The sequence below is a fragment of the Xanthomonas sp. WHRI 1810A genome (assembly GCF_040202885.1).
Taxonomy (GTDB): Bacteria; Pseudomonadota; Gammaproteobacteria; order Pseudomonadales; family Pseudomonadaceae; genus Aquipseudomonas.
This window is the reverse complement of sequence record NZ_JBEGED010000009.1, coordinates 57,672-115,342: the sequence shown is the minus strand read 5'-3', so window position 1 is coordinate 115,342 and position 57,671 is coordinate 57,672. Positions and strand designations below refer to the sequence as shown.

Annotated in this window: 47 protein-coding genes (2 of these 47 cut by a window edge); 25 read left to right on the top strand and 22 right to left on the bottom strand. The window is 61.3% G+C overall.

All coding sequences use genetic code 11. From position 1 onward, the window contains the following. The 7 genes from rodA to lipA all read left to right on the top strand — a co-directional run. Positions 1-497: the end of a rod shape-determining protein RodA gene (gene rodA / locus ABQX22_RS15085; protein ID WP_349800662.1), read on the top strand. The gene continues 649 nt to the left of window position 1, outside the view; the window shows 497 of its 1,146 coding nt (coding positions 650-1,146); its start codon lies beyond the left edge, outside the window; the stop codon is at positions 495-497. A 17-nt stretch (positions 498-514) separates the two neighbouring features. Beyond that, complete coding sequence (gene mltB / locus ABQX22_RS15080; RefSeq protein WP_349800661.1) at positions 515-1,525, top strand: lytic murein transglycosylase B; 1,011 nt, start codon at positions 515-517, stop codon at positions 1,523-1,525. Then, a complete protein-coding gene (locus ABQX22_RS15075; protein ID WP_349800660.1) occupies positions 1,525-2,565 on the top strand; it encodes a septal ring lytic transglycosylase RlpA family protein in 1,041 nt (346 codons plus the stop codon). Before mltB ends, ABQX22_RS15075 begins: the two co-directional genes overlap by 1 nt. Positions 2,566-2,747: 182 nt before the next feature. Beyond that, positions 2,748-3,908, top strand: a complete 1,161-nt coding sequence (locus ABQX22_RS15070; RefSeq protein ID WP_349800659.1) for a D-alanyl-D-alanine carboxypeptidase family protein — start codon at positions 2,748-2,750, stop codon at positions 3,906-3,908. Between the two features lie 78 nt (positions 3,909-3,986). Then, a complete protein-coding gene (locus ABQX22_RS15065; RefSeq protein ID WP_349800658.1) occupies positions 3,987-4,262 on the top strand; it encodes a DUF493 domain-containing protein in 276 nt (91 codons plus the stop codon). Further along, a complete protein-coding gene (lipB, locus tag ABQX22_RS15060; RefSeq protein ID WP_349800657.1) occupies positions 4,263-4,910 on the top strand; it encodes a lipoyl(octanoyl) transferase LipB in 648 nt (215 codons plus the stop codon). A gap of 2 nt (positions 4,911-4,912) precedes the next feature. Further along, positions 4,913-5,941 (top strand): lipoyl synthase, encoded by a 1,029-nt coding sequence (gene lipA / locus ABQX22_RS15055; RefSeq protein ID WP_441005292.1) that lies wholly within the window; start codon positions 4,913-4,915, stop codon positions 5,939-5,941. Positions 5,942-6,169: 228 nt separating this feature from the next. Here the strand turns inward: lipA and ABQX22_RS15050 are convergent, their stop codons facing one another. From ABQX22_RS15050 to leuS, 5 genes are all read right to left on the bottom strand, one after another. Then, a complete protein-coding gene (locus tag ABQX22_RS15050) occupies positions 6,170-7,489 on the bottom strand; it encodes a lytic murein transglycosylase (protein ID WP_349800656.1) in 1,320 nt (439 codons plus the stop codon). 84 nt (positions 7,490-7,573) lie between these two features. After that, a complete protein-coding gene (gene arfA / locus ABQX22_RS15045) occupies positions 7,574-7,732 on the bottom strand; it encodes an alternative ribosome rescue factor ArfA (protein ID WP_349800655.1) in 159 nt (52 codons plus the stop codon). A 208-nt stretch (positions 7,733-7,940) separates the two neighbouring features. After that, positions 7,941-8,978, bottom strand: a complete 1,038-nt coding sequence (gene holA, locus ABQX22_RS15040) for a DNA polymerase III subunit delta (RefSeq protein WP_349800654.1) — start codon at positions 8,976-8,978, stop codon at positions 7,941-7,943. 42 nt (positions 8,979-9,020) lie between these two features. Next, complete coding sequence (locus ABQX22_RS15035; protein WP_349800653.1) at positions 9,021-9,626, bottom strand: LPS-assembly lipoprotein LptE; 606 nt, start codon at positions 9,624-9,626, stop codon at positions 9,021-9,023. An 88-nt stretch (positions 9,627-9,714) separates the two neighbouring features. After that, on the bottom strand, positions 9,715-12,336 hold the full coding sequence (gene leuS / locus ABQX22_RS15030) for a leucine--tRNA ligase (protein ID WP_349800652.1): 2,622 nt from the start codon (positions 12,334-12,336) through the stop codon (positions 9,715-9,717). Between the two features lie 302 nt (positions 12,337-12,638). Between leuS and ABQX22_RS15025 the strand changes: the two genes are divergently transcribed. The 3 genes from ABQX22_RS15025 to ABQX22_RS15015 all read left to right on the top strand — a co-directional run bounded on the left by ABQX22_RS15025 (position 12,639) and on the right by ABQX22_RS15015 (position 15,231). Next, positions 12,639-13,007, top strand: a complete 369-nt coding sequence (locus ABQX22_RS15025) for a hypothetical protein (protein WP_349800651.1) — start codon at positions 12,639-12,641, stop codon at positions 13,005-13,007. A gap of 84 nt (positions 13,008-13,091) precedes the next feature. Next, a complete protein-coding gene (locus ABQX22_RS15020) occupies positions 13,092-13,853 on the top strand; it encodes a YdcF family protein (protein ID WP_349800650.1) in 762 nt (253 codons plus the stop codon). 226 nt (positions 13,854-14,079) lie between these two features. Next, positions 14,080-15,231 carry an IS4 family transposase gene (locus ABQX22_RS15015; RefSeq protein ID WP_349800649.1) on the top strand — a complete coding sequence of 384 codons (1,152 nt, stop codon included), beginning with the start codon at positions 14,080-14,082 and terminating at the stop codon, positions 15,229-15,231. 45 nt (positions 15,232-15,276) lie between these two features. Here ABQX22_RS15015 and lnt read toward each other — a convergent pair whose 3' ends face one another. From lnt to miaB, 5 genes are all read right to left on the bottom strand, one after another. After that, on the bottom strand, positions 15,277-16,797 hold the full coding sequence (gene lnt / locus ABQX22_RS15010; RefSeq protein ID WP_349800648.1) for an apolipoprotein N-acyltransferase: 1,521 nt from the start codon (positions 16,795-16,797) through the stop codon (positions 15,277-15,279). 58 nt (positions 16,798-16,855) lie between these two features. Further along, positions 16,856-17,698: an HlyC/CorC family transporter gene (locus ABQX22_RS15005; RefSeq protein ID WP_349800647.1), complete on the bottom strand. Its 843-nt coding sequence runs from the start codon at positions 17,696-17,698 to the stop codon at positions 16,856-16,858. A 5-nt stretch (positions 17,699-17,703) separates the two neighbouring features. Then, positions 17,704-18,204, bottom strand: a complete 501-nt coding sequence (ybeY, locus tag ABQX22_RS15000) for an rRNA maturation RNase YbeY (RefSeq protein ID WP_349800646.1) — start codon at positions 18,202-18,204, stop codon at positions 17,704-17,706. Further along, positions 18,197-19,219, bottom strand: a complete 1,023-nt coding sequence (locus tag ABQX22_RS14995; protein ID WP_349800645.1) for a PhoH family protein — start codon at positions 19,217-19,219, stop codon at positions 18,197-18,199. The genes ybeY and ABQX22_RS14995 overlap by 8 nt, the downstream gene beginning before the upstream one ends. 228 nt (positions 19,220-19,447) lie before the next feature. After that, a complete protein-coding gene (miaB, locus tag ABQX22_RS14990; protein WP_349800644.1) occupies positions 19,448-20,776 on the bottom strand; it encodes a tRNA (N6-isopentenyl adenosine(37)-C2)-methylthiotransferase MiaB in 1,329 nt (442 codons plus the stop codon). Between the two features lie 129 nt (positions 20,777-20,905). On the opposite strand from miaB, the gene ABQX22_RS14985 reads away from it, so the two are divergent. Next, positions 20,906-21,232: a DUF1820 family protein gene (locus tag ABQX22_RS14985; RefSeq protein WP_349800643.1), complete on the top strand. Its 327-nt coding sequence runs from the start codon at positions 20,906-20,908 to the stop codon at positions 21,230-21,232. A 49-nt stretch (positions 21,233-21,281) separates the two neighbouring features. Here the strand turns inward: ABQX22_RS14985 and ABQX22_RS14980 are convergent, their stop codons facing one another. The 4 genes from ABQX22_RS14980 to ABQX22_RS14965 all read right to left on the bottom strand — a co-directional run bounded on the left by ABQX22_RS14980 (position 21,282) and on the right by ABQX22_RS14965 (position 24,914). Beyond that, positions 21,282-21,896 (bottom strand): tetratricopeptide repeat protein, encoded by a 615-nt coding sequence (locus ABQX22_RS14980; RefSeq protein ID WP_441005291.1) that lies wholly within the window; start codon positions 21,894-21,896, stop codon positions 21,282-21,284. 230 nt (positions 21,897-22,126) lie between these two features. Beyond that, on the bottom strand, positions 22,127-23,413 hold the full coding sequence (gene hemL / locus ABQX22_RS14975) for a glutamate-1-semialdehyde 2,1-aminomutase (protein WP_349800642.1): 1,287 nt from the start codon (positions 23,411-23,413) through the stop codon (positions 22,127-22,129). Positions 23,414-23,466: 53 nt separating this feature from the next. Continuing rightward, positions 23,467-24,093: a thiamine phosphate synthase gene (gene thiE, locus ABQX22_RS14970; RefSeq protein WP_349800641.1), complete on the bottom strand. Its 627-nt coding sequence runs from the start codon at positions 24,091-24,093 to the stop codon at positions 23,467-23,469. 23 nt (positions 24,094-24,116) lie between these two features. Next, entirely contained in the window at positions 24,117-24,914 is a 798-nt protein-coding gene (locus ABQX22_RS14965; protein ID WP_349800640.1) for a hydroxymethylpyrimidine/phosphomethylpyrimidine kinase, read from the bottom strand. 220 nt (positions 24,915-25,134) lie between these two features. On the opposite strand from ABQX22_RS14965, the gene ABQX22_RS14960 reads away from it, so the two are divergent. The 4 genes from ABQX22_RS14960 (at position 25,135) to ABQX22_RS14945 (ending at position 31,408) form a co-directional block, all read left to right on the top strand. Beyond that, the gene (locus ABQX22_RS14960) at positions 25,135-27,102 is read left to right on the top strand and encodes a sensor histidine kinase (protein WP_349800639.1); all 1,968 of its coding nucleotides are present in this window, start codon (positions 25,135-25,137) and stop codon (positions 27,100-27,102) included. A gap of 219 nt (positions 27,103-27,321) precedes the next feature. After that, positions 27,322-28,971 carry an acyl-CoA dehydrogenase family protein gene (locus tag ABQX22_RS14955; protein ID WP_349800638.1) on the top strand — a complete coding sequence of 550 codons (1,650 nt, stop codon included), beginning with the start codon at positions 27,322-27,324 and terminating at the stop codon, positions 28,969-28,971. Between the two features lie 275 nt (positions 28,972-29,246). Then, positions 29,247-30,710, top strand: coding sequence for an AMP nucleosidase (gene amn, locus ABQX22_RS14950; RefSeq protein WP_349800637.1), 1,464 nt, complete (start codon positions 29,247-29,249; stop codon positions 30,708-30,710). A 65-nt stretch (positions 30,711-30,775) separates the two neighbouring features. After that, entirely contained in the window at positions 30,776-31,408 is a 633-nt protein-coding gene (locus tag ABQX22_RS14945; RefSeq protein ID WP_441005290.1) for a pseudouridine synthase, read from the top strand. A gap of 135 nt (positions 31,409-31,543) precedes the next feature. Here ABQX22_RS14945 and ABQX22_RS14940 read toward each other — a convergent pair whose 3' ends face one another. From ABQX22_RS14940 to ABQX22_RS14930, 3 genes are all read right to left on the bottom strand, one after another. After that, the gene (locus tag ABQX22_RS14940) at positions 31,544-31,750 is read right to left on the bottom strand and encodes a DUF2788 domain-containing protein (protein ID WP_349800636.1); all 207 of its coding nucleotides are present in this window, start codon (positions 31,748-31,750) and stop codon (positions 31,544-31,546) included. A gap of 34 nt (positions 31,751-31,784) precedes the next feature. Further along, positions 31,785-32,264 carry an Lrp/AsnC family transcriptional regulator gene (locus ABQX22_RS14935; RefSeq protein ID WP_349800635.1) on the bottom strand — a complete coding sequence of 160 codons (480 nt, stop codon included), beginning with the start codon at positions 32,262-32,264 and terminating at the stop codon, positions 31,785-31,787. A 499-nt stretch (positions 32,265-32,763) separates the two neighbouring features. Next, complete coding sequence (locus tag ABQX22_RS14930; RefSeq protein ID WP_349800634.1) at positions 32,764-33,330, bottom strand: hypothetical protein; 567 nt, start codon at positions 33,328-33,330, stop codon at positions 32,764-32,766. Between ABQX22_RS14930 and ABQX22_RS14925 the strand changes: the two genes are divergently transcribed. Then, complete coding sequence (locus ABQX22_RS14925; RefSeq protein ID WP_349800633.1) at positions 33,325-34,065, top strand: DUF6515 family protein; 741 nt, start codon at positions 33,325-33,327, stop codon at positions 34,063-34,065. The two genes, ABQX22_RS14930 and ABQX22_RS14925, sit on opposite strands and share 6 nt — an antisense overlap. Positions 34,066-34,068: 3 nt before the next feature. Here ABQX22_RS14925 and ABQX22_RS14920 read toward each other — a convergent pair whose 3' ends face one another. Further along, a complete protein-coding gene (locus tag ABQX22_RS14920) occupies positions 34,069-34,962 on the bottom strand; it encodes a cation diffusion facilitator family transporter (protein ID WP_349800632.1) in 894 nt (297 codons plus the stop codon). Between the two features lie 45 nt (positions 34,963-35,007). Then, positions 35,008-35,433 carry a polyribonucleotide nucleotidyltransferase gene (locus ABQX22_RS14915; RefSeq protein ID WP_349800631.1) on the bottom strand — a complete coding sequence of 142 codons (426 nt, stop codon included), beginning with the start codon at positions 35,431-35,433 and terminating at the stop codon, positions 35,008-35,010. A gap of 142 nt (positions 35,434-35,575) precedes the next feature. Here ABQX22_RS14915 and hrpB point away from each other — a divergent pair, with 142 nt between their 5' ends. Further along, positions 35,576-38,116, top strand: coding sequence for an ATP-dependent helicase HrpB (hrpB, locus tag ABQX22_RS14910; RefSeq protein ID WP_349800630.1), 2,541 nt, complete (start codon positions 35,576-35,578; stop codon positions 38,114-38,116). A gap of 194 nt (positions 38,117-38,310) precedes the next feature. Here hrpB and ABQX22_RS14905 read toward each other — a convergent pair whose 3' ends face one another. Next, positions 38,311-38,973, bottom strand: coding sequence for a YciC family protein (locus ABQX22_RS14905; protein ID WP_349800629.1), 663 nt, complete (start codon positions 38,971-38,973; stop codon positions 38,311-38,313). A gap of 191 nt (positions 38,974-39,164) precedes the next feature. On the opposite strand from ABQX22_RS14905, the gene ABQX22_RS14900 reads away from it, so the two are divergent. From ABQX22_RS14900 to lapD, 7 genes are all read left to right on the top strand, one after another. Beyond that, complete coding sequence (locus ABQX22_RS14900; protein WP_349800628.1) at positions 39,165-39,974, top strand: DUF2076 domain-containing protein; 810 nt, start codon at positions 39,165-39,167, stop codon at positions 39,972-39,974. A gap of 230 nt (positions 39,975-40,204) precedes the next feature. After that, positions 40,205-40,684 carry an NYN domain-containing protein gene (locus ABQX22_RS14895; RefSeq protein ID WP_349800627.1) on the top strand — a complete coding sequence of 160 codons (480 nt, stop codon included), beginning with the start codon at positions 40,205-40,207 and terminating at the stop codon, positions 40,682-40,684. A 147-nt stretch (positions 40,685-40,831) separates the two neighbouring features. Next, on the top strand, positions 40,832-41,446 hold the full coding sequence (locus ABQX22_RS14890; RefSeq protein ID WP_349800626.1) for a 3'-5' exonuclease: 615 nt from the start codon (positions 40,832-40,834) through the stop codon (positions 41,444-41,446). A 224-nt stretch (positions 41,447-41,670) separates the two neighbouring features. Further along, on the top strand, positions 41,671-42,570 hold the full coding sequence (yedA, locus tag ABQX22_RS14885) for a drug/metabolite exporter YedA (RefSeq protein WP_349800625.1): 900 nt from the start codon (positions 41,671-41,673) through the stop codon (positions 42,568-42,570). 48 nt (positions 42,571-42,618) lie between these two features. Beyond that, entirely contained in the window at positions 42,619-43,953 is a 1,335-nt protein-coding gene (locus ABQX22_RS14880) for a DEAD/DEAH box helicase (RefSeq protein ID WP_349800624.1), read from the top strand. 249 nt (positions 43,954-44,202) lie between these two features. After that, positions 44,203-44,898 (top strand): cysteine protease LapG, encoded by a 696-nt coding sequence (gene lapG, locus ABQX22_RS14875; protein ID WP_349800623.1) that lies wholly within the window; start codon positions 44,203-44,205, stop codon positions 44,896-44,898. Positions 44,899-44,906: 8 nt separating this feature from the next. After that, positions 44,907-46,853: a cyclic di-GMP receptor LapD gene (gene lapD, locus ABQX22_RS14870; protein WP_349800622.1), complete on the top strand. Its 1,947-nt coding sequence runs from the start codon at positions 44,907-44,909 to the stop codon at positions 46,851-46,853. Positions 46,854-47,205: 352 nt separating this feature from the next. Here lapD and ABQX22_RS14865 read toward each other — a convergent pair whose 3' ends face one another. Next, entirely contained in the window at positions 47,206-47,544 is a 339-nt protein-coding gene (locus ABQX22_RS14865; protein WP_349800621.1) for a hypothetical protein, read from the bottom strand. A gap of 81 nt (positions 47,545-47,625) precedes the next feature. Further along, entirely contained in the window at positions 47,626-56,094 is an 8,469-nt protein-coding gene (locus ABQX22_RS14860; protein WP_349800620.1) for a retention module-containing protein, read from the bottom strand. A 399-nt stretch (positions 56,095-56,493) separates the two neighbouring features. Between ABQX22_RS14860 and ABQX22_RS14855 the strand changes: the two genes are divergently transcribed. Beyond that, positions 56,494-57,671 carry the 5' portion of a TolC family outer membrane protein gene (locus ABQX22_RS14855; protein WP_349800619.1) on the top strand. It continues 175 nt past the right edge of the window, so 1,178 of the gene's 1,353 nt are visible here — the first part of the coding sequence; its start codon is at positions 56,494-56,496; its stop codon lies off the right edge, out of view.

Here is a 57,671-nt window from a genome sequence, read left to right as displayed (position 1 = left end):
ACTACCAGAAGCAGCGAATCCTGACGTTCCTTGATCCTGAAAGCGATCCGCTGGGCACCGGCTGGAACATCATTCAGTCCAAGGCCGCCATCGGCTCGGGCGGCGTGTTCGGCAAAGGCTGGCTGCTCGGCACCCAGTCGCACCTGGATTTCCTGCCCGAAAGCCATACCGACTTCATCATCGCGGTATTGGGTGAGGAGTTCGGGCTGGTGGGCATCTGTGCGCTGCTGCTGATCTATCTGTTGCTGATCGGCCGTGGGCTGGTGATCACCGCCCAGGCGCAAACGCTCTACGGCAAATTGCTGGCGGGCAGTCTGACCATGACATTTTTCGTATATGTATTCGTGAACATCGGTATGGTCAGCGGCTTGCTGCCGGTGGTGGGGGTGCCTTTGCCCTTTATCAGCTACGGCGGAACGTCGCTGGTGACCCTACTGTCAGCGTTCGGGGTTTTGATGTCGATCCATACCCATCGCAAGTGGATCGCGCAGGTTTGATTAAGGTGAACAACTCAATGCAAGTCGTTTGTGGCTGGGCTGCTCGATATGCGCCGCTGGTCGGACTGGTGAGCTTGCTCGGCACAGTGCAGGAGTCACTCGCCGGCAATTATGACGGTTCCCCCCAGGTGGCTGAATTCGTCGGGGAAATGACCCGCGATTACGGGTTTGCCGGGGAGCAGTTGATTGATGTCTTCCGCGATGTGGAACGCAAGCAGTCGATTCTGGACGCCATCTCCCGGCCGGCCGAACGGGTCAAACCGTGGAAGGAATACCGGCCCATGTTTCTCACCGACGCGCGGATCGCCCGCGGTGTGGATTTCTGGCGGCAGCATGAAGCCACCCTCGCACGCGCTGAGCAAGAGTACGGCGTGCCGGCTCAGGTCATCGTGGCGATTATCGGCGTAGAGACCTTTTTCGGGCGTAATACCGGTAATTACCGGGTGATCGATGCACTGTCGACGCTGGGTTTCGACTACCCGCCCCGCGCTGTCTTCTTCCGCAAGGAGCTTCGCGAGTTCCTGCTGCTGGCGCGTGAACAACAGGTCGACCCGTTGACGCTCAAGGGATCCTACGCCGGGGCCATGGGCCTGCCGCAGTTCATGCCGAGCAGCTTTCGGGCGTACGCGGTGGATTTTGACGGCGACGGTCACATCAATATCTGGAACGATCCGGACGACGCCATCGGCAGCGTGGCCAGCTATTTCAAGCGCCACGGTTGGGTCGCGGGCGAGGGCGTTGTCAGCCTTGCCAGCGTGAATGGCCAGCGCGTCGACGAAGGTTTGAGCCCGGGAATCGAACCGGTAAAGACCGTCGGGGAGTTGCGAGCCTTGGGTTGGGCGAGTCATGATGCGCTGCGCGATGACATGCCGGTCACCGCGTTTCGCCTCGACGGCGACAACGGGCCGGAATATTGGCTGGGTTTAAAGAATTTTTACGCAATCACGCGTTACAACCGCAGTGTGATGTACGCCATGGCCGTGCATCAGCTGTCTGAACGATTGGTTCAAGCTCGGGGCGTCAAGTAATGCGGTCTTTGCCGATACAACAACCATTGAAGCTGATGGCCTTCACGGCGCTGACATTGTTAATCGTCAGTTGCTCATCAAACAGCCCCACCACCCGCGCCAAGCAGCAGGGCAATATTGTCCGCGCTCAGCCAGGGCTGGACATCAACCGGGCACACAAAGACGGCGCGCCATGGTGGGACGTAGACGTCTCGCGCATCCCGGACGCCGTGCCGACGCTGCACACCGGCCCCTACAAGGCCAACCCCTACACCGTGCTGGGCAAGACGTATTTCCCGCTCAACAATTCGGCGAGCTACGCGGCGACCGGGACCGCGTCCTGGTACGGCACCAAGTTCCACGGCCAGAACACCGCCAACGGCGAGGTCTACGACCTGTACGGCATGAGCGCGGCGCACAAGACGCTGCCACTGCCCAGCTACGTGCGTGTGACCAACCTGGACAACAACCGGACAGTGATTCTGCGCGTCAACGACCGTGGGCCGTTCTACTCGGACCGCATCATCGATTTGTCCTATGCCGCCGCCAAGAAGCTGGGGTACGCCGAAATCGGCACCGCCCGGGTCAAGGTCGAAGGCATCGACCCGGCCCAGTATTGGGCGCAGCGTGGCAAGCCTGCGCCGTTGATGCTTGATCAGCCGCAAGTGGCCTCCAGTGCGCCGGTCCGTGCACAGGCCCCGGTGATCACCGCATCGGCCGGCACCATTGAGCAATGGACACCGCCACCGCAGCAGCATGCCGATCCTGTCCCGCCTGTTCCGGTGCAGATCGACGCAAAAAAAAACGCTTCCGGACCAGCGTCTGGGCTATTTCTCCAAGTGGGAGCCTTCGCCAACCCGGACGCTGCGGAGCTGCTGAGGTCCAAACTGAGCGGGATGGTGCGGGCACCGGTTTTCGTGAGTTCGATAGCGCGCAATCAGCAGACGCTGTACCGCGTCCGGATGGGGCCGGTCGACACGCCGGGTGAAGCCCAGCAACTGCAAAACAGCGTAAGGTCGGCCAATCTGGGCTCGCCGAGTGTTGTCACGTCGGATCAGTGATTCGAGCCTCGGCGACGAGATCGAATCGATGTTGCTGCCGACGGCGACTTGCCACAGAGCAAGCGTTATCAGCAACTTTTCACGCGTCTTGCTGTTAAAGCAAAGCGCGTCTGCCAGGGTCGCCTGGCACCATAGCTTTGCCCGCGAGGGCATGTTTGCCCATTAGCAATTTCGAGAGACGGATGAACATCACCACCTTTGCAAAACGCCTGTGCCTGCTTATTCCGCTATTCACCGCGCCTGTAGTATTCGCGGCAGAACAGATGACGCCATCGCCACCGCAACTGGCTGCCAAGGCTTACGTGCTGATGGACGCCAACAGCGGGAACGTCCTGGTTGAAAACAACGGCGACCAGCGTCTGCCGCCAGCCAGCCTGACCAAACTGATGACAGCCTACATCGCGACCCTGGAAATCCGTCGCGGCCAGATCGGCGAAAACGATCCGGTGACCATCAGCGAGAACGCCTGGCGTACCGGCGGTTCGCGGATGTTCATCAAGGTGGGTAGCCAGGTCACGGTCAGCGACCTGCTGCACGGCATCATCATTCAGTCCGGTAACGACGCCAGTGTTGCGCTCTCCGAGCACATCGCCGGCAGCGAAGATGCGTTCGCCGACATGATGAACAAAACCGCGGGCGACCTGGGCATGGTCAACAGCCACTTCATGAACCCCACCGGCCTGCCGAACCCGGAGCACTACGCCACCGCTCACGATATGGCGATCCTGGCACGCGCAATCATTCACGAAGACCCGGCTCACTATGCGATCTACTCGCAGAAAGAGTTCTTCTGGAACGGCATCAAGCAACCTAACCGCAACCTGCTGCTGTGGCGCGACAAGACCGTTGATGGCCTGAAAACCGGTCACACCGAAGAAGCCGGCTACTGCATGGTGTCCTCGGCCGTACGTGATGGCATGCGTCTGATTGCAGTGGTGTTTGGTACCAACAGCGAGCAAGCCCGTGCGGCCGAAACCCAGAAGCTGCTGACCTACGGTTTCCGCTTCTTCGAAACCCAGAGCTTCTACCAGAAGGGCACCGAACTGGCTCAAGCGCCGGTCTGGAAAGGCACCGAGCGTCAAGTCAAGGCCGGCCTGGCTGATGACCTGACCATGACCATGCCTAAAGGCGAAATGAAGAAACTCGCCGCCAGCATGACCATGAACCCGCAACTGGTTGCGCCGATCGCCAAAGGCGACGTTATCGGCAAAATCGAAGTAAAGCTGGACGACAAGGTTGTGCACACTGCTAATCTGATCGCACTGGACGCTGTCGACGAAGGTGGTATCTTCCGCCGCCTGTGGGATAGCATCCGCCTGTTCTTCTACGGCTTGTTCAACTGATCCACCGTTCCTTGTGCCCCTGCCGCCCCGCGCGGCAGGGAGCTGTCCGTTTTCTCGGCTTACGAGGCCGTTAGTGCCATGACAGATTCCGACGTAAAAGCGCCAAAAATCGAATTCCCTTGTGTGGACTACCCCATCAAGGTGATCGGCGATACGGGCGTGGGCTTCAAGGACCGGATCATTGAAATCCTTGAAAAACACGCCACGGTCGACCACAACACCCTGGCCGAACGCCAAAGCAGCAACGGCAAGTACACCACCGTCCAGCTGCACATCATCGCGACCGGTCAGGACCAGCTTTACGACATCAACAGTGAGCTGCGTGCCACCGGCTTCGTGCACATGGTGCTCTGAATGACTGACAGTCTGGGCTTTCGCGACCTGGGATTGGTCGATTATGAGCCCACCTGGCAAGCCATGAAGCGCTTCACTGATGACCGCGATCGCGAGGTCGGCGATGAAGTGTGGCTGGTCCAGCACCCGCCGGTCTTCACACAAGGGCAGGCCGGCAAACCCGAACATTTGCTGCTGCCGGGCGACATTCCGGTGGTACAGGTCGATCGCGGCGGCCAAGTGACATATCATGGCCCAGGCCAATTGGTGGCGTATCTGTTACTGGATGTGCGCCGCCTGGGTTTCGGTGTGCGGGATCTGGTGACCCGGATCGAGCACAGCCTCATCGCGCTGCTCGCCAGTTACGGCGTGACGGCGGCGGCAAAGGCGGACGCACCGGGGGTCTATGTCGACGGGGCAAAAATTGCGTCGTTGGGCCTTCGTATCCGCCACGGCTGTTCGTTCCATGGTCTGGCGTTGAACGTCGACATGGATCTGGAACCGTTTAAACGGATCAATCCCTGCGGGTATTCGGGGCTGGCGATGACCCAGCTGCGCGATCATGCAGGGCCGATTGAATTTGCCGAGGTCAGTGCCCGGCTGCGTGCGCAGCTTGTCAGACACCTCGACTACGCTGAGCAGACGACCCTCACGGGCGGAATCGACTGATTATGACTACTGCGCATGACACGGCTGCGGCCGTTCAAAACCTGATCCCGACAGTCAATTTGAATGCCGGGCGTCCGAAAGTGGAAGCCGGCGTCAAGCTGCGCGGCGCGGAAAAAGTCGCGCGTATCCCGGTGAAAATCATTCCCACGGTGGACCTGCCGAAAAAGCCGGACTGGATTCGCGTGCGTATCCCGGTCTCGCCGGAAGTCGACCGCGTCAAGCAACTCCTGCGCAAACACAAACTGCACAGCGTCTGCGAAGAAGCGTCCTGCCCGAACCTGGGCGAGTGCTTCTCCGGCGGCACCGCGACGTTCATGATCATGGGCGACATCTGCACCCGTCGTTGCCCGTTCTGCGACGTCGGCCATGGCCGTCCGAAGGCACTGGATGCCGATGAGCCGAAGAACCTGGCTATCGCTATTGCCGACATGCGCCTCAAGTACGTGGTGATCACCTCGGTGGACCGCGACGACCTGCGTGACGGCGGTGCTCAGCACTTCGCTGACTGCATTCGCGAGATCCGCGCACTGTCGCCCAACGTTCAGCTCGAAACCCTGGTCCCGGACTATCGCGGTCGCATGGACATCGCGCTGGAAATCACCGCCGCGACGCCGCCTGATGTGTTCAACCACAACCTTGAGACCGTGCCGCGTCTGTACAAGGCCGCGCGTCCGGGTTCCGACTACCAGTGGTCGTTGACCCTGTTGCAGCGCTTCAAGGAAATGGTGCCTCACGTGCCGACCAAATCCGGCCTGATGCTGGGCTTGGGTGAGACGGACGAGGAGGTCATCGAAGTGATGCAGCGCATGCGTGAGCACAACATCGACATGCTCACGCTGGGCCAGTACCTGCAGCCGTCCCGCAGCCACTTGCCGGTCGAGCGCTTCGTGCACCCGGACGTTTTCGCCTGGTTTGCCGAGGAAGGCTACAAGATGGGCTTCAAGAACGTGGCGTCCGGTCCGCTGGTGCGTTCCTCGTACCACGCTGACGAACAGGCCAAGCTGGCCAAGTCGTTGCTGACTGCGGGCTGATACACCGCCGCTTTTTGGCGTACAAAAAAACGGGCCGGATAGTGATATCCGGCCCGTTTTCGTTATCGCTTTTGATCGTTCCCACGCTCCGCGTGGTAACGCCGCTCGAGACGCTCCGCGTCTGCACTCGGTGACGCGGAGCGTCACAGGCGGCATCCCCACGCAGAGCGTGGGGACGATCAACGCCTTCGCGAGCAAGCTCCCTCCCACAAGGCGCAGGCGTAAAATTTAAGGCTTACGCAAACTGTCCAGCAGCTCATGCGTCGGGTAACCGTCCGCCGGCCAGCCCATGGACTGCTGCGCGCTGCGAATCGCCTTACGCGTATTGGCGCCGATAATCCCGTCTGGAGCGCCGGCGTCGTACTGACGTGACGAGAGCAGGGTTTGCAGCTCGATGCGCTCAGAGCGGCTCAGAGGGCGATCACCGCGAGGCCATTCGCCCACCACGTAGCCACCGCCGGTGAAACGCTCGGACAGCAGCCCGATGCCCAAGGCATAGGACGACGAATTGTTGTATTTCAGGATCGCCCGGAAATTGTCCATCACCAGAAACGCTGGGCCTTTGTAACCGGCCGGGAGCAACAGCGCCGCTTGCTGTTGCAGCAGGTTGACGGGCAGTGCGGCGCCGTTCGGCAGCTTCAGGCCCATCTGCTGCCACTCGGCAATGCTCTTGCGGGTCGACGAGTCGGCCAGTGCGTAATCAAAACCCTGCGCCAGCTGCACCTCGAACCCCCACGGCTGCCCTTTTTGCCAACCTGAGCTTTGCAGGTAGTGCGCGGTGGAGGCGAGGGCGTCGCCCGGGTTATTCCAGATGTCCCGGCGACCGTCGCCATCGAAATCCACGGCGTGGGTGTTGTAGGTCGTGGGAATGAACTGCGTCTGCCCCATGGCGCCAGCCCATGAACCCAACATGCTCGGCGCGTCGATGTCACCGTGCTGCAAAATCTGCAGGGCGGCGATCAACTGATCCTGGGCGAACTGCGGGCGACGGCCTTCGTAGGCCAGTGTCGCCAGCGAGCGGATCACCGATTGCGAGCCCTGGAACTGACCGAAGCTGCTCTCCATGCCCCACACGGCGACCAACGCCTGGCGGTCAACGCCGTAGCGCTGCTCGATCTGCTGCAGCACGTCAGCGTACTGGTTCAGCAATGCCTGGCCTTTGCGCACCCGCACCGCCGACATCGCGCCGTCGAGGTATTCCCAGACCGGGCGACTGAACTCAGGCTGGCTGCGGTCCGCCTTGACCACGCTCATGTCCGGCGTCACACCCGCGAACGCCGTATCGAACACCTCAGGCCGGATACCCGCGCCTAACGCCTGGGCACGAAACGTCGACTGCCATTCGGCAAACGTCATGGGCGGCTGGATTTCGAAGTTGGTGTCGTCAGGCTGCGCCACTGCGCTGGGAACGGTCGGCGCCGTACGGGTGACCGGGAGAGGGGTGGCAACCGCCGCGGTAGGTTGCTCTGCGCAGGCGACCAAAATGAGGAGGCTGGAACAAGTGATCAGTTGGCGCACCTGCCAACGACGTGGAAAACGAAAGGGCATTCTTGGGTCCAGAGCAATAACCGTTAGGTGCAGACCTTACCATGCCTGCCCGCCTGGCGGGGCCTCTGGCGCTTTAGTGGTCGTTCATGCCGCCATAACGGAAGAAGCCTCCCAGCTTTTAGACTGGAAGGCTTCGCGGCGGTAGCTGCCTTTGCCTTTGGCCGGTTGTTCCTGACGGCTTCGGAACAGTGGCTGGGCGATGATGGATTTAGCTTTGTTCGGCCGTTTCTTCGGCTTGCTCATGGCGGTGCTCTCTGTGGGGGTTGATCAAACGGGGCAGATCATCGGACAGATCGGCGGGGGTGTCCAATTGAGCGGGGCTATCGGAAATTAGCTGCGCACTATGCATTGTAGGAGCGCGCTTGCCCGCGAACGCGGTGTGTCAGTTACCTGTCATTCGCCTGACACACCGCAATCGCGGGCAAGCGCGCTCCTACCTAGGGATGAGCGTTTATTCCGAAGGCAACGCCAGGCGCTGTCCAGCCATGAGCAATGACAAGCGACTCAGGCTGCTCCAGACGGAACCTGGCGCCTGTCCCTTGATCTGTGCGTCGATCTGCTGGGCGTCCATCAGCAAGCGTGCCCAACGACTGGCCGAATGCCGCTGCAGCGCTTTGCTCATAAGCGGTTTGCGTTTGTCCCAGATCGGCGGACGTGCCTGACTGAAGGCTTTGTCCAGCGGGATGCCCTGACTGAATTGCAGTGCCAGGTTGGCCAGCACTCGCAGCTCGCGCGACAAGGCCCAGAGAATCACCGGCGGTTCCACGCCTTCGCCACGCAGGCCTTCCAGCATGCGCAGGGCATGCGCTGCCTCACCGTTGAGAATCGCATCGGTCAGGCCAAACACGTCAAACCGCGCACTGTCGGCAACCGCCGCTTGCACGGTCTCGACCGTGATCTGGCCTTCCTCGGCCATCAGCTTGAGCTTTTCGATTTCTTGGGCGGCGGCCAGCAGGTTGCCCTCGACCCGCGCGGCGATCAGCTCAATCGCATCCGGCGTGGCCGAAAGCCCCGCCTGCGACAGGCGTTGGCGGATCCATTGTGGCAACTGGCTGGCGTCGACCGGCCAGATCTGCACGAATTGAGTCTGAGCGCCTTCCACCAGCGCCTTGCCCCACTTGGTTTTTTGCGCGCTGCCGTCGAGCTTGGGCAAGCTGACCAGCAACAAGGTGTCTTCCGGAGGACGACCGCAGTATTCCAGCAACGCCGCGGCGCCCTTGTCGCCGGGTTTGCCGGAGGGCAGGCGGAGTTCCAGCAGGCGACGCTCGGCGAACAGCGACATGCTGGCACCGGCCTGCAACAGCGTGCCCCAGTCGAAACTGGCGTCGGCGCTGAAGACCTGGCGTTCGTCGAAGCCCTGCTGACGGGCAGCGGCACGGATGGCGTCGCACGCTTCCTGACATTGCAGCGGATCATCACCGCTGACGATGTAGACAAGCGCGAGGCTGCCTTGAAGGTGTTTGCCAAGTTGGGCGGGGGCGAGTTTCATCGGTCGAAGAAGGACGGGGCTGGCGAACCAGCCCCGAGGCCTTTACCTGCTCGGGATTTCAACAGGTGACTGCTGAGGCGTCTCGTCCCGGATGCGCTGTGCGGCGGCTTCTGCGTCGGCCTGGGCCTTGGCGGCTGCGTCGGCTTTGGCTTGCAGTTCGTCAAGACGCGCAGGTGTCAGCTGTTGCAGACGGGCCATCAGCTTCTGCACCAGATCGCTGCGCATTTCACGGCGGATCTGTTCAGCTTCCTGGTCCGAACCGATCAGGTTGTTGCCGTCATGCACGAAGGTCTTCTGCGACTGCACGTTATCGTCCAGCAGCAACACATCTTTCATGCCGTGGACTTCGTATTTCACGACGATGTTCAGCTCATATTCGGCCGAACGTCCGGAACCGGCATAGCTGGCCGTGCGCTGAGTCTCGTCTTCACGGACCAGGATCAACTTGTACGGTGCGCCGGTGTAGACGTGAACGCCGCTGTTTTTCAGGGTCGACGTCAGTTGAGTCACGATTTCGCCGTAGACGTTACGTGCGCTGACGTCCAGTTCCTTGAGTTGCAGCGCCGTGGTGCCGGTACCGCGCAGCTGGAAACCGCAGGCGCTCAGCAGGACAGCGAGGCCCATAACCAGCAGATTGCGTTTGATCATCTTGTTGCTCCCCTTGAATCCGTTTGGGCCGGCGCCGCCGACCCTGGAAGTATTTTCAGCGCCCGGAATCGCCGGGCGCCTGATCCAGTCAGCTGGCGACAATGTTCACCAGTTTGCCGGGCACGACGATCACTTTACGAATCATCAGGCCGTCGACGAAGCGCAGCACGTTTTCATTGACCCGTGCGGCGGCTTCGATGTCCTCGCGGCTGGCGCCGGCAGGCATTTCAAGATGACCGCGCAGCTTGCCGTTGACCTGAATCACCAGCTGCAACGTGTCCTGAACCAGCGCCGACTCATCGACAACCGGCCAGCCGGCGTTAATGACCGGATCCGCGTGGCCCAGCGCCGACCACAGTTCGTGGCTGATGTGCGGGGTGATCGGTGCCAGCAGCAGAGCCACGGTTTCCAGGCCTTCCTGCAACAGCGCGCGATCCTGCGGCGTGGTGTTCGCTGCTTTCTCCAGCACATTCATCAGCGTCATGACCTGAGCGATGGCGGTGTTGAATTTGTGATGCTGCCCGACGTCCTGACCAGCCTGCTTGATGGCCAGATGGATCGAGCGACGAACCGCTTTCTGGTCATCGTTCAGCGCGGACGTGTTCAGCTTGCCCGGCAGGCCTGCGTTGACGTGGGCCTGGGACAAGCGCCACACGCGTTTCAGGAAGCGGTGAGAGCCTTCAACGCCTGAGTCAGACCATTCCAGGCTCATGTCGGGCGGTGAGGCGAACATCATGAACAGACGGCAGGTGTCTGCGCCGTACTGGTCGATCATCGATTGTGGATCGACGCCGTTGTTCTTGGACTTGGCCATCTTCTCGATGCCACCGATCTCGACGGGCAGGCCGTCGGCAATCAGTTTGGCGCCGATGATCTTGGCTTTGCTGTCACGCTCGAATTCGACATCGGCGGGGTTGAACCAGGTCTTGCTGCCGTTGGCTTCCAGACGATAGAACGTCTCGGCGACCACCATGCCCTGGGTCAGCAGGTTCTTGAAGGGTTCGTTGGAGCTGACCAGGCCTTCATCGCGCATCAGCTTGTGGAAGAAGCGCGCGTACAGCAGGTGCAGAATCGCGTGCTCGATACCACCGATGTACTGGTCGACCGGCAGCCAGTGGTTGGCCGCTTTCGGGTCAACCATGCCGCCTTCGTAGTTGGGCGAGGCGTAGCGAGCGAAATACCACGAGGACTCGACGAAGGTGTCCATGGTGTCGGTTTCGCGCTTGGCCGGCGCACCGCATTTCGGGCAGCTGCACTCGTAGAATTCAGGCATGCGGGCCAAAGGCGAACCGGCGCCGTCCGGCACCACGTCTTCAGGCAGCTTGACTGGCAACTGGTCTTCCGGGACCGGCACGTCGCCACAGGCGTCGCAATGCACGATCGGGATCGGGCAGCCCCAGTAGCGCTGGCGGCTGATGCCCCAGTCGCGCAGGCGGAACTGGGTGCGGGATTTGCCCAGGTCTTTCTTGATCAGCGCGACTTCCATGGCATCGAATGCGCCCGCAAAGTCCAGGCCGTCGAATTCGCCGGAGTTGATCAACTGGCCGTGTTCGCCATAAGCGTCCTGCCATGGCGCAGGGGTTTCATCGCCCGCACTGGTGCGCACGACCGCTTTGATCGGCAGGCTGTATTTGGTGGCGAACTCGAAATCACGCTCGTCGTGGGCCGGCACAGCCATGACCGCGCCGTCGCCGTAATGCATCAGCACGTAGTTGGCGACCCAGACCGGCAGCTTCTCCCCGGTCAGCGGGTGCTCGACGAACAGCGGGGTCGGCAGGCCTTTCTTCTCTTGGGTAGCAACGTCGGCTTCGGCGACGCTGCCGCTTTTGCATTCGTGAATGAAGGCTTGCAGCTCGGCGGCCTTGTCGGCGTCCATGTGCTCAAGCGCCAAGGCCGCGAGCGGGTGCTCGGCGGCGACGGCAACGTAGGTCGCGCCCATCAGGGTGTCGGGGCGGGTGGTGAAGACTTTCAGTGCGCCGGCTTCGCCAATGGAGGCCTGGTCGTACGGGAACTGCACTTCCATCCCGCGAGACTTGCCGATCCAGTTGCGCTGCATGGTCTTGACCTGTTCAGGCCAGCCCGGCAGTTCGTCGAGGCTCTCCAGCAGCTCATCGGCGTACGCGGTGATCTTGAAGTAGTACATCGGGATTTCACGCTTTTCGATCACCGCGCCCGAACGCCAGCCGCGGCCGTCGATCACTTGCTCGTTGGCCAGGACGGTCTGGTCGACCGGGTCCCAGTTCACGGTGCCGTTCTTGCGATAGATCACGCCTTTTTCGAACAGGCGAGTGAACAGCCATTGTTCCCAGCGATAGTAATCAGGCTTGCAGGTGGTGATTTCCCGCGACCAGTCGATCGCCAGACCCAGGCTCTTGAGCTGGTTCTTCATGTAGGCGATGTTTTCGTAGGTCCACTTGGCGGGCGCGACGTTGTTTTTCATCGCGGCGTTTTCGGCCGGCATGCCGAACGCGTCCCAGCCCATGGGCTGCAGGACGTTCTTGCCTTGCATGCGCTGATAGCGGGCGATCACGTCACCGATGGTGTAGTTGCGCACGTGACCCATGTGTAGCTTGCCGCTGGGGTAAGGGAACATCGACAGGCAGTAGTACGTGTCCTTGCCTGGCTGTTCACTGACTTCAAAAGACTTTTGCTCGTCCCAGAAGGTCTGGGCGGCGGCTTCGATTTCGCGGGGCTGATAGAGTTCGTGCATGGCTACTTTTAACTGAGATTGGTGACCCTTGACCGCTTCGCGGCATCGCCGGGTCTCAAAGGCCTCGCTTGCCGGGCAATTGCCGGGGCCGCGCGATGCGTTCGTGCTCGGGTGAGCGAAGTGGAATTGCAGGAAGCGCCGTAGCATACATGAGGGCTCCATACCGAGGGAAACCCTGATTACGCCCGCAGCCCCGGTCTGCCGCCGTTTGTCGCTGTATCGCGCCGGTTTGCGCAGCCCCGCTAAGCTGATTGGCGAGGGTGTGGTTTTATTTCAAGTGAGGTCTTCAGTGAGGTGAACGGATGACAGAGCTGCGGCACACCGCAATACAACCTGATTTGTACGAGCGTTTGATCGATCGTCTGGGGCTGGCCCTCGAGACGGCGAAAACAGCAGTTCGGCTTCGTGACGAACACCCCGCAGAGTTGGAATTGCGTGGATTAAGCTACGCCGAGTTCCAGTTGATCGAGGCGTATCTGGACAGAAACGAAGTCGCGGTGAAACAAGCAACGAATGCATGGAACCGCACTACCCATTTGTCTCGGGAGCCTTCCGAGCCGGTAACGGCGCCGCGTTCATCGGCCAATGTCATCTGGCTGAAGGACCAGAAGCGCGCTGGCGTATCGTCGAAGTTGAGTCGCTACAGTTCCAGTAAACACTTCAAGCGTTGACCGTGTGGGCCTCTGGCCCGCCTTTTAAGCATTGTTGCTTAGCGTAAATCCTTTTAGGCTTCGGGCATCATCTGGAGATGCTCGATGCCTTTTCGCTATTTCTTCAAAACCCTTCTGTTGCCCCCTGGCTTGTTTCTGCTGCTTATCCTGTTGGCCTGTGCGCTGCGGCGCTCGCGCCCGCGTCTGGCGATTGCCTGTTTCGTGCTCGGCTTCTGCGGATTGTGGGCGATCAGCATGCCGGTGATGGTCGAGTGGTCGGCGCGGGCCATCGAGCGCATCGGGCCATTGCCGCAAAGTGACTGGGCGACGTTGGCCCAACGCGCGGACGCCATTGTGGTACTGGGTTCCGGGCGTGAGCGCAATGATCCGAGTTGGGGTGCGGATATTCCCACCGGCGTTGCGCTGGAGCGGTTGCGCTATGCGGCGCGGATGTCGAAGGCGTCCGGCTTGCCGATTCTGGTCACTGGTGGCTTGCACTACGGCGAACCGCCCAGCGAGGCGGCGATCATGGCCGAGTCGCTGGAGAATGATTTTGGCGTGAAGGTGCGCTGGCAGGAGGGGTTGAGCCGCACCACCTGGGAAAACGCGACCATGACCGCCGCCGTGTTGCTGCCTCAGGGCATCAACCGTGTGGTGGTGGTTACTCAGGCCTGGCACATGCCGCGTTCGGTGTGGAGCTTCGAAAAAGCAGGCTTTACCGTGGTCGCGGCACCGGTGGGCTTTTTAGGCGTGGACAACGCCCGCCCGTTCGGCGGCTGGTTGCCCGAAGCCAAGGCGATGACCCAGAGCGGGCAGCTGCTCAATGAGGCGGCGGGGTTGTTGATGTATCCGTTGGTTTACCGCTAGAGATGCATGGTAGGAGCGCGCTTGCCAGCGATCGCAGTGTGCCAGGCATACATTTGGCCGCTGACAGGACGCCATCGCGGACAAGCGCGCTCCTACACAGCCTGTACAGAAGCTGATCCCACGCCGAGCGTCACTAGTGTCCGGGGAAAATAAAACGGGGAGCTCGCTCCCCGTTATATATCGCGGTAATACAGCATAATCAGGCTTTTCAGACTCGATTTCGGCGATGTTTTCAAATACCCATCTAGGTCAGTTGCTCACCGCTTTCCCTACGGATCTTTTCCAGAGAGAAGTCAAAAACAGCAAGGCAGATCGATATGCCAAGTGCTGCACGTCTCGAGATCTCTTGGTGACGCTGCTGCTTGGGCATCTGCAACAAGCGAACAGCTTGCGCAGTTTGACCACGATGTCGCAGGCAATCGATGAGCATCAATATCATTTGAATGCCAAGTCGATACCTCGCTCCACACTCTCCGACGCGCTCAACAAACGAAGTGTTTTGCCGTTTCAGAAGACCGCCGAACACCTGCTCAAATGCATCGGCGGCCAACAGAGTCGAAGCCTGGGACGCATGATCAGCCTGATTGACTCAACCTCAATTACCTTGCGAGGCCCGGGGTTTGATGAGTGGACCCTGGCCAACAAAACCCGCATCACGCAGGGCTTGAAGATCCACACCGGGTTTGATCCGGTCCAGCTGGCACCGACCTACATCAACATCACGCCGGCGAACATCAACGACATGACCGATGCCCTGAAGATGCCGATTCAGCCGGGCATGACGTACGTGTTCGATAAAGGCTACTGCGACTACGGCTGGTGGCATGAACTGCATGCGGCCGGCGCCTATTTTGTGACGCGGCTCAAGTCCAACGCCAACGTGAGACTGTCCCATAGGCACTCTTCCCCAGCGTCCGGGAGCGCGGTGCGAACGGACGAAATCGTGCAGTTTGGCAGGCGGCAAAATGCTTTTAAGGACGCGCCCGTCAGGCGCATTTCGGTCAGCATCGAGGACTGGAAAAACCCGCTCACGCTGATCACCAATGACATGACAAGCCCACCCGAAGAGATTGCTGATCTTTACAAGCAGCGTTGGCAGATCGAACTTTTTTTCAAGTGGATAAAGCAGCATTTGAAGCTCAAACGCTTCTACGGCTTTTCAGAAAATGCTGTGCGTTTGCAGATATACACTGCCGTTATCACCTATTTACTGCTGCATATCCTTCAGCGACGTTCGGGCTTAAGGGCGTCGCTGTTCGACCTGACCAGACGTCTGAGCTGCGTCTGGTTCGAACGCCCGCTTACCCGGAAGTATCAAACGCTACGAAGGCAGAATATTGAAAAGCTGAAGGCTGCCCAGGGCAGCCTTCAGCTATGACAAATTTTCCCCGGACACTAGTGACGCCGAGCGTGGGAATGATCATCAAACGGTCTTGGCAATCCGGCTCGCGACCAACGCCCAACCCACCAACAGCAACGACAGGATGATCAGCGGCCACGAGCGCCATTGCAGGTACGGCGTCAGGTTCTGCATCGGCACCACGTCGCCGTACATCACGCCGCGTTCGAACTGTGGGATGGTGGTGGTGATTTTGCCGAACGGATCAATCAACGCAGACACGCCATTGTTGGTGGCGCGAATCATCCAGCGACCCGCTTCCAGCGCCCGCATCTGCGCCATTTGCAGGTGTTGCAGCGGCCCGATCGAAGTGCCGAACCACGTGTCGTTACTCACCGTCAGCAGCAGGTCGCTCTGCGCGGACAAGCCGGCGGCGAATTCCGGGTACACCACTTCATAGCAAATGAACGGTGCGATCTGATAACCCTTGGCTTGAAGCAGCGATTGATCCGCCGGCCCCCGCGCGAAGTCCGACATCGGCAGATTGAAGAAGCTGATCAGCCCGCGAAGCACTTCCTGCAACGGCACATACTCGCCGAACGGCACCAGTTTCTGCTTCAGATAAGTCCCGTCCCCTTGGCCCGCCACGGTGATGGCGTTGTAGTAACGGTATTCGCCTCGTCCGCTCAGCTCACGTAACGGCACGCCGGTGATAAAGGCGGAATCCCGGTCTGCGGCAAACTTGCCCATCATCGACAGGTAACCCGCGACCGATTCCTTGAGGACCGGGATGGCGGTTTCAGGCCAGATAATCAGGTCCGTCCGTTTTGCGCTCAACGCCATGTCGCGGTACAGCGCCAATTGCGCATTCAGCGCCGCGGGGTCCCACTTCATGTGTTGTTCGACGTTGCCCTGGAACGCGGCAACCGACAGCGGCGCGCCAGAAGGCGAAGTCCAGGCGTGGTGCTTGAGCGACACCCCGATCACCCAGGGCGCCAGCAACAGAACCACGCCAGCAGCCAGAAAGGATTTGCGCGCGCGCAGACGATAGAGGTTGCACAACAGCGCCGCGGTCAGGGCCAGCGAGAAGGAAATCAGCCACATGCCGCCCACCGGCGCGAGCCCCGTCAGCGGCCCATCGAGCTGGCTGTAGCCTGAATAAAGCCACGGGAAACCGGTGAGAAACCAGCCACGGAACATTTCCTGGCCGAACCACAGGGCCGCGAAGGCCAGCGCGTCGGCGAGCGGTGCTTCGTTGCGCCGAATCCAGCGGGCCCACAACCAGGCGGGCAGGGCGAAGAAAAACGCCACCGAGGCGCAGAACAACACCATGAGGAAGACCGCCAGCCAGACCGGTGCTTCGCCATAGGTGTGGATGCTGACGTAAATCCAGCTGGTCCCGCCGCCGAACAGGCCGAACCCGTAACACCAGCCGCGCCACAGCGCCTGACGCGGGGCCAGATCACGCAGCCCCAGATAGGAAACCACCAGGGCGACAATCGCCAGCGGCCAGATATCGAACGGCGCCAGGGCCAAGGTGATAAGCGCGCCAGCCACCATGGCCAGCAGGTTACCGGGCCAGCCGGGGCGGGTGATCCAGCGCATTTACATTCCTTACTGCAACGGTAAACGGGAGTACGAAAACGGCATCACGACAACAGCGTTACGAGCGTGAAAGCGGGCTCAGTCGCAGCAAGTGAATACGACGGCTGTCGGCATTCAGGATGCGGAAACGGTACGCGCCGATTTCGGTGATTTCGTTACGCTTGGGCAAGTGCCCGAACGCGTTCATCACCAGGCCGCCGACGGTGTCGAATTCGTCATCGGAGAATTCGCTGTCGAAAAACTCGTTGAAGCTATCGATCGGCGTCAGCGCCTTGACCAGGAAGTCGCCACTGGGCAGCGGCTTGATGTAGCTGTCTTCCTCGACATCGTGCTCGTCCTCGATGTCGCCGACGATCTGCTCCAGAACGTCCTCGATGGTCACCAGCCCCGCCACGCCGCCGTATTCGTCGATGACGATGGCCATGTGGTTGTGGTTGGCGCGGAACTCGCGCAGCAGCACGTTCAGGCGCTTGGATTCAGGCACGAATGTGGCCGGGCGCAGCAGGTTCTTGACGTCGCTGGTCTCGCCGTTTTCCTTGAGGATCAGCGGCAGCAGGTCTTTGGCGAGCAATACGCCGAGGACGTCGTCATGACTTTCGCCAATCACCGGGTAGCGTGAGTGCGCGGAATCAATGACCGCCGGGAGGAATTCGCGGGGGCTTTGGCTGGCCCGGATGCTGATCATCTGCGAGCGCGGCACCATGATGTCGCGGACCTGCAGGTCAGCGACCTGAATGGCACCTTCGACGATGGCCAGCGCTTCACTGTCCAGCAGCTTGTTCTGATGGGCTTCGCGCAGCAGCTCAAGCAGCTCCTGGCGGTTTTTCGGCTCATGGGCAAATGCCTGGGTCAGTTTACCCAACCATGACTTTTGCCCGTTGCTCGATCGGTCTTCGCTCATAGCCCTTACTCGTGTTCCTTTGCGGGTGCTGCTAATGGGGAGGAGCCGACGCTTTCATCGTCGGCGTATGGATCGGGGTAGCCCAACTCTGCAAGCAACGTTTGTTCCAGTGACTCCATTTCCAGGGCTTCGTCATCGTCGATGTGATCGTAGCCCAACAAATGCAGACAACCATGAATCACCAGATGCGCCCAATGGGCATCCAGCAATTTGCCTTGTTCGTGTGCCTCTCGCGTGACCACGGGCACGCAAATCACCAGATCTCCCAGCAGCGGGATATCCAGCATTTCGTCCGGGACATCGGCAGGAAAGGACAGCACGTTGGTGGCGTAATCTTTGTGCCGCCACGTGTGATTGAGCTCGCGGCCTTCCGTTTCATCGACAAGGCGAATGGTCAGCTCGGAATCGGCCGTGCGCTGGCGCAGGCCCAGTTCGCACCACAGGCGGAACTGGGCTTCGCTCGGAGCAGTCGCTTGCGTGGCGAGTTGCAGGTCCAGCTCAAGCATCGCGGCGGTTGTCCCTTGGCGAGTCGATCCGCCCGTTGGATTGATCGTTGAAGCGATCCTCATAGCGCTCGTAGGCTTCGACGATGCGCTGCACCAACGGATGACGCACGACGTCCTTAGGCTTGAAGTGGGTGAAGCTGATGCCCGGCACATCCTTGAGCACGTCGATGACATGGATCAACCCGGATTTCGTGCCCTTGGGCAGGTCGATCTGGGTGATGTCACCAGTGATCACGGCGGTGGAACCGAAGCCGATACGGGTCAGGAACATTTTCATCTGCTCGACGGTGGTGTTCTGACTCTCGTCGAGAATGATGAAGCTGTTATTAAGCGTACGACCACGCATGTAGGCCAGGGGTGCCACTTCGATGACCTGCTTCTCGATCAGCTTGGCGACGTATTCGAAGCCGAGCATCTCGTACAGCGCGTCATAGAGCGGTCGCAGGTACGGGTCGATTTTTTGGGCAAGGTCGCCCGGCAGGAAGCCGAGTTTTTCACCCGCTTCGACCGCCGGACGCACCAGCAGGATGCGCCGGATCTGCTCGCGCTCCAGCGCATCGACGGCCGCCGCCACAGCGAGGTAGGTCTTGCCTGTACCCGCCGGGCCGATGCCGAAGTTGATGTCGTTGCTGAGGATTTCCTTCACGTACTTTTGCTGATTCAAGCCGCGTGGGCGAATCATGCCTTTTTTGGTACGCAAGGCGACGCCGACTTCAGCGGCAGGGTGGTTGTCCAGCGCTTCAACGCCGGATTCCTGCAGGAACAGATGCACCATGTCCGGCGACAGCTCGGTGGTTTTGGTTTCCCGATACAGCCGGCGCAACAGGTTTTCTGCCGAAGTGGTCTTGGAGCGTTCGCCAATCATCTCGAACTGATTTCCGCGGTTGCGGATTTCGATGTCCAGGCGTTGCTCGATCAAGCGCAGATGCTCGTCGAATTGCCCGCACAGATTGGCGAAGCGGCGTGCCTCAAAGGATTCGAGGGTGAAACGATGTGGTTCTATGGGTGCGTTCAAGGTCGTTTTAGGCCGCCCGACGGCAATAGGAAGTGAACTGAAGGATAACCCCTGCGGGATTGCTTCGAAAGGGCTCACTTACTAATGGTGTTGTAGGCATTGCGCTGTAGGAGCGCGCTTGCCCGCGATATCTGTATATCAGGCGACGGCACTGTCGCAGAAATACCGCAATCGCGGGCAAGCGCGCTCCTACAGTCACGTGTGTTTGTAGATAAGGGCTATTTCGCTTTACTGCAACAGCGACCCGCGCAGCGAGTGGGGCTGGGCGTCGTCGATGTGCACGTCGGCGAACTGGCCGATCAGCTTGGCATTGGCGCAGCGGAAGTTGACGATGCGGTTGTTTTCCGTCCGTCCCTGCAACTCACCCGGGTCTTTCTTCGAGTAGTCGGTGACCAGAATCCGCTGGGTACTGCCCACCATCTGTCGGCTGATCTCGTATCCCTGCTGGTTCAAACGATGTTGCAGGGCCGCCAGGCGCTCTTTCTTCAGGGCCTCGGGCGTCTCGTCGTTCAGGTCCGCTGCCGGTGTGCCGGGGCGCGGGCTGTAGACGAACGAGAAGGAGAAGTCGAAACCCACGTCTTCGATCAGCTTCATGGTCTGCTCGAAGTCTTTCTCGGTCTCGCCGGGAAAGCCGACGATGAAGTCAGAGCTGATGCTGATACCCGGCACGGCAGCCCGAAGCTTGCGCAGCTTGGACTTGTATTCCAGCGCGGTGTGGTTGCGCTTCATGGCCGAGAGAATTCGGTCGGAGCCCGATTGCACCGGCAAATGCAGGTGTTTGACCAGCTCGGGCACTTCGGCGTGAGCCTGGATCAGGCTGTCGGAGAATTCCAGCGGGTGCGAAGTGGTGTAGCGAATGCGCTCGATGCCATCGATGGCCGCGACCACCCGAATCAGCTCGGCCAGGTCCGCGACGCGGCCGTCGTGGGTTGCGCCGCGATAACCGTTGACGTTCTGGCCCAGCAGCGTCACTTCGCGCACGCCGTTTTCCGCCAGATGGAAGACTTCGGTGATCACATCGTCGAACGGCCGGCTGACTTCTTCGCCGCGGGTATAAGGCACCACGCAGAAGGTGCAGTACTTGCTGCAGCCTTCCATCACCGACACATAAGCGCTCGGACCGTCGACACGCGGCTCGGGCAGGTGGTCGAACTTTTCGATTTCGGGGAACGACACATCGACCTGCGGCAGCTTGGTCAGGCGCGCGGCGTCGATCATCTCAGGGAGGCGGTGCAAGGTCTGCGGGCCGAAGACCACGTCCACATACGGGGCGCGGTCACGGATGGCGGCGCCTTCCTGACTGGCGACGCAGCCCCCCACGGCAATGACCATTTCCGGGTTGGCAATCTTGAGTTCACGCCAGCGGCCAAGCTGGGAATAGACGCGGTCCTGGGCCCGCTCACGGATCGAGCAGGTGTTGAGCAGGATGACATCGGCATCTTCCGCGCGAGCGGTGACTTCCAGTGCTTGATGTTCGCCCAGCAGATCGACCATGCGCGAGCTGTCGTACTCGTTCATCTGGCAACCGTGGGTTTCGATATAAAGCTTCTTGGCCATGCGTGTTCATCAGGTGATTCAAAGAACCGCGCATTATAGGGATGCGGGCTCCGGGTTCCTAGCGTCGTCTAACGAGCGGCGTGCTATAGTTCGCGCCCTTTTCAGACCGCCGATCATTACCTGCCTGTTATGACCAAACGTGAAGCTCCAATTTACAAGGTGATTTTCCTTAACCAGGGACAGGTGTTCGAAATGTACGCCAAGCAGATCTATCAAAGCGATCTGTGGGGTTTTCTGGAGGTCGAGGAGTTCGTCTTCGGCGAGCGCACCACGGTGGTGGTCGATCCGAGCGAAGAAAAACTCAAGGCCCAGTTCGACGGCGTGGTGCGCAGCTTCATCCCCATGCATTCGATTGTGCGCATCGACGAAGTCGAGCGCATGGGCACTGCCAAGATCAGCGAGGCACGGCAGACCGGGAACGTCATGCCGTTTCCGATGCCGATGACGGACAAGTAGGCTACGCCGAATGGGGTGTGTCAGGCAGCGTTGATCAACGCAAGGTTGATCAGGGCAGTGGCGCGAACGGCGTGCGACCTTCAGCCGTTTGCAGCTCCAGCAGGTATTTGCGGAAGATCTGGCTTAATACCTGAGTCGCCACTTCTAGATCTTCTTTCTTCATTTGAGCGGACACTTCATCAGCCTGGTCCAGTGCATCTTCGGACCCGTTGACCGCCGCCATCTTCAGCACGATATAAGCCTGAATATTATTGGCTTGTACGCCCTCGCCACGGAAAAACATCAGCCCGAGTTGATACTGCGCCTGGGCATGCCCTTGCAGCGATGCTTTCTCGAAGTAATTGAGTGCCTGGGTCAAGTCACGGGGCGCATTCTTGCCGTCGTAATAGAACTCGCCCAACTCATATTGTGCTTGTGCATCCCCGGCTTGCGCCGCCTGCTGACAGGCCGACAAAGCCGCTGGCAAGTTGTCTGGCTGGGTATTGAGGGTGCAACGACCCACCGCTGGGATCAACAACGAGTTGCCACCTGCATTCGCCAGCAGGGGATGAAGAAGCAACAGGCAGCCCAATGCAAGGGTGCGGCCGGTGCGGTTCATGGAAGTCGACTTACCTCTGAAAAAGGTGCGGGCATGCCCGTCCAGCGAAACGTGCTGGCTGCGCATTATGAAATAACCAGTGGCAACCTTACAAAGTCTTTACTGATTTTCTGCTGCACGGGCTTGATTCGCCTGTATTCAGGGGGGCAAGTCGCGGAGCGGAATTTAATAATTAACAAAACTTGCATCAGAAATCCGTTGCAGGAGCGCGCTTGCCCGCGATTGTGGCGTTTCATTGAGCGTACATGTTGCTCAATGATCGCGATTCGCGGGCAAGCGCGTTCCTACAGATGGGTTCAGCGGTTAAGCGCAGCAAACGCCTTTTCGGCCGCATCCAGAGTCAGCTGCAATTCTGCGTCGCCATGGGCAATGGACGTGAAACCTGCTTCAAACGCGCTCGGTGCCAGGTACACGCCGCCTTCAAGCATCAGGTGGAAGAAGCGCTTGAAGCGGTCGGCGTCGCTGGTCATCACGTCCTGGAAGGTGACGATCTCTTTGGCGTCGCTGAAATACAGCCCGAACATGCCGCCTGCCTGGGTGGTAACAAAGGCGATGCCCGCCGCATCAGCCAGTGCTTGCAAGCCTTTGAGCAGGCGAGCGGTGTAATCGGTCAGCTCGTCATGGAAACCCGGGCGGCTGATCAGACGCAGTGTCGTCAGGCCAGCGGCCATGGCCAGCGGGTTGCCGGACAGCGTACCTGCCTGATACACCGGGCCCAGCGGCGCGATGTGGGACATGATCTCGCGCTTGCCGCCGAAACAACCCACCGGCATGCCGCCACCGATGATCTTGCCGAACGTGCTCAGGTCCGGCGTGACGTTGTAGTACGCCTGCGCGCCGCCCAATGCGACACGGAAACCGGTCATCACTTCGTCGAAAATCAGCACCACGCCGTGCTTGTCGCATTCATCGCGCAGGCCTTGCAGAAAGCCCGGGGCAGGCGGCACGCAGTTCATATTGCCGGCCACAGGCTCGACGATGATGCACGCCACTTCCGGACCGACTTCGGACAGCATGACTTTTACCGCTTCAAGGTCGTTGAACGGCAGGGTCAGGGTGTGCTTGGCGAAGTCTGCCGGGACGCCTGGCGAACTTGGTACGCCCAGGGTCAGGGCGCCGGAACCGGCCTTGACCAGCAGGCTGTCGGAGTGGCCGTGGTAGCAGCCTTCGAATTTGATGATGCTGTCGCGGCCGGTGAAACCCCGGGCCAGGCGAATCGCGCTCATGGTCGCTTCGGTGCCGGAGCTGACCATACGCACCATCTCCATCGACGGCACGATGGAGCAGACCAGGTCGGCCATTTCCGTTTCCATCGCCGTAGGCGCGCCGTAGGACAAACCGTGTTCAAGCTGATTGCGCACCGCGTCCAGCACGTCCGGATGGCTGTGGCCCAGGATCATCGGGCCCCACGAGCCGACGTAATCCACGTAGCGCTTGTCGTCTTCATCGGTGACGTAGGCGCCTGCGGCGTGTTTGAAAAACAGCGGTGTGCCGCCCACGCTCTTGAACGCACGAACGGGTGAGTTGACGCCGCCGGGGATGTGTTTTTGAGCGTTGGCGAACAGCATTTCAGAACGGGACATGATGGGGTCTCTGTTTGAATCGAAGAAAGAGTGCGTGATCGGCCTGATACAGGTCAGGCCGATGTAAACAAATCATTGAAGGCACGGGCGCGGCGGGTCACTTCCTGAGTGCTTTCGGCACCGAACAGACCGTGCACCACGGCCAGCAGTGCGGCGCCGTGGGCCACCAGCGGGGCTGCGTTTTCCAGGGTGATGCCGCCAATAACGGCGATGGGCAGGTGAATCCGCTTGCGCGCTTCAGCCAGCATGTCGAGGCTGCACGACGGCGCGCCTGGCTTGGTGTTGGAATTGAAGAACCGACCAAACGCCACGTACGTCGCGCCATCGGCCTTGGCTTTCTCGGCCAGCGCCAGGCTTGCATGGCACGTGGCGCCGACAATCGCCTTGTGACCAAGCAACGCACGGGCATCCGGCAGCGACCCATCGGTCTGCCCCAAATGCACACCGACACCCAGCCGCGCCGCCACTTCGGCGTCGTCGTTGATAATCAGGCGGGTCTTGTATTGCTCGCACAGCTTGAGTAGTTCGGAGGCTTCGCGCAGGCGACGGTTCTCATCGCCGGACTTGTCGCGGTATTGCAGCAGCGTCACGCCGCCGTCCAGCGCAGCCTTGACGTAAGGCAGAAATTTCCCCGCCAGCAGGTGGCTGTCGGTCACGGCATAAAGGCCACGTAGTTTCATCGATGGAGCCTCTTTGCGTGGCGTTACGAACAAAAATCCAGCGGTAAACGCCGTGGCACGAACTGGCCTTTGCCCAGCTGCTCAGCGTCGCGCAGCGTACGCCAAGTGTAGTCCAGCGCGGTTTGCACGGCGCTGATCAGCTCCTGGCCCTGGGCCAGACGGCCGGCCAAGGCGCTGGCCAGCGTGCAGCCGGAACCATGATAACTGCCCGGCAGGCGTTGGCTGATGAACGTGCGGGTCTGACCATTGCGCAGGTACAACCGGTTGTGGACTTCCTGCTCGTCACCGTGCCCGCCGGTGATCAGCAGGTGCTCACAAAAGGGCAGCAGTTTGGCTGCACATTCGTCGGAGGTGCCGTCGGGCAATTCGGCAAGAATCCGCGCTTCAGGCAGGTTCGGCGTGGCGATGGTGGCCAGCGGCAGCAGGCGTTCGCGCATGGCGAAACCGACCTCATCCTTGCCCAGTCGTCCGCCGCCGCCCGCCCGCAGCACCGGGTCGCAGACCAGTTGCAAATGCGGGTGCGTCTGCAGCAGTTCGACGACGGTGTCGACCATCTCCAGAGAGCCAAGCATCCCCAGTTTCACTGCGGCCACCGTGGAGTCATTGAGTACGGCGTTGGCCTGGGCCATCACCCACTCGCGGTCGAGCACACGGAAGTCGGTGACATTCACGGTGTCTTGCACAGTCAGGGCGGTGATGACGGGGGCGGCGTGACAGCCCTGGGCGAGGAGGGCTTCGATATCTGCCTGCAAGCCGGCGCCGCCACTGGGGTCGTGGCCGGACAGACAGAGGACAACGGGGCGGGAGCTATAGATATTCATGGTGCGCGAGCTTACCACTAAAGCTTTTGTCGGGCCGCCCGTCTGAGTCGGATTTTTCTCGCGCGGTGGTCTTACGTGTCATGGCATTCAGGTAAGAAGGTTCAGGCTTTGCCCCGCATTGAAAGGCGGCGCAAAGCTGCCAATGAGATGATTGTGGATGGTGTCATCTAGCTATCATTGGGTATCCTTTCGGGTTAATCCGTCTGAAGAGTACTTGCAAGTGTTTTGCCTGCTTATCAAGCCCCGGTTTTTGCTGATCGTATTGCTAACGTGCCTGCCGGTCTGCGCGTGGGCACTGGATTTCGACGAATCCACCCGCAACCTGCCCCTCGGCCGGGCGGTGCATGTGTTCGAAGACCCGGCGGGCGACGCCACCCTCAAGGATGTGCTGGCGGCCGACAGCGCCGGCCAATTCCGTCAGCTGGACACCGCCTCGCTCAACGCCGGGTACTCCAATTCTGCGTTCTGGCTGAAAGTGGTGTTGACCTACCGCCCGGTCAATCCCGGCGCCACGACCGACTGGCTGCTGGAGCTGGCTTACCCGCCGATGGACGCTGTCGACCTCTACCTGCCTGACGCATCCGGGCACATGAGTCTGGCCTGGCAAACCGGCGACATGCTGCCGTTTGCCAGCCGCCAGATTAAGCAGAACAACTACCTGTTCGATCTGAATCTGCAGCCCAACCAGCCGCAGACGGTGTACCTGCGGCTGGCCAGTCACGGTTCCATTCAGGCGCCGCTGACGGTGTGGTCCAGTCATGCATACATCGAAGACCAGCCGGGGCGGCTCTACATCCTCGGCATGATCTACGGCGTGCTGGCCGGGATGCTGGTCTACAACCTGTTTATCTTTCTCAGCGTACGCGACCGCAGCTACCTCTATTACATCCTCTACATCACGTGTTTTGGCCTGTATCAGGTGTCGGTCAACGGCGCGGGCATCGAGTTTTTCTGGCCGGACAACCCGTGGTGGGCCAACGTCTCGACCACGTTCCTGATCGCCGCCGCGATCCTGTTCGCCAGTCAGTTCTCCCGGACGCTGTTGCAGACGCCCAAACTGGGTCGCTGGCTGGACATCCCGTTGATGCTGATGATGGTCTGCGCGGGCACGATCATGGTGCTGTCGCTGGTGGCCGATTATGGGCTGGCCTTGCGTCTGGTCACCGGGCTGGTGCTGATCTTCACCCTGGTGGTGTTCTTGATCGGGATCATCGCCGGCCTGAAAGGACAACGGGTGGCGCGCTACTTCATCCTGGCCTGGACCGCGTTCCTGGCCGGCGGCGTGATCAATGCCGTTATGTTGCTGGGCTTTTTGCCCAATACCTTCCTGACCATGTATTCAAGCCAGATCGGCTCGGTGATCGAGGTCGCGCTGCTGTCACTGGCGCTGGCGGACCGCATCAACAGCATGCGTGACCAGCAGGAGAAAATCACCGCGCAAGCCAGTAGGGAGCAGGCGGCCCTCAACCAGCAACTGGCGATCAGTAACCGCCTCAAGGATGAATTTCTCGCCACCCTGACCCATGAGCTGCGCACGCCCATGAACGGTGTGATCGGCTCGCTGGAACTGATGCAACTCGAAGGCGCGCAGGCGGACATCGAGCTGTATCGCCAGACGGCGGCCGAATCCGCGCAAAACATGATGGGCATCGTCAACGGCATCCTGACCTTGACGGAATTGCAGGCCGGTCGGCTTGAAGCGCGCAACGAGATGTTCAGCCTGCGTCACCTGCTGTTCCAGGTGCGCAGCGGCTACGAGCCACAGGCCCGGGAGAAAGGCCTGACCATGAGCGTCGACGTGGATGAAGCCATGCCCGACAGCCTGATGGGCGACGCGGGCAAGCTGCGTCAGTGCCTGGAGTGCCTGGTGGACAACGCCGTGAAATTTACCTCCCAGGGAACGGTGAAGATCCGTGTGTCAGGACCGTGCGAGGACCTGCGCCACGTACGGCTGCTGATCGATGTGATCGACACCGGCATCGGTTTCAGCCAGCTGGACGATGCGACGCTGTACCAGACCTTTTTCCAGGTCGACGGCTCGATGACCCGGCAGCACGGCGGTCTGGGGATTGGCCTGGCCATCTGTCGCCAGTTGATCGAGCTGCAAGGCGGTCGTTTGAGCCATTCGTCCGAGCCGGGGACGGGCAGCCAGTTCCGGTTGAGCCTGGATTTGTTTCGGGCGAAATGAGGATTCAGGGTCGCCCCACTGTAGGAGCGCGCTTGCCCGCGATTGCAGTGGATCAGCAATCGCATTGTTATCTGGCACACCGCAATCGCGGGTAAGCGCGCTCCTACCTGTAATCTCGGATCACGGGAAAACCGCCGTCGATTAGTCGTCTTTGGCGCTGTTTATCGGATCGGTCGCGTGATTCACTGATCCGCATCTGCCGACCGACCGGAGATCGCCATGAATCTGCATCAGTTCGCCGAGACCCACGACGTCACCAATCAGCCGCCGCCGCTGGATGGTATTAATCTGTATCGCATCGACCTGCCGCTGCAGGAGTGGTCGCAGCGCTATGGCGCCGGTTGGGCGCAATCGCGCATCGATGCCTATGGCGCGCTGGCGGGTGGGCCGCTGATGGAAGCCGGGTTTCTCGCCAACCAGAACAAACCGGTGTTTTCCAGCCATGACCGCTACGGCCACCGGATTGATCTGGTGCAGTTCCATCCGGCGTATCACCAACTGATGCGCACGGCGGTCGAACATGGCATCCCGTCGCTGCCCTGGACCGATCCGCGGGAGGGCGCCCACGTCGCCCGCGCCGTCATGAGTTACCTGCACACCCAGGCCGAGGCGGGCACCGGATGCCCGATGACCATGACCTTCGCCAGCGTGCCGGCACTCAGGCTCCAGCCGGACCTCGCTGATATCTGGCTGCCGAAGATCCTCGCCACCGAATACGACCCGCGCAACGTCGGCATCGCCCACAAGGCCGGCGCGACCATCGGCATGGCCATGACTGAAAAGCAGGGTGGCAGCGACGTGCGCGCCAACACCACCCGGGCATATCCGGTCGGGCAGCCGGGGCCGGGGCAGGCCTACGAACTGGTGGGCCACAAGTGGTTCTGCTCTGCGCCGATGTGCGATGCGTTTCTGACCCTGGCGCAGACCGACAAAGGCTTGAGCTGTTTCCTGCTGCCGCGCCATCGCCCGGATGACACCCGTAACGAGTTCTATATCCAGCGTCTGAAAGACAAGCTCGGCAACTGGTCCAATGCTTCCAGCGAAGTCGAGTTCCGCGGCGCGCTGGCGTGGATGATCGGTGAAGAAGGGCGCGGCGTGCCGACCATCATTGAAATGGTCGCCATGACCCGCTTTGACTGCATGAACGGTTCCAGCGCCCTGATGCGGCAGGCCCTGACCCAGGCGGCGCACCATTGCGCGCACCGCACCGTGGGGGGGCGCGTGCTTAATGATCAGCCGCTGATGCAAAACGTGCTGGCTGATCTGGCGCTGGAAAGCGAAGCGGCGCTGGCGCTGACCTTGCGCATGGGGCGCGCGCTGGAGCGGCTGGATGATCCCCACGAAGCGCGCTTTGCCCGGCTGGTGACGGCGGTGGGCAAGTATTGGATCTGCAAGCGGGCCCCGGCCATGATTAACGAAGCGGCCGAATGCATGGGCGGCGCGGGGTACGTGGAGGACACGATATTGCCGCGTCTGTACCGCGAAGCGCCGGTCAACTCCACGTGGGAAGGGTCGGGCAACGTGCAGTGTCTGGACGTGTTGCGCGCGCTGTCCAAGGAACCGGGGGTGCTGGACGCGTTGTTTCAGGAACTGGGTGACGGGCATGACGACAAACGCCTGGCCGCGCACATCGAGGGTCTGAAAGCTTCATTCAGCGACACCCGCGATATTCAGTATCGCGCGCGGCAACTGACCGAGGACATTGCGGTGGGCCTGCAGGCCAAGCTGTTGCTGGAGGCGGGCAATTCAGCGGTGAGTGACGGGTTTATCGCCGGGCGCCTGGCGCAACCCGGCCGCGTGTATGGCGCGCTGCCCCGTGGTGTGGACGTCGAAGCGCTGGTGGCTCGGTCCTCGCCGCAGGTGGGTTGATCGCTTGCTTTCTTGTGGTGTTAACACCCGTGGGAGCGGACCTGTCCGCGAAGAGGCCGGTACATTCGATACATTTCTATCGTTGTGCCATCGTCTTCGCGGACAGGTCCGCTCCCACAAAAATGTGCACGCCCCGATAGTTGTGCTGAAACATCTTGCGCGCAGCATTAGCCCTGCGCTCGCGTACCACAACTCACTGAAGCCTGACACAACTCGTGCCTTCGCCCTACGATGCAGGCAAGATGAAGGCCTGCAAGATCAGAAGGATATGCACCGTGACCGAAGCGTTTATTGTCGTAGAAACCGCCGAACAAGCCGTGGATCGGCTGGCGGAGTTGCATGCCCGTGCGTCCAGCGCCTTGAGCCAGGCGCTCAAGCGTTACCTCAAGGACCGCGTTGAACCCACTGCCGCCGAGCGGCTGCAGTTCCGTTACCCCGAACTGCGACTGACCTACCAGACACAAGGCGAAGTGCCCCTGACCACCCGGGCCTACGCCAAAGTCCAGCTGCCGGGCACCTACACCGTCACCGTGACCCACCCGGCGGCGTTCCGCAAATACCTGCTCGAACAGCTCGTGCCGTTGATGAACGACTTCACCGTCACCATCGAAGTCGGCGTCAGCGAGCAGAACATTCCGTACCCCTACGTGGTCGAGCAGGGCGATGAACTGGCCGGCACCGGCGTCACCGCAGCGACCCTGGCCCGCGTGTTCCCCAGTACCGATCTGTCTGCCGCCACCGATGGCATCGCCGACGGCTTGTACGACTGGGCCAACACCGACCCTTTGCCGTTGGCGTTGTTCGATGCCGCGCGGGTCGACTTCTCCCTGCGCCGTCTGGTGCATTACACCGGCAGCGACTGGCGCCACGTCCAGCCTTGGATTCTGCTGACCAACTATCACCGCTACGTCGACCAGTTCATCGTTCACGGCCTGGAAAAACTGCGGGACGACCCGCGTTTCGTGCGCATGGTGCTGCCGGGCAACGTGATCGTCGACAAGAGCATGGACCACGGTGAAGCGCAGGCCATCGTGGCCGGCGTGGTCTGGCACCGCTACCAGATGCCGGCGTACCACTTGATCGCCGAAGACGGGCATGGCGTGACCCTGGTCAACATCGGCGTCGGCCCGTCCAACGCCAAGAACATCACCGACCACCTGGCCGTCCTGCGCCCGCATTGCTGGCTGATGATCGGCCACTGCGGCGGTTTGCGTCAGTCGCAGACCATCGGCGATTACGTGCTGGCCCACGCCTACATGCGCCGCGACGGCATTCTCGACCGCGTGCTGCCGCCGAATATCCCGATCCCGGCGCTGGCGGAAGTGCAGCTGGCGTTGCAGGAGTCTGCCGCGCAGATCACCGGTGAGCGCGGCGAAGACCTGAAAAAACGTCTGCGCACCGGCACCGTCCTGACTTACGACGACCGCAACTGGGAGCTGCGCTGGGCGCAGGAACGCCCGTTGATCAACCTGTCCCGCGCCGTGGCCGTGGACATGGAAAGCGGCACCATCGCCGCCCAGGGTTATCGTTTGCGGGTGCCTTACGGTACGTTGCTGTGCGTGTCGGACAAGCCGCTGCACAGTGAAATCAAACTGCCCGGTTCGGCCAATGCCTTCTATGAGCGCGCCGTCACCCAGCATCTGAAGATCGGCATCGCTGCCCTGGACTTGCTGCGCACTCAGCTCAACTCGTTGCACTCGCGCAAACTGCGCAGCTTCGACGAGCCGCCGTTCCGTTGATTCGTTAGGCATTTGCGCAAAGGGCCACTAAAGTGGCCCTTTCTGTTTCCGCTTTTCGAGTCCGTATGCCGCGCACCCCTCGCCCCGCCTCCCGCCGACCCGCTCCGAGCAACACCGGCGCCCCACGCCGCGTCGCCAAAGCACCGCCCGCCGAACCTCGGTTGATCCTGTTCAACAAGCCGTTTGATGTGCTGACGCAATTCAGCGATGGCGAAGGACGCGCGACGCTCAAGGACTTCATCGACATCCCCGGCATCTACCCGGCAGGACGTCTGGACCGCGACAGCGAAGGCCTGTTGCTGTTGACCAACGACGGGCAACTTCAGGCGCGTATCGCTGACCCCAAACACAAACTGGCCAAGACCTATTGGGTGCAAGTGGAGGGCGAGCCGACGGAGGAGCAACTGCGCCAGCTGCGCGAAGGTGTGCAGTTAAACGACGGCCCGACCTTGCCCGCCCAGGCCCGCCAGCTCGAGGCCCCAGACCTGTGGCCACGCAACCCGCCGGTGCGCTTTCGCAAGAGCGTGCCGACGAGCTGGCTGGAGCTGGTGATCAAGGAAGGGCGCAACCGACAGGTTCGGCGCATGACGGCGGCGGTGGGCTTGCCGACGTTGAGGCTGGTGCGCGTACGGATTGGCGACTGGAGTATCGAAGGGCTGGATCAGGGGCAATGGCGGGAAGTGGCGGCGAAACTTTAATACCTAACGCCTCTGATCGTTCCCCCCGCTCCGCGTGGGAATGCCGAACTGGACGCTCCGCGTCCGTTATGGATGCCGGCGCGGAGCGCCAAGGAGTGCATTCCCACGCAGAGCGAGGGAACGATCAATCAGCGCTCAATTGGATTGCCCGATATAAGCGATCACCACTTCCTTGATCACAAACGCCAGCACGCCCAGCCCCAGCACGCCAAACAGGATCATGGTGCCGAAGCGGCCGGCTTTGGATTTCTTCGCCAGGTCCCAGACGATAAACGCCATGAACCCTACCAGGATCGTGACCAGAATCCTCATCATCCACGCTTCGAACACGGCCGGATCCATCGAAGTGCCTCCCTCTGCGCTGCCGGTTTTGAGCTTAGCTGCGCAAATGAATCAGCGGTAACTCGGTGCTGGCCAGCACCTGATTGAGCACGAAGCTGGAACGCACGCTGGTCACGCCGTCGATGCGGGTCAGGTGCCCCAGCAGGAATTTCTGATAATGGTCCATGTCCGGCACCACCACCTTTAGCTGGTAGTCGGCATCGATGCCGGTCACCAGGCTGCACTCCAGCACCTGCGGCAAGGTGCGGATCTGCTGCTCGAAATGCTCGAAGCGGTCCGGGGTGTGGCGGTCCATGCCGATCAGCACGTAGGCCGTCAGGCTCAGGCCGAGTTTTTTGCGGTCCAGCAGGGCGACCTGGCCGACGATGTAGCCGTCATCTTCCAGTTGCTTGACCCGTCGTGAGCAAGGTGACGGCGACAGACCAATCCGTTCGGCCAGTTCCTGATTGGAAATGCGAGCATCGCGTTGCAGCTCGGCCAAAATACTCAGGTCATATCTATCGAGCTTGCTCACGAATTGATCCTTTCTGGGATGGATTGCGCTGAAATATTGATACGAAGGTAAAAATTGCGCAAGTGGTGTTTCGATCAGCAATATTCGCAATCCCGTGCCGCGCGCTCAGGCCTATTCTTTTTAACAGAATCACTGCCCGGACATAGCGTCCAGCGCGGCTCTCCGAATCAGGTCAGCCGCGGCCGCCAACCCAACAGGGTTGGGCAGGCCCCCGGGCTACGCACTGTTCAGAAGACGATGCGAGGTGAGCCGATGCCAAAAGCGTTGCGCCAGGACGACATTCCCAAGAGGGGGCCACCAGGCCCTCTTTTTTTGTGCGTGATTTCTCGTGCCGGCGATGGTCACCGTGGGAGCGGACCTGTCCGCGAATGCAATGGGATAGACGATAGAGATTTATCGGATGTGTCAGCCTCTTCGCGGACAGGTCCGCTCCCACGGGTGTTGAGTTCGTCATGAATGCACCGCGTCTAAACGCTATCGGGCCGATCACAACAAACGTCTATTCGCCAACCACAAGCGGACTGATAGAGTGCCTCAAACGGCGCACCGCGAATGAAGTCCTATCAACAGGTATCCGCGCCGCAGTGAGGAAAGCATGAATACGCGCATCTGGCATCTGGCAGGTGTCAGCCTGTTGTCGTTGAGCATGAGCGCTCAGGGCCTGGCCGATGATAACGCCCCACGTGATTCGAACCGTGGGAATGCCAACGCTGCACAACAACAGCAGCAACAGCAAATCCAGCAACAGCAAAACCAAATGCAGAACCAGCAGCGCCAGCAGCAACAACAGCAGCAGGTTCAACAGCGCCAGCAGCAACAGCAGATCAATGTGCAGCAGCGTCAGGAACAACAGCAGCAGAATCAACAGCAACGCATGGAACAGCAGACGCTGCAACGGTCCAGCCAGCAGCGCGATCAACAAGAGCGTCAGCTGCAACAGCAACGCCAACAAACACAGCAACAAGATCGGCAGCAGCAAGATCGACAGCAGCAAGACCGACAGCAGCAACAGAACCAGGAACAACAGCAGCAGCAACAGCGACAGATCCAGGAACGCCAGATGCAAGAGCGTCAGAGCAACCTGTCGATTCAGCCACGCCCCAACGAAACGCGGCAAACCCAGTCGCCGCGCCAGGGTTACTACCAAGACATCCCTCGCGGCAACCAGAACCAGGCCTGGCGTGGCAATGACCATCGACCGGACATGGGGCACGGCAACGGTTGGGGCTCGGGCCCCCGTTACAATCCGGGTTATCAGACCGACCGTATGCCCGGCGGTTATTCGCGTGTGCCGTATCGCGGGCAGGATTATTTCTACTCAGGCGGCTACTGGTATCGCCCGCAAGGCCCTCGTTACATCGTCGTCGAGCCGCCGCGCGGCGTGCGGGTGCGTGAGCTGCCGGATTACGCGCAGCAAGTGTGGCTGGGCAGTGCGCTGTTCTTCCTCGCCGCCGGCACCTATTACACCTACGAGCAGAGCACGCAGGAGTACGTTGTGGCCCAGCCGCCGGCGAACGTCGAGCCGGTCTATTCGCCGCCCCAGGGTCTGCCTCCTCAGCAACAGCAGCAACCACAACCGCTGCAGCAACAGGGCAATCCGTACGACGTGGCGGCTTATCCGGACAACGGGCAGGGCGCCGATCAAATCCAGCAGGACCGCTACTACTGCTTCAATTACGCTGTAGCCCAAAGCAATTTCAACCCCTCCACCGCCACCTACGCCCCGGCGCCGGAAGTGCTGGGCGCGTATCAGAACGCGATGGCCAGTTGTCTGGTGGGTCGTGGCTACAGGGTTGATTGATGCTCAGACGGTAGCGCTTTGAACGACTTCCTGCGGGTCGGCGTGCACCAGCACTTCGGCCCTCGGGAATTCATCGTGAATAGCCTGTTCCACGTGATCGCACAGCGTGTGCGCCGCCGATAGCGTCAGCGAACCTGGCAGCTCCAGGTGCAGCTGGACGAACCAGTGATTGCCGGAAATACGGGTCCGCAGATCGTGGGCGCCCAGCACGCCGGGTACGTTTTGCGCCAGTTCCAGCATGCGCGCGCTGACGTCCACCGGCAGTTCGGCGTCCATCAACACTGACACGGTTTCCCGCGCAATCGAAATGGCGCTCCACAGGATGTACACCGCAATCGCCAGGCCGAACCAGGCGTCCAGTTGCGCGTAACCGAAGTACGCCAGCCCCAGCGCCACGAGAATGCTCAGATTAAGCAGCAGATCGGAGCGGTAATGCAGGGAGTCCGCGCGAATGGCCGCTGAGCCGGTCTCCTTGATCACCTTGTGTTGCAGCGTCAGCAGCGCCACGGTCAGCGCGATGGACAGCACCATTACGGCAATCCCCAGCCCCGGCGAACCCACCGGTTCCGGGTGCAGGATGCGTTCGATGGCCTGATAGCCGATCAAAAAGGCACTGACCGCGATGAACAGCGCTTGGGCCATGCCCGACAGCGCTTCGGCCTTGCCGTGGCCGTAGCGGTGGTCATCGTCGGCAGGGCGCAGCGCGTAATGCACCGCCAGCAGGTTGAGGAACGACGCCGCGCCATCGAGCGCCGAATCGGTCAGACCCGCCAGCAGACTGACCGAGCCGCTCAGCCACCAGGCGATGGCTTTGGCGACGATCAGTGTGCTGGCGACCACCAGCGAGGCCCGCGTCGCCAGGCGCAGCAATCGGACGTGTTCAGGGCTGGTGATCATTGTGCTTCCTTTGAATCGGGACGGTGTGGCGAGTCTTTACGTGGATCAGGCAGCAGGGATCAACCCCAGGCTCGCCAGTTGCTCGGCGCTGCCTGTGTGTTGAATCAGGCGTGGGTCATTGAGTGGCAGATTGCGGCCCAGTTCAGTTTGAATGATGGCCTGCAGCTTGGCGTTGTCGATGCTGCCGTCTGCGCGCACCGCCGGTTGCAGTTTCTGCGGGTCGATCTGCGCGTGCTTGCTTTCTGGCAAGTAGATCGCGCCGGTGGCGAAGTCGACCGCGAACGCGATCACGCCGGGGATGATGTAGAACAGCAGCCCGACGGCATCGAGCAAGGCGATGGGCGGGTCGATCTTGCCGTTGCCTTGAATCTGGCCGCGACGTTCGGGGTAGAAAATACTGCCGCAGGCAGTGAGCTGGGTGAGCAACGCAGCGACGAGAACGCCACCGATCAAACGGGAAGGAATGCGCATGAATGTCTCCTCAGAGGAAGCGGCAACTATACAAGGCAAATGCCTAATCGCTAAGACTATCGCTGCCCGGTGACGGTTCGTTGCGCCAACCTGCACAGCCGCGAACCGCACCGTATAATCGGCGGCCTGTCCTGGAGCCTTCATGATTTCTCTGCCGATCGATGCTGTCCTGCCTGCCCTGCGCGAAGCCCTCGCGCAACGCGACGAAGCCGTGCTCGAAGCGCCCCCCGGCGCGGGCAAAACTACCCGGGTGCCGCTGGCGCTGCTCAATGAGCCGTGGCTCGCGGGGCAAACCATCCTGATGCTCGAACCGCGACGTCTGGCTGCACGGGCGGCGGCGGAGCGACTGGCCTCGGAGCTGGGCGAGAAGGTTGGCGAAACCGTCGGTTACCGCATCCGTCTGGACAGCAAAGTCGGCCCCAACACGCGCATCGAAGTCGTCACCGAAGGTATCCTCACCCGGCGCTCGCAGGACGACCCGGCGCTGGAAGGTGTGGGGCTGGTGATTTTCGACGAATACCACGAGCGCAGTCTGGACGCTGATCTGGCGCTGGCCTTGAGCCTCAACGGTCGTGCGCTGTTTCGTGATGAGCAGCCGCTGAAGATATTGCTGATGTCGGCCACCCTCGAAGGCGAGCGTTTGTCGGCGCTGCTGGACGACGCGCCGGTGGTGCGCAGCGATGGGCGGATGTTCCCGGTGACGACCCAGTGGGGCCGTCCGTTTCAGGCGGGCGAATTCATCGAGCCCCGTGTCGTACAGACCGTGCTTGATGCCCTCGGCAGTCAGACCGGCAGCGTGCTGGTGTTCCTGCCGGGTCAAGCCGAGATCCGTCGGGTCAACCAACAACTGGCCGATGCCTTGGGCGAGCGCAGGGACATCGTGCTCTGCCCGTTGCACGGCGAACTGGACCTCAACGCTCAACGCGCCGCCATCGAACCTGCGCCCCAGGGCACTCGCAAGGTGGTGCTGGCGACCAACATCGCCGAGACCAGCATCACCATCGACGGCGTGCGCGTCGTGGTCGACGCCGGGCTGGCGCGAGTGCCGCGTTTCGATCCCGGCAGCGGCATGACCCGGCTCGACACCCAGCGCATCTCCCGCGCCAGCGCGACCCAGCGTGCGGGGCGGGCAGGGCGGCTGGAACCTGGCGTGTGTTATCGATTGTGGTCCGAGGCGCAGCACGATCAGTTGGCGGCGTACGGCACCCCGGAAATCCTGCAGGCCGATCTGGCCGGGCTGGCGTTGCAGCTGGCGCGTTGGGGTGTGGCGCCTGCGCAATTGGTCTGGCTCGACGTGCCGCCCGCTGCGGCGTACGCCCAGGCGCAGGAGTTGCTGGGTCGTTTGGGCGCGCTGTCTCGGCCAACCCATGAGGACTGGAACATCACCACCCACGGTCAGGCCATGGCCGAGGTGCCCGCCCACCCGCGTATCGCCCATTTGCTGCTGCGCGGACATGCCTTGGGCCTGGGCGCGCTGGCGTGCGATGTGGCCGCGTTGCTGGGTGAACGCGACATTTTGCGTGGCGCCGGTGCCGATCTGCACAGTCGCCTGACGCTGTTGGCCGGCACCGAACGCGCTGCGCGTGGCGCACAGGGCGGGGTGCAGCGGGCCAAACAACTGGCGCGGCAGTACCGAGGCTATCTGCGCGGGAGCGTGACCGATCCGGTGGTTGATCCCGATCACTCGCGCTGGCTGGGTGCATTGCTGGCGCTGGCCTATCCCGATCGCGTGGCCCAGCAACGCCGCGCAGGCGGTGCTGAATACCGTCTGGCCAATGGCCGGGCGGCGCTGTTCGCCGAAGCCGATGCGTTGATGAAACAGCCGTGGCTGGTGGTCGCGGACCTGGGCAGCCGACAGGGTCAGCGCGAAGAGCGGATTTATCTGGCTGCAGATTTTGATCCGGCGCTGTTCGACTCAGTGCTGAGCGAACAGGTGACGCGGGTCGATCATCTGGAATGGGACGAGCGCGAAGGCGTGTTCCGCGCCGAGCGCCAGCGCAAGGCCGGGGAATTGATCATCAGCCGCGAGCCGCTGACCGGGCTGGACGACTCGGCCCGTGGCCACGCGTTGCTGGCGCTGGTGCGGCGCAAGGGCCTGGAGCTGTTGCCGTGGACCCCGGAACTGCGCCAATGGCAGGCGCGGGTGGCGTTGCTGCGCCAGCTTGACCTGCAAAAGCAGGACAGCAGCGAATGGCCGGATGTCGGCAACGAAGCCTTGCTCGCCACGCTGGAACACTGGTTGCTGCCGTACCTGGGCAAGGTCTCGCGACTGAGCCACTTCGGCAATCTGGACCTGTCGTCGATTCTGCACAACCTGCTGCCCTGGCCGCTGCCGCAGCGTCTGGACGAGCTGGCGCCTCATCATTTGAGCGTGCCCTCGGGGTCGTCGATCCGGCTGGATTACAGCGAGCATCCGCCAATCCTGGCCGTGCGCTTGCAGGAACTGTTCGGCCTGGCCGACACCCCGCGCATCGCCAATGGCCGGCAGATCGTCAAGCTGCACTTGCTGTCACCGGCGCGGCGCCCGGTGCAAGTGACGCAAGATCTGGCCAACTTCTGGCGCAGCACCTATGCCGAAGTGAAGAAGGATCTCAAGGGCCGTTACCCCAAGCATTACTGGCCGGATGACCCCTTGGTGGCCGAGGCGACGGCGCGGATCAAGCCGAGAAAGCCTTCGCTCTGAACCACCGCTTCTGCCCGCAGCGGCCTTCAAACCATCGGACTGGGTTCACCGAATAACCTGTTGGAGCGAGGCTTGCCCGCGAATGAGGCTACGCGAAGTGTCAGACGTACCGCGTTGATGGCTTCGCGGGCAAGCCTCGCTCCAACAGTTTCGGGTCATGTCCGACAACAGGGGCCGCTGGCAACAAAGACAGTTCAAGCGCGATCTGACGTCTCATCAAGCAGCATGAACAACCGGAACATCACCACACTGATAAACAGCTGCAGGAAGCTTGAAATGCTGTCCACCGTCAGCGACAGGGCGGGGCTTTGCTGTTCGGGCAGTACGTAATAGCTCAGCCCTTCGAGCACCGACAGCGGCAGGTAGACGAACATCACGCAGGCAAGAATGCGCAGCACGTGGCCTTGGGTCATCAGGAAGCTGGCGCGCATCGCGGCCAATGGGGTCATGCCGCGCAGCACCAGCAGGTATTCGGAAAACACCAGTTTGATCATCACCCAGATGCCGGGAAGGATGAACAGCGACAGCCCGGCCATGATCAACAGCGTGCTGAGCGCCGACAGCACCGCAAACGTCGGCCACAGGCGCAAGGCCCCGGCCAGCAGGTCGCGCTTGGGTGGTGCTTCGCCGGCTGTCTTGGCGTCCAGGAACAGGATCAGCGCGCCGGTGTACAGCGGGTAAAACAGCAGACCGACGATCATCTCGTAGGTGGCGGTCGAGTTCTGCCCCAGCGCGCCGGTCAGCAATTGCTTGGTCAGCGCTTCCAGTACTACCAACGGCAGGCACAGCATGAGAATGCTGCTCAGGTTGCGTCGGAAAAAGTACAGGGAATCACGGAGAATGTTCAGCGGGTTCATGAACGGATCACTGGCAAAAAGCAGGCCGCCACTTTAACGCAGTGCCCGCGAGCGGGCCAATCGCATGACGGCCAAGCGCCGGTTAACTTTTTCCTCATCCTATTGAAACGCCCGGTAACAGCCCCATTACCTTGCAGGTACCTGACCATTCGGTCTGAAGTGAATTCCAACGGCAATCTAACGAGGTCGCCATGAACAGCGAAGAGCAAACCCTGATCGACGGCTTGTTTGCCAAACTCAAGCAAGCAGAGACGGATTCGGCCCCACGAGACCCGCAGGCTGAAGCACGGATCAAGGAACATCTCGGCCAGCAGCCCGGCGCCCCTTATTACATGGCGCAGTCGATTCTGGTGCAGGAAGTCGCGATCAAGCAGCTGGAAGCCCAGAGCCGCCAGCGCGACGAGCAGATTCAGCAATTGCAGGCCGAGCTTCAACGCACCAAGGTGCAGCCGTCTGCGCCGGCCCAGAGCGGTGGGTTTCTGTCGAGTATTTTTGGCGGTGGCGCCCGCGAGCCTCAGGCCCAGCAGCCTTCCGCGCCGCAGCAGCGTCCTTCCAATCAACAGGCTTCTGCCGGTGGATGGCGCGATTCGGGGCCAGCCAGCCCGCCGCCTTACAACAGCGCAGCGCCGCAGGGTAATTATGCGCAACCGCAGCAAGCGCCTGCCGCGCCAATGGGCAGCGGGTTTCTCGGTGGCGCCTTGAAAACCGCCGCTGGCGTGGCCGGTGGCGTGATGCTCGCCGAGGGCATCAGCAGCCTGTTTCACCACAACAGCCAGCCGCAGGAAATCGTCGAAATCATCAAGGACGAGCCGGCGCAGAACGTCAGCGACACCTCCAACCAGGACGCAGGCGGCACCGGTGGCTGGAATGACGATCAGCCGACTGTCACCAGCAACGATTCCTGGGGCGATAACAACGCAGACTCGGGCGGCTTTGCCGACACTGACTACGGCAGCGACGACAGCGGCGGCATGTTCGATGACGATGATTCGTTCGTCTGATGGCTTGAGTGTGGTTGCGTCATAACCTGTTGGAGCGAGGCTTGCCCGCCAATCAAGCGATGCGGATTGTCAGAGTTACCGCGTTGATGGCTTCGCGGGCAAGCCTCGCTCCACAGGTCTGCGTCATGCCCTTCCCACTCCGCGCTTCAATCAACTCCTCAAACTGGCATACTGAGCGCCGGTCCGGGTTTCGGGCCCTTGTCGCTTTGTTAGCGCATTGAGGAGTTCCGGTGAAAAGAATTGCGGTGTTCGCCGACGTACAAAACCTCTATTACACCGTGCGTCAGGCTCATGGTTGCCATTTCAACTACGCCGCCCTGTGGGCCGACATCAGTCAGCGCGGGCAGATCGTCGAAGCGTATGCGTATGCCATCGACCGTGGCGACAGCAAGCAGCAGCAGTTCCAGCAGATCCTGCGCAACCTCGGTTTCGTCGTCAAACTCAAACCCTACATTCAGCGCAGCGACGGCTCGGCCAAGGGCGACTGGGACGTGGGCATCACCATCGACATCATGGACGTCGCGCCCAACGTGGACGAAGTGGTGCTGGCGTCCGGCGATGGCGATTTCGATTTGCTGCTTGAGCGCATCATCAGCAAGCATGGGGTCGAGGCCGTCGCTTATGGCGTGCCGGGCCTGACTGCCAACTCGCTGATCCGCGCCGCCAGCCGGTATGTGCCGATTGAGGGTGGGTTGTTGCTCAGGAACTGACGCTCCAGACTCCTGTTGGAGCGAGGCTTGCCCGCGAAGAGTCCTGATCTGACACTCAATATGCGTCGGCCAGGACGGCATTCGCGGGCAAGCCTCGCTCCAACAAGCGCTGCTAACCCAATACCATCGCTAAAGGCCAATAAAACCGTGCACGAACGCATTGCTGTCATCGACTTTGAAACCACCGGCATTTCACCCGGTGGCGGTTGCCGTGCCACCGAGATTGCGGTGGTGATCATGGAACAAGGCCGCATCGTGGAGCGTTACCAGAGCCTGATGAACGCCGGCGTGCGCATTCCCTCTTTTATCGAATCCCTCACCGGCATCAGCAACAGCATGCTGCGTACCGCGCCGTCCGCCGAGCGGGTGATGAACGAAGTGGCCGAGTTCGTGGGCCTCACGCCGCTGGTGGCGCACAACGCCTCGTTCGACCAGAAGTTCTGGGATTACGAGTTGTCGCGGGTCAAGCGCACTCGCGAACAGAGCTTTGCCTGCTCGATGCTGCTGGCCCGTCGCCTCTTGCCGACGGCGCCCAACCACAAGCTCGGCACCCTCACCACCTGGGCCGGTTTACCCAATACCGGCAAGGCTCACCGGGCCATGGCCGATGCTGAAATGGCGGCCAACCTTACCGTTCACCTGAGCAACGAACTGCGCCAGACCCACGGTTTGAGCGGCGTTTCGCACCAACTGATGTGCTCGCTGCAGAAAGTCCCGGCCAAGAAACTCAGCGAAGCGATCAAGCGTCATCGCGGGTTTTAAGCACAAGCGAAAAACCTGTAGGAGCGGACCTGTCCGCGAAGAGGGCGGTACAGTCGGTGCATCTCTGGCGCCCGAGACTCGGTATTCGCGGACAGGTCCGCTCCCACGGATCCGGGTTATTGCTACAAAGTGTATGGGTCGAAAAAACCGCATGTGTGGCTGATGGTTCCTGCCGAACGTTTCTAGAATGTCCGGCCCTATAACAATTAGACGTTGAGCTTTTAATGCCTGCCTCTCGCCGTTTCCCCCTGTTGTTGGTCGGTGCCTTCTTCGCCCTGTACGTCATCTGGGGCTCTACCTATCTCGCCATTCGCATTGGTATCGAAACCTGGCCGCCGCTGATGATGGCCGGGGTTCGCTTCACCATCGCCGGGGCTCTTCTGTTCGGTTTCATGCGCTGGCGCAGTGCGCCGATGCCCAGCTGGCAGCAGTGGAGGGCCGCAGCCATCGTTGGCTTTTTGCTGCTGGCCTGCGGCAACGGCGCGGTCACTCTGGCTGAACACGCGGGTGTGGCCTCGGGGGTTGCCGCGCTGGCCGTGGCCACGGTGCCGCTGTTCACGCTGTTGTTCGGCCTGTTCTGGGGACAACGCAACACACGCCTTGAATGGGCGGGCATCGTCCTCGGGCTGATCGGCATTGGCCTGCTCAACTTCGGTTCCAACCTGCAAGCCAGCCCCCTGGGCGCGTTGCTGGTGATCTTCGCCGCCGCGAGCTGGGCGTTCGGCTCGGTCTTGAGCCGCTACCTTCCGCTGCCGCCAGGGCCCATGGCCAGCGCCTGCGAAATGCTGGTGGCCGGGGCGTTGATGCTCATCGGCAGTTACGTCAGCGGCGAGCGCATGACCCAATCCCCGGGATTGTCCGGCTGGTTGGTCATGGCCTATCTGGTGGTGTTCGGTTCCATCGTCGCTTTCAGCTCGTACATGTACCTGCTGAAAAACGTGCGCCCGGCCGCCGCCACCAGTTACGCGTACGTCAATCCGGCCGTGGCCGTCATGCTGGGGGTCGCGTTCGCCGGAGAACACATCGGCATAGAGGAAGCCATGGCAATGGCCGTGATCATCAGCGCCGTGGTGCTGATCGGCTTGCCGCAGTGGCGCAAGCAGAAACCTGCCGAGAAAGGGTAAACTGCCGGCCATTGCAAAACGCGCTGACCCTTTCCCTACGGTATTTCCATGACATTCGCCTCTCTCGGCCTGATCGAACCCTTGCTGCGCGCCCTTGACGCGCTTGGCTACCAGACCCCGACGCCGGTCCAGGCGCAGGCGATCCCGCCAGTGCTAGCCGGCCGTGACCTGATGGCCGCCGCCCAGACCGGCACCGGCAAGACCGCAGGTTTTGCGCTGCCACTGCTGCAACGCCTGACCATGGAAGGCCCGAAAGTCAGCGCCAACTCGGTACGCGCACTGATCCTGGTGCCGACCCGCGAGCTGGCCGAACAGGTTCACGCGAACATTGCTCAGTACGCCGAACACCTGCCGTTGGCCACCTACGCGGTGTACGGCGGCGTCAGCATCAATCCGCAGATGATGAAACTGCGCCGTGGCGTGGACGTGCTGGTCGCGACCCCTGGCCGGTTGCTGGACCTGTATCGCCAGAACGCCGTGAAGTTTGCCCAGGTGCAAACGCTGATCCTCGACGAAGCCGACCGCATGCTGGACCTGGGGTTTTCCGAAGAGCTGCGGAGCATCTACGCCGCACTGCCGAAAAAGCGCCAGACGCTGCTGTTTTCCGCGACCTTCTCCGATGAAATTCGCGCACTGGCCGGGCAGATGCTCGACGACCCCCTCACCATCGAAGTCAGCCCGCGCAACGTGGCGGCGTCCTCGGTCAAGCAGTGGGTGGTGACGGTCGACAAGAAGCGCAAGGCCGAGCTGTTCATCCACATGCTGAAAAAACAGCGCTGGACCCAGGTGCTGGTCTTTGCCAAGACCCGGGTCGGAGTCGACCAGTTAGTGGATCGCCTGCAAGGGCTGAGCATCAACGCCGATGGCATCCACGGCGACAAGCCGCAAGCCACACGGCAGCGCGCGCTGGATCGCTTCAAATCGAACGAAGTGCAAATTCTGGTCGCCACCGACGTCGCCGCGCGCGGTCTGGACATCGATGATCTGCCCACTGTGGTTAACCTCGACCTGCCCACCGTGGCCGAAGACTACATCCACCGCATCGGTCGCACCGGGCGTGCCGGCCTGACCGGCGAGGCGATCTCGTTTGTCTGCGCCGACGAAGTAGAGCTGCTGTCCGCCATCGAGGTGCTGACCCGGCAGACCCTCACCCGCAAGGAAGAACCGGATTTCGTGCCGGAACACCGCGTGCCTGCGACTGACGCCAGCGGCCAGATCCTGAAAAAACCGAAGAAGCCCAAGAAGCCGAAAGTCAGCGGTGGCGGCAAGCGCAACCTCGGCAAATGGGTCGACAGTGGCGATGCAGCGCCGGAGGCCCCGTCGGTGAAACCCGTGCGTAAAGTGCCGGTGTTCAATACCGGGCCGCGCAAGCGTAAACCGTAAATTCGCAAACCTGAGGACTGCGGGATCGGTAAAGGACCCTGACATGGGAGGGCGCTTGCTCGCGATGGCACCGTTCCCATCCCATGGATAGCGGCAGGAGAACGGCTTCGCGAGCAAGCTCCCTCCCACCTTGTCTTGCAGCGCGTCGGCTTACGCATCAGTGATCTCAACCTGCCATTGTCTTTTCCCGAACAACCCCTCACCATCGCTTTTTTCCGGTCACCCGCCTGGCTAATGGACTAAGACGAATTGGCAGTACGTTCCGCTCATGGACGGCCTGGGATCTGGCTGCTGCTGGCGCTGTTGCTCTCGTGCAGCGCGGCGGTGGGCTATCTCAACGCCGACTGGGATTTCTCTGTAATCAGCCGGCGCGCCGAGTCGCTGTACGGGCCTTTGGGCGCAGGAAAGCAGAGGATCGATGCCTGGCAGAACCTGCTCGCCACGCAAAAACAGGCCAGCGAGCTGGACAAGCTGACCGTGGTCAACCAGTTCTTCAACAAACAGATGCGCTACGCCGAGGACATCGACCTGTGGCACGAAGTCGATTACTGGGCCACGCCCATCCAGTCGCTGATCAAGGGCGCGGGAGACTGCGAAGACTACGCCATCGCCAAATATTTCAGCCTCCGCCGCATGGGCGTGCCCAGCGAAAAACTGCTGATCACCTACGTCAAGGCCCTGCGCCTGAACCGCGCGCACATGGTGTTGACCTATTACCCCAGCCCCAACGCCATTCCGTTGGTGCTCGACAGCTTGATCGATGTCATCAAACCTGCGAATGAACGCCCCGACCTGTTGCCGGTGTACGCCTTCAATGGCGAAGGCCTCTGGTTGCCGGGTGCGCAGGGCAACAAGAAAGTGGGTGACACCAAACGCTTGTCCCGTTGGCAGGATCTGCTGCAGAAAATGACCGCTGAAGGCTTCCCGACCGAGCCTGAGTATTAGGAGTTTCGATGTCTCTGTTCAAACAACTGTTGATCGCGATCTGTCTGTTTCTGGTGGTGGCATTCGCTGGCAGCTTTGTCGTCAGTCTCGAAAGCTCTCGTACGCAGTACGTCAACCAGCTGCGCTCCCATGCGCAGGATGCGGCGACCTCGCTGGCCCTATCACTCACGTCCAACATCGATGACCCGACGATGGTCGAGTTGATGGTCAGCTCGATTTTCGACAGCGGCTACTACGCCAGCATCCGCGTGGTGGACCTGGCGACCGAGAAGGCCATTGTCGAGCGCAGCGCCACGCCGGACAATCAGGGCGTGCCGCAGTGGTTCATCAACGCCATCGGCCTGGAGCCGGCGGGCGGCGAGGCTGTGGTCAGCCGTGGCTGGCAGCAGACGGCCCGGGTCGAAGTCGTCAGCCATCCGATGTTCGCCCTGGCGAAACTGTGGCAGAGCGCGCTGGGCAGCCTGGGCTGGTTGCTGGTGTGCGGGGTGGTCAGCGCGATCCTCGGGGCGCTGTTGCTGCGTCGCCAGCTGCGTCCGCTGGATGAGATGGTCACGCAGTCCCAAGCCATTGGTCGTCGTGAACTGGTCACCATCAGCCCGCTGCCACGCACGCCGGAACTGCGTCGGGTGGTGCAGGCGATGAACCAGATGGTCGAGAAGCTCAGGGCGCTGTTTCAGGAAAGCACCGAGCGCAGTGAAAAGCTGCGGATCGAGTCGTATCAGGACAGCCTCACGGGCCTGTCCAATCGTCGTTATTTCGACATGCAGCTGGCAGCGCACGTCAGCAATCTGGAGGAGGAGCGGGCGGGTTACCTGTTGCTGCTTCGCGTGCAGGACCTGGCCGGTCTCAACCAGCGCCTGGGCGGTAAACGGACCGATGCGCTGTTGATCGCCGTCGGCCAGCAACTGCTGCGCCAATGCGAGCCGCACCCGCAAACCCGGCATCTGATCAGCCGCAGTCGTGGGGGTGAATTCGCGGTGCTGGCGCCGGGGATGGACCGCGAGGAGGCGTTGCAGCTGGCGCAGAATATCGAGGTGGCGTTGCAGAGTCTGGTCCAGACAGGCGCGTCAGATGTATCGCCTGTCGCGCGCATGGGCCTGGCGCCGTACAGCCCCGGCAACGTGCCGCTGACCCTGTTGGGCCTGGCGGATCAGGCGCTGTCCCAGGCGGAAACCCAGGGCGAGCAGACCTGGAGTTGCATCGAGCACGGCGCAGTCACCAGTCTGGGCGACGATCATCACAGCTGGCACCGTTTGCTGGATCAGGCGTTGACGCAGGGCGGGTTCCAGCTGTTCTTCCAGCCAGTGGTGGGTGCTCAGGATGCAGTGCGGGTGCTGCATTACAAAGTCATCTCGCGTCTGGTCAACGAGCACGGGCAGACCATTCCTGCCGGGCGCTTCCTGCCGTGGATCGAACGCTTCGGCTGGTCGACCCGGCTGGACCTGTGGATGTTGCATCAGGTGTTGCAACACCTGCAGACCCATGATCAATCCCTGGCCCTGAACCTGTCGGCCGCCACCCTCGCGGACAGCCGCGCACTGGACCAGGTGTTCGACGCGTTGCGCCAGCACCCGAAAGTGGGGTCGCGGCTGACCTTCGAGATCGGCGAAGAACAATTGCCGGAGCAGGCCGTGCTCGAGCAACTGACGCGGCGCCTGCAGGCGGCCGGCTTCTCATTGGCGCTGCAACGCTTTGGCGGTCGCTTCAGCATGATCGGCAACCTGGCGCACCTTGGGCTGGCGTACCTGAAAATCGACGGCAGCTACATCCGCGCCATCGACGAAGAAAGCCACAAGCGCCTGTTCATCGAAGCCGTCCAGCGCGCCGCCCACAGCATCGATCTGCCCCTGATCGCCGAACGCGTGGAAACCGAGGGTGAACGCAGCGTGATTGCCGAGATGGGGATCGAAGGGGTGCAAGGGCAGTTGGTGGGTAATCCTGCGCCTTGGGGGTAACGGGTAGGTGCCAGGATTCGCTTCTGCCCAAAGATTTCATGACTGCTGCGCAGCCAATCGCAGGCAAGCCAGCTCCCACGGCCTGCGGGCAGAATCAAAGCCCTTTGCGGCCCCGGTCGGCTTCTGCCGAAGGCGTGGGAGCGTGGCTTGCCCGCGATCTGGCGCGCAGCGGCAGTAAACCCTGCGCGTGCGGTGTGCCTGATACGAACGAGGCGCCGGGTTTCATGACGGCTGCGCCGCCAGTCGCAGGCAAGCCAGCTCCCACGGCCTTCGGCCAGAATCGAGAGCTATTCGGCAAGTGGGTCTCAAGGCCTTCGGCCAGAATCAAAAGCCAAGCGCAACCCACTGAGCTTTAGATCAACCCCGTCTCGTCATCATTGATCAGGTCGCTCAAGCCGCCCAGTGACTGGCGGGCGTTGGTGCGGTCTGCCAGTTTGGCCTGGGCGGCGGGGGGCAGGTCGGTGACGTTGAGGATGCCTTTGGCCGTCAGCACCTGAATCAAATCGTCGAGGACACGGATCATCTCCATGTCGCTCATTTTCAGTTGCGTCAGGCTCTTTTCGACGACTTCGTCGGCATACCAGGCTTGTATTTCGTGGTCGTCCGCTGGCAGGGTTTCGGTCGCTTCGGCAAACGAGGCGGCCTCCACCCGGGTGATCTCACCGTTGGCATCGCGCTGAACGTGGAACATGAATCACTCCTCAAAGAATGCGCGGCTGGCAACCGCCGAAACGGTTGCCAGCACAGTACATCAGCTCTCTCGCACCCGTCATCAGGAGTGATGATCGACCTTGATGGTGGGATCGGTACCGCCGACCAGTGACTTGATCATGTCGTTGTTCCAGGTCACGCCCTCCAGCTGGATGTGAACATCCGCCTTGCCGATGTCCGCCGCCGAGTTGAACTGGCCGGTGGTGCTGACTTCAACGGTGGTGTTCTTGCCGTCGTTGGTGATCTGCAGGAACTTGGAGATGGCGTCGGAGTTGCCGTCTTCACCTTGCAGCAGGTCACTGAGGTCCAGCTTGTCGTTACCGGTGTGGGTCCCGCCCGCGGCTGGCTTGAAGTCCTTGATCACGTCCGAACCGGTGTCGCCCTGCTTCCACACGAAGGTGTTATTGCCCGCGCCGCCGATGAGGATGTCGTTGCCCTTGCCGCCGATCAGCGTGTCGTTGCCACCCTGGCCGAACAGGATGTCGTTGCCGTTGCCACCGATCAAGGTGTCGTTGCCGCCTGGCTGAGCGCTGGCGTCGGACGTCTTGACCATGGCGGTGACCGCGTCCATGTGTTCGTTCACAAACTGGTGCAGCGCCTGGTCGTCGATCAGCGTTACGTCTTTGTGCAAGGTGTCGGCCGCGAACGCCTTGAGCGCGGCAGTGCCGTCCTTGTTGCCGTAGTTGATCAAGTCACCAAATATAATGTCGTTGCCGTCATTGCCCATCAGGGTGTCATCGCCCGGCGCGACCAGGGTCGAGGTGCTGAGGATGGTCTTGGCCAGATCGTTCGAATCAATGCCCGCCTGCGAGTGGTGGTCAGTGTCGTAGCGGTCCAGCGTGGCCGTGCCGACGCCACCATTGATGCCGATGGCTTCGACAGCGGTGTGCGACTGCGACACCAGCGTATCGAACGCGGCCTTGGATTCAGCCGTGATGGTCTCGCTGGACTGACCGTAGCCGGCAATCTGGCCGTTGGCGTCCAGGTAGTAGTTCGGTTTGCCGTCGGTGATGAAGTACGTCAGGTTCTGCGCGCCGGCATTGGCGGTGGCCGCGGCGCTGTGGAACCAAGTGTTGGTGTTGTTGAACACCGCCTCATAGTTGGTGTTGCCGCCGATGGTCATGGACGTCAGGACTTTCGTCAGGTCGCTCAATGCCGTTGCGGACGACAGGTCAACGCTCTTGGACTGGTGCGTGGTGGTGTCGAAGTCCACCAGGTACAGCATGACCTTGCCGGCGTTCTCCGCCGAGGCCGATTGCTGCAACTGGCTGAACACGCTTTTCAGCTGAGCGACGGTGTTTTCCAGGCTGCCTTTCATGCTGCCCGAGGTGTCCACCATGAAGGCGATGTTGTAGTTCTGACCCGCCACCAGTTTGATTGCGCTGACGTCGCCGACGATGATGTCGTTGGTCGCCGTGCCGGTGTAGGTGTTGTCGCCTGCAGCGGTGTCGGTGGCTTTGTACGTGCCCGCATCAACGGTGACATTGATGGTTTTGGTGGTCACGGCCACGTCGTTGTTCGAGTTCTCGGTGGCCGTCGCGGTGACAGTCAGGGCGAACTTGCCGTTGTAATAATCCGGCGTCTTGATCGTCAGGGTGGTCAGGTCGAGCCCGCGAACGTCCAGCGCAGTGCTGGTGTCGCCGGTGTTCGTGACGGTATGACCCGCGGCATCGCTCAACACCGAACCTTTCGGCGCGCCGGAAACGGTGGTGACGTGGGTTTCCGAGTCGTTGTCGGTGTAGCCCACGTTGACCGCGCTGAGCTTGATCGGGCTGTTTTCCACGCCGTGATTGAGCGCGTAACCGGCGTAGTAACCTTCGCCGCTGACACCGTTCACTTCATTCAGACCCGAGACGCTCAGGCCGGACGCCTTCAGGTCATCGACCGAGGTGTAGAGCAGCGCGTTGGTGCCGTTGAGCGCCAATGTGGTGCCGTCCACGTTCAGGGTCAGGTTATAGCTGCCTGGACCGTTCTGGTTGTAGTGGTAGATATCCAGCGTGTAGAAACCGGAAGCCGTCGGGGTATAACCGGTCGAGTTCACGGTGCCGCTGGCCTGGTTCCACTGCGCGGTGGCAACCGTCTTGCCGCCCACAGTGATCAACAGGCTGTCGTCGGCAGTGCCGCCGAAGTTGTAAGTCTTGCCGGCTTCCATGTAGATCAGGCAGGACAGTTTGGTGCCGGTGCCCTGAACCACGCTGCTGTCGACAGCCGATGTCGCGATGCCGTGGGTGGTCGCGGCGGTCGCGGTGTTGAAGCCCGCCTTGATGGTCGCCTCGTTGGCGCCACCGCCGCCGGTGCCCATGTTGGTCAGCGTGCCGACCCACACATCCTTGACCAGACCGGTCGAGGTGACGGCGCTGGTGCCCAGGTTGATAGTCGGTACGTCGGCCACTGGCGTGATGTCGATTTTCATCGTCGACACAGCGCCCTCCATTGTCCCGGCCACTGGCACGAAGCTCAGTTGCGCGTAGTCGGCGTGCATGTTGCCCATGCCGGATGCGCTGTAGGAGCTGTCGCCGGAGTCATTGGCTGCCGGTGTGAATTTCACGCCGCCGTCCGCGATGAACTGCTTGGTGAACTCTTGACCCGCGGTCACGGCTTTCCACACAGCGCCGTCTTTGTATTCCAGGGTGCCGAGGGTCGGTACGGCGGTGATCTTCACGCTCGTCGCAATGCTGGTGTTAAGCGGCGTGGCGACGCCGAAGCTGTTCCACGACAGCACCATCGCCTGATCTTCAGCGCCGGTTTGTGTACTGCCGGCTGCGGTTGGCAGGGAGGTGTCAACGATGGTGGTGGTGATGCTGTCGGTACCGATCGCCAGTTGCTCGAAGTTACCGCCGGTGGCCGAGACCACTTGCACGGTGAAGCTTTCGGCGCCTTCTACCGCGTTGTCGGTGAGCGTCTGGATGTTGAAGGTCGCGTCGTTACTACCTTTGGCAATCGTCACCTCAGTCACACCGGTGAAGTCGCTGCCGTCTTTGGCAACGCCGGAGTAGCTGAGCTTGACCACCACGTCGGTCTGGCCGGGGTTGTCCAGGTGCAACGCGTAGCTGGCGCTGGCGCCTTCGCTGACCGACGACTGACCCGTGATGCTGAGCGTGGTGGTGTCGACCGTGTCATCGATGCGCGTAGTCGCGAGCGAGTGGTCCACTGTCAGCCCAGCTGTGACGCCAACGGTCGCTTCCTTGATCGAGTGGCCCATGTCGCTGGCGTTTTTGTAGACGTCATTGGCTGGGGTGGCGACGTTGACTGTGCCGGACGTGTTGCCTTTGGCGATGGTCAGGGTCTGGTCGTTGTCCAGCTTGACGGTGATGTCCGAAGTCGCCGCCACGGCGTTACCAGAGCTGTCAGTCAGCGTCACGGTGTATTGAGCCGGGCTGCCTTCCAGGCTGGTTGCTGCCGCCGACAGTACCAGCGTGGTAACTGGCACGACGTGAACGGTGAGGTCCAGGCTGCTGCTGTTTGGCGCGGCATTGCCATCCTGCGTGGTGACCGTGACGGTCAGCGGGATGTCGCCGGTCATTTTGGCCGGTGCCGTGAACGCCAGCTTGCTGGTGTCCCAGCCGGTGATGTCGAACGCGCGGCCCGCTTCGGCAGCGGTGATGGTGTGGGTGTTCGCGCCGTCGGTGATCACCGAGCCTGTCGGCAGGCCATTGAGGCTCAACCGCAGCGACGCGTTTTCCGAACCGTCGGTGTCGGTAGCCGAAGCGACGATGTTCGACAGCCCGATCGGTTGACCTTCCAGCCCGGTGTTGGCGGTCTGGGTGATGGAGATGTTGTCCATCAGGCCGCCGAATGAGTTGCTGTCGGCTGCTTTGAATTCCAGGCGCGCAGTGCCGTCCGTGGTGACCGGCACCTGGAAGGTGTAGTTCTGCAGGCCGGTTTGCGACGCGCTCAATGTGCCGATCAGCACGCCGCCCCAGGTGACGTTGATGACCGAGTTGGCCTCAGCGCCGGCACGTGGCGAGTAATCCAGGCTGATGGTGTATGTCGCGCCGGCCTTGGCCGGAATGTCGGTGTACAGGTTGGCGATATCGCCGGCGTCGCGTTCAAGCTCCACGACGTGATTGTTGCTGGCCGCGTTGGGGTCATCGACGCCGTAGACGATGGCGTTGCCGATCTCGACGCGATCACCGCTGTTGTCGGTGTGCCACAGGCCGCCGCCCATTTCGGTGGTGCCCACGATGCCAGACAGTGTCACGACCGTGGCCGAGTTTTCGAAATTGATGCTGCGGCTGAAGTTGTCGTCGACCACGGTGATGCTTGGCTTGTCAGTGACTGGCGCCACGGTGACGACGCCGGCTGCTGGGGTCGCGCTGGACACGCCCTGGTTGTCGACTGCTGTGTAGCTGAATGACGTATCGCCGCTCCAGTCCGCATCGGGCTTGAAGTACACGGTCGCCGTGTTGCCGGATGCCTGAATGTCGCTGGCGCTGGTCAGTTCCTGGGTGCCGGCGGCGTCACTGTAGAACGTGCCGTGGGCAGCCATGTCCACCAGGTTGAAATGGTCAACGGTGCCGTCGACATCGTTGCCTCTGAGGACCACGGCAATCGCCGCATCGTCTTCGTTGCCTTCGCCGCGAACAGCCACGACGGTCGGGACGTCGTTGACCGCGGTGACGTCGATCTGACCGCTGTAGACGACGGTCAGGTTAGTCGTGCCATTGGCATCGGCGTCGGTGACTTCGATGGTCACGCCGCGCGGGTCAGTGCCCGGATTATCGCTGCTGTTCTGGTACTTGATCGAGTTGATCACGGTTTCGTATTGAGCGATGGAGGCCACGCCGCTCAACTGGATGATCATGTTGCCGTTGGCGTCGTTGCTCACTGTGTACGTGATGCCAGGCACGGCGGTGCCTTCGTTGCCGCCTTTGTAGAACTCGGAAACGATGAGGTCGTCAGCCTGAATGCCGCTCAGGGTGATTTTCACACCGCTCAGGTTGGCACTGTCGATGTCAGTGATCGTCAGGCCATTGACGATCGGCGTGGCCGCACCGTTTTCGGTGTACTCAGCGCCGCCGAAATTCAGGATTGGCGCGTCGTTGACAGGGCTCACAGTCACCACCAGGGTCTGCGAGGTGGACGCCGTCGGGCCGGTGCTTTCGGTGGCGATCGCCGTCACGGTCAGATCGATCACGCCGTTGAAGTCTTTCGGCGGGGTGATGGTCAGCTTGCTCAGGTCCCAGCCGTTGATGATGACGGTGCCGTCACCGCCGACGATGGAGGTGTAGCTGTGGAAGCCGTCCGTCAGCACGGCGCCCAGTGGGATATTGCCGACCTGGGTGGTCAGGCGCTCCGAGCCGTCGGTATCGACCAGCGCAGAATTGAGGGTCAGCGCGATGGCGCTGTCTTCCGGGCCTTGTGCGGCAGTGACCACTACGGTTGGCGCATCGGCAACGGCGCCCACTTGCACGTTGAAGCTCAGCTCGCGGCTGACAGGTGCAGCGTCGCCGTCCTGCGCCGTGGCGATCACGGTCAGGGGCACGGTGCCGCTGAAGTTGGTCGGCGCGGTGAACTTGAGGTTGCTCAGGTTCCAGTCGGTGATGTCGGTCGACGTGGTGCCGGCGCCGGCGGTGAAGGTGCGGGTGCCGTCAGTCAGCGTACTGCCGACCGGCAGGCCGTTCAGGGTCAACACCAGGGTTTCGGAACCGTCGATGTCGGTGGCCCGGGCCTGGATCGGCGCCAGCAGGATCGCGTTGTCTTCCAGGCCGCTGTTCAGGGTCTGGGTGACGCTGATGTTGTTGATCACGCCGCCGAAGGAGTTGCTGTCCCCGGCCACGAATTCCAGCTTGGCCGAACCGTCGGTGGTGACCGGCACGCTGAAGGTGTAGGTCTTCATGCCGGTCTGGCTGGCGTTGAGCGTCCCGACCAGAGCGCCGCCGAAGTACACATTAATGAGCGAGTTGCTTTCTGCACCCTGACGCGGCGAGTAGTCCACGGCGATGGTGTAGGTCGCGCCCGCTTTGGCATCGATGTTGGTGTACAGGTTGGCCGGATCGCCTGCGTCGCGCTCGAGCTCGATCACCTGGCTGTTGCGGTCTGTGACGGCCACGCCATAGGTGCCGGGATCGCGGATTTCGAGGATGTCGTAGGTGTTGTCGGTGTGCCACGCGCCGCTGCCGATATCGCCGGCAACCGTGGTGGTGGAACCGTTGGCCGTGAGCGAAGCCACGGTGGTGTTGGCGCCCAGGGACAACTCAGGGATGTCGGTGACCGGCGCGACCACGATGCTGCCAGTGGCGTTGCCAATGCTGACCAGGCCTTGGCTGTCGACGGCGTTGTAGGTGAACTGAGTGCTGCCGCTCCAGTCCGGGTCCGGCTTGAAGTAGATGGTCGCGGTGTTGCCCGACGCACTGATGTCACTGAGGTTGGTCAGCGCAATGGTGCCCGCAGCGTCGCTGTAGAACGTGCCGTGCTGGGCCATGTCGACCAGATTGAAGTGGTCGACGGTGCCATCGATGTCGCCACCGTTCAGCACCACAGCCAGGGTGGTGTCTTCGTCGCCGCGCGCGGAGGTGTTGTCGGCGGTCGGTGCGTCGTTGACCGGGGTCACGGTGACCGGCGTACTCACCGGCGCCGAATCCAGCTGACCGTCGTTGACGACCACGGTGATGTTGCGTGGCAGGGTGCCCGGGTTTTCGCTGCTGTTGGCGTAGGTGATCGAGTTGATCAGCGCCTGGTAGTCGGCTTTGGACGCTTCGCCCGTCAGGGTCAATACGATATTGCCGCCGACCTGGGTGGTGGTGACGGTGATGTTGGCGTTCGGCGTACCGACCACCAGGCTGTCGCCGGGCTGCACACCGTCGAGGGTGACCGTGCCGCTTTGCAGCGTGTCGTTGTCGACGTCAGCCAGGGTCACTTTGCCGTCCAGCGAAACGCCGGCCTGGCCTTCGGTGAAGGACACGCCGCCGTCGATGATGGCGGTCGGCGCATCGTTGACCGGGGTGACACTGACCACGGCATTGACCGGCACGGAATCGTTCTGGCCATCGTTGACGGTGATCGTGATGTTGCGGTCGACCGCGCTTGGGTCTTCGCTGTTGTTGCTGAAGGTGATCGATTTGATCACGGCTTCATAAGCGGCGGCGCTGGCGGCGCCGGTCAGGGTCACGACCAGCGCGCCATTGACGGTCGCGGTGGTGACCGTGATGGCCGGGTTGGTGCTGCCCACCACTAGGCTGTCGCTGGCCTGCGGGTTGCCCAGCGTGACGGTCGCGCCGACCAGGGTCGGGCTGTCCACGTCGCTGATGCGCAAATCGCCCACGATGGCGACGCCTTGATCACCCTCGGTGAAGGTGGTCGCAAAGTTCGCGCCGGTGGTGCCATTGTCCAGATCCACCACCGGCAACGCGTCGTTGTCGATGATCGTGGTAGTGACACTGCCTTGGGTGTCGCTGACGACGACGTTCTCGAAGTTGCCGCCGGTGATCGCACCGATCTGCACGGTGACGTTTTCAACGCCCTCGGGAATGGTGTCGTTCAGGGTGCGGATATCGAATGTCACGCTGCTCGAGTTGGCCGGCACGGTGACGCTGACCACTCGGCTGTAATCGCTGCCGTCGGTGGCAGTGCCGCTGTAGATCAGGTTGAGGGTGACGTCGGTCTGCGCCGGGTTGCTCAGGGTGATGGTGTAGGTCGCTGTTTCGCCTTCGGTCACCGAAGTGCTGCCGGTGATGCTGGCGACGGTGGTGTCGATGGAGTCGGTGATCTGGGTAACGGCCGGCGTCGGGTCAACTGTGACCACGATGCCCGAACCACCCGTGGTGCCGGTGATGGTGGTCGCGATCTGACTTGGGTCGATGTACGGCGTGTTAATGCTTGCGAACGGCACGGACACGGAACCGGTGGTGGTGCCGCCCGCGATGACGATGCTCTGGCCGTTGGACAGGGTCACGGTCAGGTCGGTCTGTGGTGCCTGGGTAACAGTGGCGGTATAGACCAGGGTGCCGCCGTTTTCGGTCAGCGTCGGGGTGGCGGTGAGGCTCAGGTTCGAAGCGACCAGCGGCGCTGTCGGCGTGCCTGGCGCAGCGGCGTCGAGCAGGCCGGCAATGCCCGCGTCTTGGCGCACGATGAACGTCGGGGTCGTGCCAGGGCCGGTTGTCGGGAAGCCGATGGTCGGATCCACGACGCCTGCAGTCTCGCTCAGCAAGACAAAGCTGTGGCCGCCACCGGCGTCACCACCTGCGCCCGGAGCAGTCTGGCCGGCGGCCGTAGCTTCCAGGTCTTTGGTGGGGTCAGCGCCCGCGGCGATGGCTTGTTGCAGCTCGGCCACGGACGGGGCCGCTTGTGCAGTGGCCTCCGACAGATTGACCGTGGACGTCGGTGCATCCGAGCTCCACTGGCTGTCACGGCCCATGTCCAGGGTGCGGCCATCAGGCAGTTCGAGCGTGACCGCTCCGCCCGGGCCAGTCAGCACCTGTTCACCGGCGAACAGCCGGTCCCCCTCGATCAGTATGCGGCGAATGCCTTCCGGGGAAACTGCGACTACTTGGCCAACAATGCTTTTGACGATGGCAACAACACTGCTCATTGGGGGAACTCTCCGGGTTTACCGTTCAGGGGGTATCCATAATGCCGACCGGCTTTTCTATACGCCGCTTCATACTGGAGTACGATTTTTTGCACGATTAATTGGCGCCAAATAAATAACTGGCTAATTTTTCTAAAAATTAATGTTTTGGCGTCAATTTAGTGCGATTGATTACTGCTCAGGAATTAACTTTTGCCAAACTATTGACCTATTCGGCGACATCCTAAACAATCGCCTCCGTAATGTCACATTGATATTTAATGGAATCGCGTCTTTCTGCTGTGTGATCCCAAGTCTCATTCAGAACTCTTCGACAACGGTCCATTCAATAGCCATTTTTTATGATGCGGCGGGATTTCTGCTGCGTTTAGAACACGATCGTTCTCGGGACCTACTCTCATGCGTGCGCACATCTTTATCGCTATTCCATTCGCTCTTACCGCTGGTCTGGCCCATGCAGACAGTCTGCAGAAAGCCATGCAGCAAGCGTTGGACGTTCACCCTGAGGTTCAAGCTGGCGTTAATGCGCGCATTGCTCAGGACTACGCGGTTCGTGCTGCCAAGGGCGGTTACCTGCCACGCGTCGACGTGACCGCAGGCTACGGCCGTGCCGGTTCCGACACGCCCAGCACCCGCGCCACTACGGGTGATCACGACTATCAGACCCTGAACCGAGGCGAGTCGGCCATCCGCCTGCAGCAGATGCTGTTCGACGGCTTTCAGACGTCCAACGAAGTAGCTCGCCAGCAAGCCACCGCCAACTCGCGTGGTTATGCCCTGCTTAATACTTCCGAACGTACCGGGTTGATGGTTGCCCAGGTTTACTTGGATGTATTAACGCAACGCGAAATGGTTCGCCTGGCTGAAGAGAATTTGAAAAGCCACGAAAGAATTTACGATCAGATTAAACTTCGAACGAGCCGTGGTGTCGGCCGAATGGCAGACATGGATCAGGCCGATGCACGTCTGGCTCAAGCACAAAACAACTTGATGACCGAGAAGACTAATCTGGCCGACGCTCAAACTAATTACTTGAGTGCCGTTGGTCAGATGCCTGACTTGTTGGAAGCGCCTTCGCCCGTTACGGCCATGATGCCGGCCACGTTGCAGGAAGCGCGCCAGCAGATGCTGGAAAACAGTCCGGTACTGCGTTCCGCCGAAGCGGATATTGCCGCCGCCGAAAAGCAGTACACCTCCGCTCAGTCTTCGTACTACCCACGCTTTGATGCCGAACTGGGCCGTAATGCCGACAACAACGTCGGCGGCGACGAAGGCCACAACAATGGCTGGGAAGCGATGGTGCGCATGCGCTTCAACCTGTACTCGGGCGGTAGCACTAAGGCTGACCTGCAGTCCAAGTCCTACCTGGCTTCCCAGGCGCTGGACATCCGCAACAACGCCTTGCGTCAGTTGAACGAAGAACTGGGCCTGGCCTGGAACGCCTACAACAACGCCAACTCGCAAATCCCGATTGCCCAGCAGTACGTGGATCGCACCACCAGCGTTCGTACTTCGTACCAGCAGCAGTTCAGCCTGGGCGAACGTACCATGCTCGACTTGCTGGACAGCGAAAATGA

Excerpts from the sequence above, each read along its gene's own strand:
- mltB (WP_349800661.1), top strand. The coding sequence starts at position 515 with ATGCAAGTCGTTTGTGGCTGGGCTGCTCGATATGCGCCGCTGGTCGGA.
- ABQX22_RS15075 (WP_349800660.1), top strand. The coding sequence starts at position 1,525 with ATGCGGTCTTTGCCGATACAACAACCATTGAAGCTGATGGCCTTCACG.
- ABQX22_RS15070 (WP_349800659.1), top strand. The coding sequence starts at position 2,748 with ATGAACATCACCACCTTTGCAAAACGCCTGTGCCTGCTTATTCCGCTA.
- ABQX22_RS15065 (WP_349800658.1), top strand. The coding sequence starts at position 3,987 with ATGACAGATTCCGACGTAAAAGCGCCAAAAATCGAATTCCCTTGTGTG.
- lipB (WP_349800657.1), top strand. The coding sequence starts at position 4,263 with ATGACTGACAGTCTGGGCTTTCGCGACCTGGGATTGGTCGATTATGAG.
- lipA (WP_441005292.1), top strand. The coding sequence starts at position 4,913 with ATGACTACTGCGCATGACACGGCTGCGGCCGTTCAAAACCTGATCCCG.
- ABQX22_RS15050 (WP_349800656.1), bottom strand. The coding sequence starts at position 7,489 with ATGCCCTTTCGTTTTCCACGTCGTTGGCAGGTGCGCCAACTGATCACT.
- arfA (WP_349800655.1), bottom strand. The coding sequence starts at position 7,732 with ATGAGCAAGCCGAAGAAACGGCCGAACAAAGCTAAATCCATCATCGCC.
- holA (WP_349800654.1), bottom strand. The coding sequence starts at position 8,978 with ATGAAACTCGCCCCCGCCCAACTTGGCAAACACCTTCAAGGCAGCCTC.
- ABQX22_RS15035 (WP_349800653.1), bottom strand. The coding sequence starts at position 9,626 with ATGATCAAACGCAATCTGCTGGTTATGGGCCTCGCTGTCCTGCTGAGC.
- leuS (WP_349800652.1), bottom strand. The coding sequence starts at position 12,336 with ATGCACGAACTCTATCAGCCCCGCGAAATCGAAGCCGCCGCCCAGACC.
- ABQX22_RS15025 (WP_349800651.1), top strand. The coding sequence starts at position 12,639 with ATGACAGAGCTGCGGCACACCGCAATACAACCTGATTTGTACGAGCGT.
- ABQX22_RS15020 (WP_349800650.1), top strand. The coding sequence starts at position 13,092 with ATGCCTTTTCGCTATTTCTTCAAAACCCTTCTGTTGCCCCCTGGCTTG.
- ABQX22_RS15015 (WP_349800649.1), top strand. The coding sequence starts at position 14,080 with ATGTTTTCAAATACCCATCTAGGTCAGTTGCTCACCGCTTTCCCTACG.
- lnt (WP_349800648.1), bottom strand. The coding sequence starts at position 16,797 with ATGCGCTGGATCACCCGCCCCGGCTGGCCCGGTAACCTGCTGGCCATG.
- ABQX22_RS15005 (WP_349800647.1), bottom strand. The coding sequence starts at position 17,698 with ATGAGCGAAGACCGATCGAGCAACGGGCAAAAGTCATGGTTGGGTAAA.
- ybeY (WP_349800646.1), bottom strand. The coding sequence starts at position 18,204 with ATGCTTGAGCTGGACCTGCAACTCGCCACGCAAGCGACTGCTCCGAGC.
- miaB (WP_349800644.1), bottom strand. The coding sequence starts at position 20,776 with ATGGCCAAGAAGCTTTATATCGAAACCCACGGTTGCCAGATGAACGAG.
- ABQX22_RS14985 (WP_349800643.1), top strand. The coding sequence starts at position 20,906 with ATGACCAAACGTGAAGCTCCAATTTACAAGGTGATTTTCCTTAACCAG.
- ABQX22_RS14980 (WP_441005291.1), bottom strand. The coding sequence starts at position 21,896 with ATGCGCAGCCAGCACGTTTCGCTGGACGGGCATGCCCGCACCTTTTTC.
- hemL (WP_349800642.1), bottom strand. The coding sequence starts at position 23,413 with ATGTCCCGTTCTGAAATGCTGTTCGCCAACGCTCAAAAACACATCCCC.
- thiE (WP_349800641.1), bottom strand. The coding sequence starts at position 24,093 with ATGAAACTACGTGGCCTTTATGCCGTGACCGACAGCCACCTGCTGGCG.
- ABQX22_RS14965 (WP_349800640.1), bottom strand. The coding sequence starts at position 24,914 with ATGAATATCTATAGCTCCCGCCCCGTTGTCCTCTGTCTGTCCGGCCAC.
- ABQX22_RS14955 (WP_349800638.1), top strand. The coding sequence starts at position 27,322 with ATGAATCTGCATCAGTTCGCCGAGACCCACGACGTCACCAATCAGCCG.
- ABQX22_RS14945 (WP_441005290.1), top strand. The coding sequence starts at position 30,776 with ATGCCGCGCACCCCTCGCCCCGCCTCCCGCCGACCCGCTCCGAGCAAC.
- ABQX22_RS14940 (WP_349800636.1), bottom strand. The coding sequence starts at position 31,750 with ATGGATCCGGCCGTGTTCGAAGCGTGGATGATGAGGATTCTGGTCACG.
- ABQX22_RS14925 (WP_349800633.1), top strand. The coding sequence starts at position 33,325 with ATGCAAGAGCGTCAGAGCAACCTGTCGATTCAGCCACGCCCCAACGAA.
- ABQX22_RS14920 (WP_349800632.1), bottom strand. The coding sequence starts at position 34,962 with ATGATCACCAGCCCTGAACACGTCCGATTGCTGCGCCTGGCGACGCGG.
- ABQX22_RS14915 (WP_349800631.1), bottom strand. The coding sequence starts at position 35,433 with ATGCGCATTCCTTCCCGTTTGATCGGTGGCGTTCTCGTCGCTGCGTTG.
- hrpB (WP_349800630.1), top strand. The coding sequence starts at position 35,576 with ATGATTTCTCTGCCGATCGATGCTGTCCTGCCTGCCCTGCGCGAAGCC.
- ABQX22_RS14905 (WP_349800629.1), bottom strand. The coding sequence starts at position 38,973 with ATGAACCCGCTGAACATTCTCCGTGATTCCCTGTACTTTTTCCGACGC.
- ABQX22_RS14900 (WP_349800628.1), top strand. The coding sequence starts at position 39,165 with ATGAACAGCGAAGAGCAAACCCTGATCGACGGCTTGTTTGCCAAACTC.
- yedA (WP_349800625.1), top strand. The coding sequence starts at position 41,671 with ATGCCTGCCTCTCGCCGTTTCCCCCTGTTGTTGGTCGGTGCCTTCTTC.
- ABQX22_RS14880 (WP_349800624.1), top strand. The coding sequence starts at position 42,619 with ATGACATTCGCCTCTCTCGGCCTGATCGAACCCTTGCTGCGCGCCCTT.
- lapD (WP_349800622.1), top strand. The coding sequence starts at position 44,907 with ATGTCTCTGTTCAAACAACTGTTGATCGCGATCTGTCTGTTTCTGGTG.
- ABQX22_RS14865 (WP_349800621.1), bottom strand. The coding sequence starts at position 47,544 with ATGTTCCACGTTCAGCGCGATGCCAACGGTGAGATCACCCGGGTGGAG.
- ABQX22_RS14860 (WP_349800620.1), bottom strand. The coding sequence starts at position 56,094 with ATGAGCAGTGTTGTTGCCATCGTCAAAAGCATTGTTGGCCAAGTAGTC.